Origin of the sequence: Gottfriedia acidiceleris, assembly GCF_004138285.1 — a bacterium.
Taxonomy (GTDB): Bacteria; Bacillota; Bacilli; order Bacillales; family Bacillaceae_G; genus Gottfriedia; species Gottfriedia acidiceleris_A.
In genome coordinates, this window is sequence record NZ_SCFN01000018.1 from 1 (window position 1) to 57671 (window position 57671).

The 57671-nt window shown below is 32.1% G+C and carries 53 protein-coding genes, 3 pseudogenes and 1 other annotated feature (1 of these 57 running past the window's edge); of the genes and pseudogenes, 23 read left to right on the top strand and 33 right to left on the bottom strand.

The genetic code is table 11. The features are described 5' to 3' along the window. Window positions 1-134 precede the first annotated feature (134 nt). Window positions 135-335, bottom strand: coding sequence for a cold-shock protein (locus EP747_RS19220; protein WP_025568372.1), 201 nt, complete (start codon window positions 333-335; stop codon window positions 135-137). A gap of 265 nt (window positions 336-600) precedes the next feature. Here EP747_RS19220 and EP747_RS25255 point away from each other — a divergent pair, with 265 nt between their 5' ends. Both EP747_RS25255 and EP747_RS25260 read left to right on the top strand, forming a co-directional pair. Beyond that, complete coding sequence (locus tag EP747_RS25255) at window positions 601-807, top strand: hypothetical protein (protein WP_328590748.1); 207 nt, start codon at window positions 601-603, stop codon at window positions 805-807. A gap of 7 nt (window positions 808-814) precedes the next feature. Further along, complete coding sequence (locus EP747_RS25260) at window positions 815-979, top strand: DUF1259 domain-containing protein (protein WP_328590749.1); 165 nt, start codon at window positions 815-817, stop codon at window positions 977-979. Between the two features lie 134 nt (window positions 980-1113). Here EP747_RS25260 and EP747_RS19230 read toward each other — a convergent pair whose 3' ends face one another. Next, a complete protein-coding gene (locus tag EP747_RS19230; protein ID WP_129691693.1) occupies window positions 1114-1449 on the bottom strand; it encodes a YciI family protein in 336 nt (111 codons plus the stop codon). A gap of 242 nt (window positions 1450-1691) precedes the next feature. Between EP747_RS19230 and EP747_RS19235 the strand changes: the two genes are divergently transcribed. The 4 genes from EP747_RS19235 (at window position 1692) to EP747_RS19250 (ending at window position 7570) form a co-directional block, all read left to right on the top strand. Continuing rightward, a complete protein-coding gene (locus EP747_RS19235) occupies window positions 1692-2150 on the top strand; it encodes a MarR family winged helix-turn-helix transcriptional regulator (RefSeq protein WP_165347157.1) in 459 nt (152 codons plus the stop codon). A 15-nt stretch (window positions 2151-2165) separates the two neighbouring features. Further along, the gene (locus tag EP747_RS19240; protein WP_235832941.1) at window positions 2166-4004 is read left to right on the top strand and encodes an ABC transporter ATP-binding protein; all 1839 of its coding nucleotides are present in this window, start codon (window positions 2166-2168) and stop codon (window positions 4002-4004) included. A 191-nt stretch (window positions 4005-4195) separates the two neighbouring features. Next, window positions 4196-6808, top strand: a complete 2613-nt coding sequence (gene ppsA, locus EP747_RS19245; protein ID WP_129691695.1) for a phosphoenolpyruvate synthase — start codon at window positions 4196-4198, stop codon at window positions 6806-6808. A gap of 144 nt (window positions 6809-6952) precedes the next feature. Then, complete coding sequence (locus tag EP747_RS19250) at window positions 6953-7570, top strand: LysE family translocator (RefSeq protein ID WP_129691696.1); 618 nt, start codon at window positions 6953-6955, stop codon at window positions 7568-7570. Between the two features lie 186 nt (window positions 7571-7756). Here EP747_RS19250 and EP747_RS19255 read toward each other — a convergent pair whose 3' ends face one another. From EP747_RS19255 to EP747_RS19275, 5 genes are all read right to left on the bottom strand, one after another. Then, a complete protein-coding gene (locus EP747_RS19255; protein ID WP_129691697.1) occupies window positions 7757-8065 on the bottom strand; it encodes a CHY zinc finger protein in 309 nt (102 codons plus the stop codon). A 47-nt stretch (window positions 8066-8112) separates the two neighbouring features. Then, window positions 8113-9213, bottom strand: coding sequence for an acetyl-CoA C-acyltransferase (locus tag EP747_RS19260; RefSeq protein ID WP_129691698.1), 1101 nt, complete (start codon window positions 9211-9213; stop codon window positions 8113-8115). Beyond that, window positions 9209-10675, bottom strand: coding sequence for an AMP-binding protein (locus EP747_RS19265; protein WP_129691699.1), 1467 nt, complete (start codon window positions 10673-10675; stop codon window positions 9209-9211). The genes EP747_RS19260 and EP747_RS19265 overlap by 5 nt, the downstream gene beginning before the upstream one ends. A 50-nt stretch (window positions 10676-10725) precedes the next feature. Continuing rightward, window positions 10726-11304, bottom strand: coding sequence for a biotin transporter BioY (locus EP747_RS19270; RefSeq protein ID WP_129691700.1), 579 nt, complete (start codon window positions 11302-11304; stop codon window positions 10726-10728). A 454-nt stretch (window positions 11305-11758) separates the two neighbouring features. Beyond that, window positions 11759-12817, bottom strand: coding sequence for a DUF3900 domain-containing protein (locus EP747_RS19275; protein ID WP_129691701.1), 1059 nt, complete (start codon window positions 12815-12817; stop codon window positions 11759-11761). A gap of 349 nt (window positions 12818-13166) precedes the next feature. Here EP747_RS19275 and EP747_RS19280 point away from each other — a divergent pair, with 349 nt between their 5' ends. The 6 genes from EP747_RS19280 (at window position 13167) to EP747_RS19300 (ending at window position 18189) form a co-directional block, all read left to right on the top strand. After that, a complete protein-coding gene (locus EP747_RS19280; RefSeq protein ID WP_129691702.1) occupies window positions 13167-14087 on the top strand; it encodes a DMT family transporter in 921 nt (306 codons plus the stop codon). Between the two features lie 84 nt (window positions 14088-14171). Then, window positions 14172-14383: a binding site (T-box leader), on the top strand. A gap of 143 nt (window positions 14384-14526) precedes the next feature. Next, window positions 14527-15960 (top strand): proline--tRNA ligase, encoded by a 1434-nt coding sequence (gene proS / locus EP747_RS19285; protein ID WP_129691703.1) that lies wholly within the window; start codon window positions 14527-14529, stop codon window positions 15958-15960. A gap of 41 nt (window positions 15961-16001) precedes the next feature. Next, complete coding sequence (locus EP747_RS19290) at window positions 16002-16358, top strand: DUF4440 domain-containing protein (RefSeq protein WP_129691767.1); 357 nt, start codon at window positions 16002-16004, stop codon at window positions 16356-16358. Between the two features lie 156 nt (window positions 16359-16514). Further along, the gene (locus tag EP747_RS19295; protein ID WP_129691704.1) at window positions 16515-16745 is read left to right on the top strand and encodes an excisionase family DNA-binding protein; all 231 of its coding nucleotides are present in this window, start codon (window positions 16515-16517) and stop codon (window positions 16743-16745) included. Between the two features lie 188 nt (window positions 16746-16933). Continuing rightward, a complete protein-coding gene (locus EP747_RS24370) occupies window positions 16934-17083 on the top strand; it encodes a hypothetical protein (protein WP_165347159.1) in 150 nt (49 codons plus the stop codon). An 86-nt stretch (window positions 17084-17169) separates the two neighbouring features. Beyond that, window positions 17170-18189 (top strand): DNA/RNA non-specific endonuclease, encoded by a 1020-nt coding sequence (locus EP747_RS19300; RefSeq protein ID WP_129691705.1) that lies wholly within the window; start codon window positions 17170-17172, stop codon window positions 18187-18189. Window positions 18190-19020: 831 nt separating this feature from the next. On the opposite strand, the gene EP747_RS19305 is transcribed toward EP747_RS19300, so the two are convergent. Then, window positions 19021-19272: an alpha/beta-type small acid-soluble spore protein gene (locus EP747_RS19305; protein WP_129691706.1), complete on the bottom strand. Its 252-nt coding sequence runs from the start codon at window positions 19270-19272 to the stop codon at window positions 19021-19023. Between the two features lie 131 nt (window positions 19273-19403). Here EP747_RS19305 and EP747_RS19310 point away from each other — a divergent pair, with 131 nt between their 5' ends. The 4 genes and pseudogenes from EP747_RS19310 to EP747_RS25440 form a co-directional block, all read left to right on the top strand. Then, on the top strand, window positions 19404-19811 hold the full coding sequence (locus tag EP747_RS19310; RefSeq protein WP_069033110.1) for a cytosolic protein: 408 nt from the start codon (window positions 19404-19406) through the stop codon (window positions 19809-19811). Between the two features lie 279 nt (window positions 19812-20090). Beyond that, a complete protein-coding gene (locus EP747_RS19315) occupies window positions 20091-20996 on the top strand; it encodes a hypothetical protein (protein WP_165347161.1) in 906 nt (301 codons plus the stop codon). Between the two features lie 89 nt (window positions 20997-21085). Further along, on the top strand, window positions 21086-21865 hold the full coding sequence (locus tag EP747_RS19320; RefSeq protein ID WP_129691708.1) for an undecaprenyl-diphosphate phosphatase: 780 nt from the start codon (window positions 21086-21088) through the stop codon (window positions 21863-21865). Between the two features lie 51 nt (window positions 21866-21916). Beyond that, window positions 21917-22126 (top strand): annotated as a pseudogene (locus EP747_RS25440) (hypothetical protein); the annotation flags it as partial. 64 nt (window positions 22127-22190) lie between these two features. Here EP747_RS25440 and ypeB read toward each other — a convergent pair. Together ypeB and sleB are read right to left on the bottom strand one after the other, a co-directional pair. Continuing rightward, a complete protein-coding gene (ypeB, locus tag EP747_RS19325; protein ID WP_419179330.1) occupies window positions 22191-23516 on the bottom strand; it encodes a germination protein YpeB in 1326 nt (441 codons plus the stop codon). Window positions 23517-23531: 15 nt separating this feature from the next. Beyond that, complete coding sequence (gene sleB, locus EP747_RS19330) at window positions 23532-24347, bottom strand: spore cortex-lytic enzyme (protein ID WP_129691710.1); 816 nt, start codon at window positions 24345-24347, stop codon at window positions 23532-23534. Between the two features lie 160 nt (window positions 24348-24507). Here sleB and EP747_RS19335 point away from each other — a divergent pair, with 160 nt between their 5' ends. Both EP747_RS19335 and EP747_RS24945 read left to right on the top strand, forming a co-directional pair. Beyond that, entirely contained in the window at window positions 24508-24846 is a 339-nt protein-coding gene (locus EP747_RS19335) for a DUF3889 domain-containing protein (protein ID WP_129691711.1), read from the top strand. A gap of 599 nt (window positions 24847-25445) precedes the next feature. Then, on the top strand, window positions 25446-25814 hold the full coding sequence (locus tag EP747_RS24945; protein WP_235832943.1) for a site-specific integrase: 369 nt from the start codon (window positions 25446-25448) through the stop codon (window positions 25812-25814). Window positions 25815-26712: 898 nt separating this feature from the next. Here the strand turns inward: EP747_RS24945 and EP747_RS19345 are convergent. Next, entirely contained in the window at window positions 26713-27873 is a 1161-nt protein-coding gene (locus EP747_RS19345; protein WP_129691712.1) for a murein hydrolase activator EnvC family protein, read from the bottom strand. Window positions 27874-28286: 413 nt separating this feature from the next. On the opposite strand from EP747_RS19345, the gene EP747_RS19350 reads away from it, so the two are divergent. Continuing rightward, entirely contained in the window at window positions 28287-28460 is a 174-nt protein-coding gene (locus EP747_RS19350; protein WP_129691713.1) for an asparagine synthase, read from the top strand. Window positions 28461-28724: 264 nt separating this feature from the next. Here the strand turns inward: EP747_RS19350 and EP747_RS19360 are convergent, their stop codons facing one another. The 3 genes from EP747_RS19360 to EP747_RS19370 are packed head-to-tail and all read right to left on the bottom strand — an operon-like array spanning window position 28725 to window position 30172. Further along, window positions 28725-29018 carry a putative quinol monooxygenase gene (locus tag EP747_RS19360; protein ID WP_129691714.1) on the bottom strand — a complete coding sequence of 98 codons (294 nt, stop codon included), beginning with the start codon at window positions 29016-29018 and terminating at the stop codon, window positions 28725-28727. A gap of 35 nt (window positions 29019-29053) precedes the next feature. Then, window positions 29054-29692 carry a nitroreductase family protein gene (locus EP747_RS19365; protein ID WP_129691715.1) on the bottom strand — a complete coding sequence of 213 codons (639 nt, stop codon included), beginning with the start codon at window positions 29690-29692 and terminating at the stop codon, window positions 29054-29056. A 27-nt stretch (window positions 29693-29719) separates the two neighbouring features. Further along, window positions 29720-30172 carry a MarR family winged helix-turn-helix transcriptional regulator gene (locus EP747_RS19370; RefSeq protein ID WP_235832944.1) on the bottom strand — a complete coding sequence of 151 codons (453 nt, stop codon included), beginning with the start codon at window positions 30170-30172 and terminating at the stop codon, window positions 29720-29722. A gap of 816 nt (window positions 30173-30988) precedes the next feature. Here EP747_RS19370 and EP747_RS19375 point away from each other — a divergent pair. Together EP747_RS19375 and EP747_RS25445 are read left to right on the top strand one after the other, a co-directional pair. Further along, window positions 30989-31375 carry a TspO/MBR family protein gene (locus tag EP747_RS19375; protein ID WP_235832945.1) on the top strand — a complete coding sequence of 129 codons (387 nt, stop codon included), beginning with the start codon at window positions 30989-30991 and terminating at the stop codon, window positions 31373-31375. Between the two features lie 162 nt (window positions 31376-31537). Further along, the gene (locus tag EP747_RS25445) at window positions 31538-31744 is read left to right on the top strand and encodes a site-specific integrase (RefSeq protein WP_129691716.1); all 207 of its coding nucleotides are present in this window, start codon (window positions 31538-31540) and stop codon (window positions 31742-31744) included. An 843-nt stretch (window positions 31745-32587) separates the two neighbouring features. On the opposite strand, the gene EP747_RS19385 is transcribed toward EP747_RS25445, so the two are convergent. From EP747_RS19385 to tatA, 4 genes are all read right to left on the bottom strand, one after another. Continuing rightward, on the bottom strand, window positions 32588-33757 hold the full coding sequence (locus EP747_RS19385; protein ID WP_129691717.1) for a ZIP family metal transporter: 1170 nt from the start codon (window positions 33755-33757) through the stop codon (window positions 32588-32590). A gap of 16 nt (window positions 33758-33773) precedes the next feature. Beyond that, window positions 33774-34787 (bottom strand): multicopper oxidase domain-containing protein, encoded by a 1014-nt coding sequence (locus EP747_RS19390; RefSeq protein WP_129691718.1) that lies wholly within the window; start codon window positions 34785-34787, stop codon window positions 33774-33776. A 308-nt stretch (window positions 34788-35095) separates the two neighbouring features. Next, window positions 35096-35479: a copper resistance protein CopC gene (locus tag EP747_RS19395; RefSeq protein ID WP_129691719.1), complete on the bottom strand. Its 384-nt coding sequence runs from the start codon at window positions 35477-35479 to the stop codon at window positions 35096-35098. Window positions 35480-35633: 154 nt separating this feature from the next. Then, on the bottom strand, window positions 35634-35822 hold the full coding sequence (tatA, locus tag EP747_RS19400) for a twin-arginine translocase TatA/TatE family subunit (protein WP_129691720.1): 189 nt from the start codon (window positions 35820-35822) through the stop codon (window positions 35634-35636). A 501-nt stretch (window positions 35823-36323) separates the two neighbouring features. Between tatA and EP747_RS19405 the strand changes: the two genes are divergently transcribed. Then, the gene (locus EP747_RS19405; RefSeq protein WP_129691721.1) at window positions 36324-36839 is read left to right on the top strand and encodes a DUF421 domain-containing protein; all 516 of its coding nucleotides are present in this window, start codon (window positions 36324-36326) and stop codon (window positions 36837-36839) included. Between the two features lie 290 nt (window positions 36840-37129). Here the strand turns inward: EP747_RS19405 and EP747_RS19410 are convergent, their stop codons facing one another. The 12 genes and pseudogenes from EP747_RS19410 to EP747_RS19465 form a co-directional block, all read right to left on the bottom strand. Next, window positions 37130-37843, bottom strand: coding sequence for an N-acetylmuramoyl-L-alanine amidase family protein (locus EP747_RS19410; protein ID WP_129691722.1), 714 nt, complete (start codon window positions 37841-37843; stop codon window positions 37130-37132). 108 nt (window positions 37844-37951) lie between these two features. Next, window positions 37952-38896 carry a polysaccharide deacetylase family protein gene (locus tag EP747_RS19415; RefSeq protein ID WP_235832946.1) on the bottom strand — a complete coding sequence of 315 codons (945 nt, stop codon included), beginning with the start codon at window positions 38894-38896 and terminating at the stop codon, window positions 37952-37954. A gap of 200 nt (window positions 38897-39096) precedes the next feature. After that, the gene (locus tag EP747_RS19420) at window positions 39097-39390 is read right to left on the bottom strand and encodes a hypothetical protein (RefSeq protein ID WP_129691723.1); all 294 of its coding nucleotides are present in this window, start codon (window positions 39388-39390) and stop codon (window positions 39097-39099) included. Between the two features lie 141 nt (window positions 39391-39531). Next, the gene (locus EP747_RS19425; protein ID WP_129691724.1) at window positions 39532-41352 is read right to left on the bottom strand and encodes a sensor histidine kinase; all 1821 of its coding nucleotides are present in this window, start codon (window positions 41350-41352) and stop codon (window positions 39532-39534) included. Then, complete coding sequence (locus EP747_RS19430; RefSeq protein ID WP_129691725.1) at window positions 41349-42029, bottom strand: response regulator transcription factor; 681 nt, start codon at window positions 42027-42029, stop codon at window positions 41349-41351. Before EP747_RS19430 ends, EP747_RS19425 begins: the two co-directional genes overlap by 4 nt. A 121-nt stretch (window positions 42030-42150) precedes the next feature. After that, window positions 42151-42735, bottom strand: a pseudogene (locus EP747_RS19435) (carbohydrate ABC transporter permease); the annotation flags it as partial. Between the two features lie 638 nt (window positions 42736-43373). Continuing rightward, window positions 43374-44033, bottom strand: coding sequence for a hypothetical protein (locus tag EP747_RS19440; protein ID WP_129691727.1), 660 nt, complete (start codon window positions 44031-44033; stop codon window positions 43374-43376). 121 nt (window positions 44034-44154) lie between these two features. After that, window positions 44155-47697: a S8 family serine peptidase gene (locus EP747_RS25265; protein ID WP_129691728.1), complete on the bottom strand. Its 3543-nt coding sequence runs from the start codon at window positions 47695-47697 to the stop codon at window positions 44155-44157. An 805-nt stretch (window positions 47698-48502) separates the two neighbouring features. Continuing rightward, window positions 48503-48973, bottom strand: a complete 471-nt coding sequence (locus tag EP747_RS19450; RefSeq protein WP_129691729.1) for a hypothetical protein — start codon at window positions 48971-48973, stop codon at window positions 48503-48505. A 326-nt stretch (window positions 48974-49299) separates the two neighbouring features. Then, window positions 49300-50409, bottom strand: a complete 1110-nt coding sequence (locus EP747_RS19455) for a GerAB/ArcD/ProY family transporter (protein ID WP_129691730.1) — start codon at window positions 50407-50409, stop codon at window positions 49300-49302. A gap of 19 nt (window positions 50410-50428) precedes the next feature. Beyond that, complete coding sequence (locus EP747_RS19460) at window positions 50429-51541, bottom strand: Ger(x)C family spore germination protein (RefSeq protein WP_165347163.1); 1113 nt, start codon at window positions 51539-51541, stop codon at window positions 50429-50431. After that, on the bottom strand, window positions 51528-53042 hold the full coding sequence (locus EP747_RS19465) for a spore germination protein (RefSeq protein WP_129691732.1): 1515 nt from the start codon (window positions 53040-53042) through the stop codon (window positions 51528-51530). The genes EP747_RS19460 and EP747_RS19465 overlap by 14 nt, the downstream gene beginning before the upstream one ends. A 588-nt stretch (window positions 53043-53630) precedes the next feature. On the opposite strand from EP747_RS19465, the gene EP747_RS19470 reads away from it, so the two are divergent. Continuing rightward, on the top strand, window positions 53631-54428 hold the full coding sequence (locus tag EP747_RS19470; protein WP_129691733.1) for an HAD family hydrolase: 798 nt from the start codon (window positions 53631-53633) through the stop codon (window positions 54426-54428). 593 nt (window positions 54429-55021) lie between these two features. Here EP747_RS19470 and pstA read toward each other — a convergent pair. The 3 genes and pseudogenes from pstA to EP747_RS19485 form a co-directional block, all read right to left on the bottom strand. Continuing rightward, window positions 55022-55927, bottom strand: coding sequence for a phosphate ABC transporter permease PstA (gene pstA / locus EP747_RS19475; RefSeq protein ID WP_129691734.1), 906 nt, complete (start codon window positions 55925-55927; stop codon window positions 55022-55024). A gap of 14 nt (window positions 55928-55941) precedes the next feature. Further along, window positions 55942-56805 (bottom strand): annotated as a pseudogene (gene pstC / locus EP747_RS19480) (phosphate ABC transporter permease subunit PstC); the annotation flags it as partial. Window positions 56806-56911: 106 nt separating this feature from the next. Next, window positions 56912-57671 carry the 3' portion of a phosphate ABC transporter substrate-binding protein PstS family protein gene (locus EP747_RS19485; RefSeq protein WP_129691736.1) on the bottom strand. It continues 131 nt past the right edge of the window, so 760 of the gene's 891 nt are visible here — the last part of the coding sequence; the start codon falls outside the window, past its right edge; it ends in the stop codon at window positions 56912-56914.

Genomic DNA, 57671 nt, shown 5'->3' on the forward strand with positions numbered 1-57671 from the left:
GGCTATAATACTTTAAACCATTTCTTTACCTGATCTCCATGTTTGATTTTACCCCTATTCTTAAATGAATAGGGGTTTTTATTTATATAAATAAAAAAAGTCAGATTCTAGAAATAGAATCTGACTTTTTAAAATTATGCTTTTTTAACGTTAGTTGCTTGAGGTCCGCGTTGTCCTTGTTCTACATCAAATGTAACTGCTTGACCTTCATCTAATGATTTGAATCCTTCAGATTGAATTGCTGAGAAATGAACGAAAACATCATCTCCATTTTCACGCTCGATGAATCCAAAACCTTTTTCTGCGTTAAACCATTTTACTTTACCATGTTCCATTTTTGTTTCCTCCTTATGTGCTTGAACACATTTAATGTTTATATAATAACAATTTAGAGTAAGATAATCAAATTCTCTTACTAAAAAAATAGGACTTTTCACTTATTAAATTGGAAATTAAAGGATTTTCTCCATCTTTTTGTTAGAAATCATTGGAAATAGTAGCATTTTACGATGGGGAATTAAGGATAGAGATAGACACCAGCCCTTCATTTTCTTCATAAGATACTTTGTAAAAAATAAAAATATGAAGAGAGTGATGAATATGTCAACTTGTCAAAGACTTGCAGATATGATTGGAGGAGAAGTTGTTCAAGCTACACCTGTATGTGTCATTATGCGCCTTCGAGATATTAATGCAACTATTTTAGGTCGTAGGACACGTTCTCCATTAGCACTTCCATTCATGTTATCATTTGAAGATAATGGGTTTAAACCTTGGCGAATCTGTTGTACGACAGAAAGAGATTAACCCATTAATGACTGCTTTACGGAAAAGGGGAATTACCGTAACAGCAGTTCATAACCATTGGCTGTTTGATAAACCACGTTTAATGTATATGCATTGGGAAAATGTTGATATGGATCCAGTTGACTTTACAAGAACTAGTTTTGAAGCAGCAAAAGAAGCAGGTCTTTTTTAAGTATACTTACTAGAAATTTAATGACTAAAATTGCATAGATTAGATAGACAATAGTTGAAATTAAAAAAAGCAAATGGACAGTTTACTTCTGATCCGTTTGCTTTTTTTATTAGTTCTCTTTTTTCAACGATTATTCATGAATTTTGTTTAGGTAGTACTGCGAGCATCGGATAATATTCCGTTGTCATGATTCCAGCAATCACGGCTGGATCTTCTTCGATAAGTTTTGGGACTTGAGCTTCATTTTCAACTTCAATTATTGCAATTCCATGAGGTGATGAAGGATTTCGAACGGGTCCGAACACTAGAGCAATTCCCTGGTTTTGTTTGTCCGTCCAATAAGCAATATGTTTTCCCATAATATTCCGTTCTTCATCTGTCATGTCCTGTTGAAAGGTTGTTCTTGGGGGAATAGATTTTAGCAAAAAATGCATCTTAACTGAATCATTAATTGGGGTGTTATCTGGCATCCTTAATTTACCTCCATTCATTCTGACGATCCTTACCTTCAATTATTTCACAAAATCACCTTTGAATACACTTACCAATATAAGATAAATCAAATTACTGAATAATTAAGGAAATGCAGTAGAAAATATCTTATTATATTTTTTTATTAATAATTTTTAATTGTACAAATGAACAATAAAGTTTTATTATTAGTTTACAATGTAAACAGTTCATATAGTAAACTAATGTAAGGGGTGATATGATGCCAGATTTTCAACAAGCAATAGATTTAACAAATTCGTTTGTTTCAATTGCGCGCCAACTAAAAAGAATAAACTTACAAACCGCTACTAAACTTGGAATAACTTTTCAACAGTTAAATATCCTAAATTCAATTCGAAATAATGAAGGGCTATCACAAAAAGAACTAACTGAACGAATTAGAACTGCAAAAAGCAGAGTGAGTCTTAGTATTGACGAGTTGGAGAAGAAAAATTATGTAAAAAGAGAAACATCAGCTATTGATCGCCGAGAAACTCAATTATTTTTAACGCCAGAAGGTGAAGAATTATGTCAACGTTATCACGAAGAATCGGAGGCATATAAGAGTTTAGCAAATTCACTGGAACAATTTTCACAAGATGAGCTTAATATACTTATAGACATGCAAAAAAAAATTTTAACTGATTTATTAAATGAACAAACTAATTGTTCGAAATAAGGAGGACGTTTAATTATGTCAGGATGGGGTGGTGGACCTCCAATGGGTCCCCATGGTTTTGGGCGAATGAAATTTGATGAAAACGCACAAAAACCAAATATTACAAAGGCAATACTACTTAGAATTGCAAAATACTTTATTCCGTATTGGAAGCAAACAATTCTAGTTGTGCTTATTTTATTAGTTACTTCAGTACTAGGCATTTTACCGCCTATCATCATTCAACATATTGTTGATACTGCCTTACCAAATAAAGATTTAAGTCTTCTAATCTATCTTGTACTTGCCTCACTTAGTACTACGATTATTTCAGGATTACTAGGTGTATGGCAAAATTATTTAAATGCATATGTTTCTCAAAAAATTATTTACGATATGAGAAATCAAATGTATCTCCATTTACAACAAATGCCACTCCAATTTTTTTCAAATGTAAAGCAAGGTGAAGTGATCACTCGAATGACGAGTGATATTTCTGGTGTTAAAGCTGTGTTTGATAATACAATTGTGAGTTTCGCAAACAATCTATTCATTCTTATTTCTACCGCTGCCACTTTGTTAATAGTGAATTGGAAGCTTGGAATCCTAGGATTAATCATTGTACCATTATTTATTCTACCGACTCGTAAAATGGGGAATGTTCGTTGGAGTATTTCAAAACAGACACAGGAAAAAACAAGTGAGCAAAATCATATTATACAAGAAACATTAAATATTAGTGGTTATTTATTAATGAAGCTTTTTACAAAGGAACAAAGGGAATTTAAAAATTTTGATGACATTAATGTACAGGCTACTAATCTTAAAATAAAGGAATCTATGGCAGGTCGATGGTTTATGATGATTCTATCAACCTTTACTAGCATCGGCCCAATGCTCATCTATTTATATGGTGGATATTTATTTATTCACGATCAGATTACAATTGGAGCTATTATCAGCTTTGTTGCATTACTTGGTCGTTTATATGGGCCAATAGGACAATTAACAAATCTTTATGTAAATATTACAAGTTCAATCGCGTTATTTGAACGTATTTTTGAATATTTTGATATGAAATTAACGATTAAAGATCGTGATGATGCGACTGAAATGAATGTTACTCATTTAGATATTGAATTTAACGATGTATCATTTTCTTATCAGCAAGATAAAACTGCATTGCAAAATATTTCATTTATTGCTCCATCCGGTACAATGACTGCTTTAGTTGGACCTAGTGGTGCTGGTAAAACAACGATTACCAATTTAATTCCTCGTTTGTATGATTTTACATCAGGTTCAATAAAAATTGGCGGTCGTGATATTAGAGAATTCACGCTAGAATCATTACGGTCTCATATTGGACTTGTTACACAGGATAGCTATTTATTTAATGGAACGATTAAAGAAAATTTATTATATGCAAGCCCTGATTCATCAGATGAAGAAATTACGAATGCTTGTAAGGCTGCATATATTCATGATTTCATAATGGACTTACCAAATGGTTATGAGACAATTGTTGGAAATCGAGGAATCAAACTTTCAGGAGGAGAAAAACAAAGAATTTCAATCGCTCGTGTATTATTGAAAAATCCTGAAATCATTATTCTTGATGAAGCAACTTCTTCTTTAGATACTTTATCTGAATTTTATATTCAAAGTGCAATACAAGGTTTATTAAAAAATAAAACGTCCATCGTTATTGCTCACCGACTTTCAACCATTATGGCCGCTGATCACATCATTGTGTTAAAGGATGGTCAAATAGTTGAAGAAGGTAAAAATGAAGAGTTGTTAATGCAAAATGGATTATATAAAGAATTGTACAATAAACAATTTGGTAGAAAAGCAATCGCATCAATTGAATAGAAAAAAAGCACAGATTAATTTCTGTGCTTTTTTACATTATGTATAGTAGCTAAATCATTTTTGTTGATTCGATTTTGTTACATTCTCTTCCTACTTTAATTATACCATAAAAAAAATGGCCAAAATAGACTTTATCTTCGTATTTTCTACTGATAAAATCAATAGACATTAAAGGTTAGGAGAGATGTGGAATGAATACTTTAGTTCTCGATTTCCAAGAGATTGATAAAAACCAACTTTTACTCGTTGGCGGAAAAGGGTTAAATTTAGGTGAATTATCAAAAATTCCTGATATAAACGTACCAGAAGGATTTTGCATTACAACAGTTGGGTTCCAAAAAGCCATCGAACATAACAAATCCTATAATGTTTTGTTGGATCAACTAACAATGCTAAATGTAAAAGATCGAGATCAAATTAGTGAAATTAGCAGAAGGATTCGAGACATTATTTTGGAAGTAGCAATCCCTTCCGATGTTGTAAATGCAGTTTCTAACTATCTCTCCAAATACGGCGAGGAACATGCATACGCTGTGCGTTCTAGTGCAACTGCTGAAGATTTGCCACACGCCTCTTTTGCTGGCCAACAAGACACCTATTTAAATATTATTGGTAAAGAAAATATCTTGCAACATATAAGTAAATGTTGGGCTTCATTATTTACGGATCGCGCCGTTATCTACCGAATGCAAAATGATTTTGACCACAGTCAAGTTTATTTATCCGTTGTCATTCAAAAAATGGTTTTCCCACAGGCTTCAGGGATATTATTTACTGCTGATCCCGTTACTTCCAATCGAAAGGTACTATCAATCGATGCAAGTTTTGGACTTGGAGAAGCTCTAGTTTCTGGAATAGTATCGGCCGATTGTTATAAGGTTCAAGGTAATGAAATCGTCGATAAAAGAATCGCAACAAAAAAATTGGCTATTTATGGTCGAAAAGAAGGCGGAACAGAGTCACATCAGATTGATCCCCAAAAACAAATCACTCAAACGCTTACTGAACATCAAATTTTACAACTAGCACAAATTGGTAGACAAATCGAAGCTTATTTCCATTGTCCACAAGATATCGAATGGTGTTTAGTAGAAGATACATTTTATATAGTCCAAAGTCGTCCAATCACAACTCTATATCCGATTCCTGAAGTGGATGACCAAGAAAATCACGTCTATCTCTCTGTCGGTCATCAACAAATGATGACTGATCCAATAAAACCATTAGGATTGTCGTTTTGGATGTTAACGACTAGGGCACCTATGCGTAAAGCTGGAGGTAGATTATTTGTTGATATCTCACAAAATCTTGCTTTACCTCACAGAAGAAAAATGTTTATAGAGGCTTTAGGAAAATCCGATCCGCTCTTAAAAGACGCTCTATTAAAGGTTGTAGCAAGAGAAGAATTTATAGATTCATCACCTGTGAATAAAGCAAAGACCCAAAATAAAAATAATCAAGAACAATCGTCGTCGAGTTTTAAAGCACTAATCGAAAACGATCCAACAATTGTTTCTGATTTGATTAAGAAAAACCAAACATCAATCGAAGAGTTAAAACAAAACATACGAATGAAATCAGGATTAGATTTAATGGATTTTATTTTAGAAGATCTTCAGAAATTACGAGAGTTATTATTTGACCCACGAAGTTCGGCAGTTTTTATGTCTGCTATGAATGCTACAGAATGGATCAATGAAAAAATAAACGAGTGGTTAGATGAAAAGAATGTAGGAGATACGCTTACGCAATCTGTACCAAATAATATTACTTCAGAAATGGGTCTAGAACTAATGGATGTAGCCGATGTTATTCGTCCTTATCCAGAAGTAATCAATTATTTACAACATGTAGAAGATGAAAACTTTTTGGATGAATTGATTAAATTTGAGGGTGGACAGGAAGCTAAAGACGCAATCGATGATTTTCTGATAAAATATGGAATGCGATGTACTGGTGAAATTGATCTTACTAGAACTCGTTGGAGCGAAAAACCATCTACACTCGTACCAATGATTCTTAGTAACATCAAAAACTTTGAGCCGCATGCAAGTACACGGAAATTTGAGCAAGGGCTAGAAAAAGCATTGCAAAAAGAACAAGAGCTTGTAAAACGATTGTTGCAATTACCGAATGGTAAACAAAAAGCAGAAGAGATAAAGGAAGTTATTAGCCTAATCAGGAATTTTATTGGATATCGTGAGTATCCAAAATACGGAATGATTAGTCGCTATTTTGTTTATAAGCTAGCTTTATTGAAAGAAGCCAAACAACTCGTTAAAACGAATGTCTTATCTGAAGTAGAAGATATATATTATCTTACATTTGAAGAACTTCATGAGGTCGTTCGCACAAAAAAACTAGATTACCAAATCATTAACAAACGAAAAGACGAGTACAAATTATATAATAAACTAACTCCTCCACGAGTTATAACATCTGATGGTGAAATCATTGTAGGTGAATACAAACGAGAAAATCTTCCATCCGATGCGATTGTAGGTTTAGCTGTTTCTTCAGGTGTAATCGAAGGAAGAGCACGTGTTATTTTAAATATGGAAGATGCAAACCTAGAAGAAGGTGACATATTAGTTACTTCATTTACTGACCCAAGCTGGACACCATTATTTGTTGCAATAAAAGGACTGGTCACTGAAGTTGGTGGACTGATGACACACGGAGCGGTCATCGCAAGAGAATATGGTTTACCAGCAGTGGTAGGTGTAGAAAATGCTACCAAACTGATAAAAGATGGGCAAAGAATCCGCGTTCATGGAACAGAAGGGTATATTGAAATATTATAATTGTTGAATGAATTTTAAGGCCGATTTTCCAAATGCGGAAAGCGGCTTTATTTTTTTATTGAAATAAATGACAGTTTAGGTAATTACTGCAAAATAATGTTGTATAATATTCTAAAAATAAAGTAACGAGAGGAGATGAGCATCATGCTCTCATTTATTTTAGTTGTATTAACGCTTTTTTTAATACCAGGTCCGGCTGTACTTTTAACATTATCCCAAACAATGAAAGGTGGGAAATGGAATGGCATCTTAACAGGCGTTGGGATTGCTGTTGGTGATTTAATTCATACATGTGCATCCGTATTTGGACTATCTGCAATTTTAATGACTTCTGCATTTGCTTTTGAAATCGTTAAATATTTAGGTGCTGCCTATTTATTTTATTTAGGTATTACTGCAATCATTAAAAAATCTAAAAACAGTAAAAAATCAAATGAACAAAAAGAAGTAAATAGTAAACTTTCCTTTCGTCAAGCAGTGCTGATCGAAGTATTAAACCCTAAAACTGCACTATTTTTCTTAGCCCTTTTACCTCAATTTGTTCAACATAATGGACATCCGGTATTCTTCCAGCTTTTAACTCTTGGGTTGACATTTGTATTACTTAGTATTTTGTACACAACTTTACTAGTGCTTTTATCAAGTGTAATCGGTAAAAAAATCTTTAGCAAAAAAACAAAAGGGCCAAAATGGATGGGGAAAGCGATTGGTTTAGTCTATATTGGGTTAGGTTTAAGAGTCGCTCTTCAAACACAATCATAACAGTTAAAAACTATTCAATAAAAAAAGGAGGCCGAATGGCATCCTTTTTTTTTATTCATAAATTACGCAGACGATCCAACTATAAGTTTCTTAATTTAACATATAAAAGTGACCTTTTATACGTTAAACGAAAAAAGGAGCTAAAAATTTCAGTTCCACTAACAAACTTAGGAAGTTATTTGATATTCACTCAAAATACAAATGGTAATGATTTTTACACCCTGGATTAAAATCGGATTCACATTTAGGACATTTGTAGCTACAATCTTGATATTCTTGTATGGTTAATTCCTCATGACAGTTACCACAAAAAATTGCTTTAGTTTGCCATTCGTCTTGACTCCAGACTTTTGGTTCATGATTAGTGTTTTCCTTATGACAATAATAACATCCATAGTATGTATTACAGCACTTGAATTTGATGGCAATTATATCTTTTATTGTATGGTAATGTTTACAGCGTGTATGCTGATCGATTGAACCGATTACTTTCATATTTTTTCCTCTCTTTATACCTCTTATTACTTTATGATTCTTTAATTCTATTTTACGACCTCGAATAAGACAGCTAATCCGATTCCACCACCACTTCCAATTGCAGCCAGTACATAATTTGATTCTAAGTTTTTTCTTCTTTGTACTTCATAAAAAAGTCTCGTGACCATGATACTTCCAGATGCTCCATATGGATGGCCGATGGTTAATGCTCCACCACAACTATTTAACTTGGAAGTAGGGATGGTAAGTTCCTTAGAACAGGCTAGTACTTTTGAAGAAAAAGCCTCATTTATTTCAAAAAGTTCAATATCTGCAACTGTTAAATTGTTTCTAATTAATAAATCTTGAATTGCAGGGATAGGTGCTGCACCTGGATAATTAGGATGAACACCAGAAACTTGACTATCCACAAATCGTAAAACTGGTTTTAAACCGTTTTTTATCGCTTCATTTTCTTCCATGATTAAAACAGCGGAGGCTCCATCATGAATTCCACAACTGTTTGCAGCTGTGACTGTACCGTTCTTTTTAAATACAGGTTTTGCTCTTTTTAAAAGTTCTTCCATTTTCCTTTTTTTGAAAAATACTTCATCTTGATTCAAATCACCAACTGGAATAATTTCTTGATTGAAGTGTCTTTTATGATGAGATTCCCAGCTTCGTGTATAACTTAATAATGCATATTCATCTTGAGCTTCTTTTGAGATACTGTATTTTTCAGCTAAATTTTCCGCTGCAATCCCCATATCAGGATCACCAATTTTGTCTGGTGCAAATCTTGCTCTAGCAGGAAATGGGGAGGTACTAGTACTTTCAACTCCTCCAGCAAGATAGCAATTTCCGGCACCACCTTGAACTAAGTAACAAGCCATTCGAATCGCTTCTAATCCTGCGCTACATTGCCGATCAATTGTGATTCCTGGGACTGTAAGAGGAATATCCGCTTCTAATGCAGAAACTCGAGCGACATTTCCACCTGGGCCAACAACATTTCCTAAAATGATGTCATCAATCTTGTCATCTAACCCAACTGCCAAATGTTTGAGCAATGGAGCAGCGAGCTCATGTGGTTGAAAATCTCGTAAAATTCCACCTTTTTTTCCGATAGGTGTTCGCTTTGCTTTGACAATGACTGCTCTTTTAATTTTTAGTCACCTGCATTTCGATTTGTTTAATTAGCTCTGCGCGTGCGATCTTTCCGCTAGTCGTATACGGCATTTCATTTTGAAAAAACCATTTACGAGGTATTTTATATGCTGATAAGTGTGTCTTACAAAATCTTTTCAACTCAAAAGAATTACAATTACCTTTGATGACTGCAGCAACAATCTGACCCCAATACGGGTTTGAAAGACCAATGACTGCAACTTCCTCAACATTCGGATGAAGAGAAATAACTTTTTCAATTTCTTCAGGAAATATATTAATACCTCCGTATAGAATCATGTTTTTTTCTCGCCCGTTAATTGTTAAAAAACCGTCTTCATCAATAAAGCCCATATCATGAACAGTTGCCCAGCAGTCATCGTCTTGTATTGAATAAATCGTGTTTTCATTTTCTTCAAAATATCCATTTATTAAATACTTACTTCTCACATATATTTTTCCAGTTTCATTCGGTTTAGCTAACCCTTGATCTGGTCGACGGATTTGGATCTCCACACCATAACAAGGTTTTCCGACGCTTTTTGCCTTTTGAACACCATCTCGATCAGACAAAACGGTAATAAAGCTTAATTCACTAGCACCAAAAAATTCGTAGATCGTCATAGCAGGAAACAAATGGCGAAATTCAATTTTGGATTTTTCGGTCCACTTTGCACCGGACGATAGGATTTTCATCGCTTGATGGACTTGAATTCCTTCTTTTATTAATGCTTCAATCATTGTCGGAACAACATAAATTGTAGTAATAGGAAAAGAATTGATTCGTGATATTACGTTTAAAGGAGAAAACTTTTCTAAAAGAATAACTGTTCCTCCTAAATATAAGGTACTGATGGCACCATATAGAAAATGAGAATGGATTAAAGCTCCAGGTATTAGAATTTGATCGGATTCATCTAATCCAAAGTCAAAGCGATTACAATCAAAGCTAGCAACCCATGAATCTTGTGAGCGGACAAATGCTTTCGGGCTCCCGGTTGTACCTGAAGTAAATCCTACATAGAAAGGTAGATTCTCATCTAATTCCATTGCAGTATAGGAATCAAATTCAGCAATTTCTTGTAAGCTTTCATCTAAAACCTTAACATTTGGTATGATCGAATTAATCTTATTGTACATTTCTTTTGTTGTAACAATGATCGAAGGATTTGAAAGCTTTACTCTCTTTTCTAAATCGGCTAGATTCCATTTCATATCATATGGAACAGCAATCCACCCCGCTTTAGAAGCTCCTGCAAACATCTGCAAGAACGAGATACCATTCGGTAAAAGGATACCAATTGTTTTTGTAATTGATCGGTGAGAGTGTAACCAATTAGCCGTTTGATTAATTAATAGATTCCATTCCTTATAACTAATTTGTTGATTACTCGTATGTATCGCAATTTTGTCAGGCGACAATATAGCGTTTTTCTGATAGGTTTCTGTAATATTTGCCATTTAAAATCACCTCTATAAAAAAGAGACACAACAAGAGTGTCCCAAAAGATTTACATATTTTTTGCTGATTGATTTGAATGGTTTGTTGTCAATGAGCTTGAAAAAACTGGTTGCTGCCTTAGTTTGAATACTAAAATTGAAGCAAGAATCGCTTTTAATATATCTCCTGGAATATAAACTAAACTTAATTTAACCGCTGTCATAACTGGAATTCCCATGATAACCGCTTGAATTGGGATACCGATTAAGTAGATTAATAGAATTCCAACAGTCAAGTTAATCAATAAGACATGTTTTAATTTTAACGTTTTAAAACGTGATAATAAATACCCAATTACAAAAGCTGTAATAGGCCATGAAATTAAATAACCAACACTTGGTCCTGCAAATACACTAAAACCACCACGGCCACCGGATAGAAGCGGCATTCCAACTGCAACTAATAATAAAAAGATGGTTTGGCTTAGTGCACCTAATCTAGCGCCTAAAACACCACCAGTAAGAATAACGCCCAGTGTTTGTAATGTAATAGGAACCGGTGTAAAGGATAACATAATCGGAGGAACTTGTCCAAGGACACCCATAACTGCTGCAAACATTGCTACAAATGTAATTTCTTTGATTTTCATTTTAATTCTCCTAATATCAATTTTCTGATAACAATTATCATATTAATGAAACTTAAATTATATGTCAACTAAATATTTTTTTTAGTTAACATATATTATATTAAGATAGAAAACTAGTAAATAAGGATGTCAAATTTCAAAAGATCAAAGAATATTATTTCAAGACAAATTTAGAATTAGAATGATTGTATTCCCGATTTACTGAGTAAAATTTAAAAGGTATGATGGAGGACTTTATATGCGAAAAAACGTAGTAATTGGTTCAGTATTATGGAAACCAAATTGGGAAGTAGTACCGTAAGTAAACCAGATTAACATACAAAATGAAGTTGTCATTTTAATGTAATCAAAGGAAGTTAGACGTTTTTTGGAAGGAAGTACTTATAGTAAGAAAGAGAAACAAATCAATCTAATTGAACTTAAATAATTCAAAAAAGAGCCCTGTTTGGCTCTTTTATTTTTGTCTTATTTTTTCAATCACATCTTGGATTTCATCCGGCTTCAAAAACTCAATTGGAGAGAATCCCTTCTCAAATTGCAATGTATCAGCTTCTAAAATAACAACATATCGACCATTTACTTTCGCTATATGGAGACTATCACCAAAATCAGCTAGTAATCCTTTAACTGAAAAGTGATCCGCTTTAAATGATAATTCAATTTCTGGTGTATGTTCCACGATTTGTGCCGCTGCTTCGATTACTTCATTGGGTGTAAAATGCTCTTGAATTTCACGTTTAGGACTTGCTGCCCATACTTCCATGGCTGCATCAAATTGTTGTCTTTCAACACTTTCTTCTTCAAATACGTCTTCGATTTTGTCGTAAACCATTTCCATTACTTGAGATTTTACAATTTCAGGCATTGATTCAGAATAGGAAATAAATTTTAAAAAGTCCTCAAAATATCTTGCATGGGATGCTTGATGGATTTTTAATTCACTCTCGGAAATCATTCCTAATTCTTCCATATAAGGGTATTGAATCGATTTCATATTTTTCGTTGTAATAGCCATTTCAACGGTTTTAATGAGAGTAGATTCATCTGAAATGGATGCAACTTTTGGTTCAAAATCGCATTTTAGTACAAATAAGAATGGATCATCAAAATATTTTCTTAGTTTCGCTTGAATAACTAAAAATGCTCCTCCGCGAACTGCACTTGTTTCAATGTAATTAATGACTAAAGTTTCATTTTCGGCCTTAAAATCTTCAATTGATTTAGCATCTCGTATTCGCTGGAATAAATTATAATTTGGATTAGAGTCTAAAGCGTGGCCTTCTTCGGCGATAAAGTGACCTAATTTCGTAGGTACAGAATCGGATTTTGGATGTCTTTCAACTTTTCGATTAACAATTCTTTCAAGTTCACCTTCTAAAAAGCCTTTCAATGCACTTTCTTCAAACATTGATTCATCTAATGTTTGAAAATGTTTATATCGTTTATCGGATTGTTCACCTTTACCTTCAACAGTAACAACATAAAACGATAAATATGTAATTTCAAAATCCATCCAATCACCTTTTCCTATTTTTCTGTATTTAAGTATATGGATGAGAATTAGTTGAGTCAATCATAAACAAATCAAGTTTTGGGCAAAATTCCCTTAAAAATTATTATAAGATAGAAATTTTACAGTTATAAGACAAATTCATTACACACTATGATAAAATAAAGATATAATGAAATGTGGAACCAATAAAATTTAAAGTACTTGGATGTGGGATTTTCACATCTTTTTTTACGTTAAGTGGGAATAAATTGGTAGCAATAAAGTAATTTCAACGTAGTCGCCAATTAGGCTCGTCAATCAACGAGTTTTCTTTACTTGAATTTTATGGGACCAACTTTATGGAGAGGGGATGAGAGACCTGAGAATAGATAGAATAGCTACCATCTCATTAATTATCGTAACATTACTTTGGGGCACAACATTTGTAGTAGTCCAAAATGCGATTGCATACGTTGAACCGTTTGCTTTTAACGCATTTCGATTTATCCTCGCAACTTTAGTCCTTTTGCCATTTTTAGTTAAAAGAAAACAAAAAACTAAATTAACGGTTAAACAAATCGTTATTACTAGTGGTATTGGATTCATGTTGTTTTTAGGGTATTTACTTCAAACATTTGGATTGAAGTATACCACTTCATCAAAATCAGGTTTTATTACTGGTCTATGTGTTGTATTAGTACCTGTTCTTTTATATTTAATCTATAAAGAACGGTCAAACTGGTCTACAGTAATCGCATGTTTAATTGCATTACTAGGACTAAGTTTCTTAACTTTAGGTGATTCATTCTCAGTAAATCTTGGAGATGTACTTACACTTATTGGGTCGGTTGCATTTGCATTCCATATTATTTTATCAGGTAAGTATACGAAGCAAATGGATCCGCTCACCTTTACAACGATTCAACTTGCAACAGTTGGAATTAGTAGCACAATTTTCTCTCTAATTTTTGAAGATTCTTCTGTTTCATTTTCAAAAGAACTTTGGGTCAACCCGACATTCATTTTTGCAGTGGTTGTGACTGCAGTATTCTGTACGAGTATCGCATTTTGGGTTCAAATGTTTGCTCAACAACATATTTCATCTACGAAGGCAGCATTAATTTTTATTTTTGAACCTGTTTTTGCGGCATTTACAGCGGTAATTTTTGCAAATGAAACATTATCGATCCAAACAATTATCGGTGGGACTTTTATTGTAGGTGGTATGCTGTTATCTGAAGTTCCTTTACCCAAGAGACGAACAAAAGAAGTAAAAAATGAGGCAATATAGTAAGAAATGTAAGAAATTTTAAAAAAATGGGTATAATACACATTGACAGATATAATTTGTTCACGTATTATAGCTTTAAATTAATAAATGACTTAGAAAAGGAATAGTAAGTTTATAAGCTTTTAAGAGAGGGAATGGTCGGTGCAAATTCCTAAAGCTAGTATTCTGAACCAGCCTTGGAGTCTCTGTACCGAACTAAAAGTAGGCTACAGCGGTTTTCCCGTTAAAGATGTTAAGAGATTATGTAGAGTTTTTACATAATAAGTAGGGTGGTAACGCCATGAATGGTCCCTTTTGATCATTCATGGCGTTTTTTGTTTATAATCTGCTTATTTTCGTATTAATCTACATAGTAATTAGGGTGGTAACGCCAAGAATGGTCCCTTTAGATTATTCTTGGCGTTTTTTGTTTTCTAAAAATTGATTAGGAGTAGAGAAAATGACTACAAAAAAATTTGTTGAAGCAATTACAGATATGGATGTTGATTTTGCACAATGGTACACAGATATCGTAAAAAAAGCAGAATTAGTCGATTACTCAAGTGTTAAAGGTTGTATGATTTTAAGACCTTATGGTTATGCATTATGGGAAAATATCCAAAAAGAATTAGATTTTCAATTTAAACAAACAGATCATGAAAATGTATATATGCCTTTATTTATCCCTAAATCATTATTACAAAAAGAAGCTGATCATGTCGAAGGTTTTGCACCTGAAGTAGCTTGGGTAACGCATGGTGGTCATGATGAATTAGCTGAACCATTAGCAGTTCGTCCGACATCAGAAACACTATTTTGTGAGCATTTTTCAAAAACGGTTGAAAGCTATAATGACTTACCAAAATTATATAATCAATGGTGCTCAGTTGTTCGTTGGGAAAAAACAACAAGACCATTCTTAAGAACGACTGAATTCTTATGGCAAGAAGGTCATACAGCACATGCAACAGCTGAAGAAGCACAACAAGAAACAATTCAAATGCTAAATGTTTATGCAAATTTCTTAGAAGACTTCTTAGCAATACCTGTTATTAAAGGTCAAAAAACAGAAAAAGAAAAATTCGCAGGTGCAAAAGCTACTTACACAATTGAAAGCTTAATGCACGATGGGAAAGCATTACAAAGTGGTACATCTCATAACTTTGGAGATGGATTTGCAAGAGCATTTGATATTCAATACACAGATAAAAACTCTAAAAGACAATATGTACACCAAACTTCTTGGGGTATGACAACAAGAGTGATCGGCGCTTTAATTATGGTTCACGGTGATAACAGCGGATTAGTATTACCTCCAAAAGTTGCTCCAACTCAAGTAATGGTCATTCCAATTGCTCAGCATAAAGAAGGCGTTATTGAAAAGGCAACTGAATTAAAAAACCGTATTTCAAAGATTGCTCGAGTAAAAATTGATACATCTGATAAAATGCCAGGCTGGAAATTTAACGAATATGAAATGAAAGGAATTCCAGTTCGTGTTGAAATTGGGCCAAAAGATATCGAAAAGAATCAAGCAGTTTTAGTAAGACGTGACACGCGAGAAAAAACGATTGTTTCATTAGACGCTTTAGAAGAAAATATTACAAAATTACTTGAAGAAATCCAAACATCTCTTTACGAAAAAGCATTAAACAATCGTACAGAAAAAACATTTGAAGCTACATCTATGGATGAGCTAAAACAAATTAGTGAAGAAAAACAAGGTTTTATTAAAGCAATGTGGTGTCAAGATCTAGCTTGTGAAGAACAAATTAAAGAAGAAGCAGGGTTAACCTCAAGATGTATTCCATTTGAACAAGAACAAATTGCTGATACATGTGTATGCTGTGGAAAGAAAACGGATGTAATGGTCTATTGGGGAAAAGCTTATTAATTTAAAATCAATGTAAATAAAACTAAGAAGGTGAATGAATGATGGAAGGTTTACATTTTTTAAAAGAGCATCTTTGTATGTTAGAAGAAAAATTACTTAAACCAGAAATTCGCACCTCACAATTTGAACTAAAAAATCTACTAGCCGATGAATTTTTTGAATTCGGAAGTTCAGGCAGAGTTTTATATAAAGATGATCAATTAGAAAATGGCATTGGAATCGTAAAAATGACATTAAGTGATTTTGAAATTCATCCATTGTCAGACGAAATTACACTAGTGACCTATCGAATATTTAATGAAATAAAACAACAACATTCCTTACGTAGTTCAATTTGGAAGTTTAAAGATGGTCAATGGAAAATGTATTTTCACCAGGGCACGCCAACAGAGTTTTAGATAAATTTATATGTAAAATAAACAAAAGAGCATGAATCCTCCGATTTGTGTTCTTTTGTTATATAGATTATTTAATTTCCTACTAATATTTCAATTTCAATTCATTTCCAAATTTATGGTAAGATAATGTAAGAATGATTAGGTAAGGAGAACAAAATGTATTTAACAATTAAAGAAACAGCGGAATACTTAGATCTTGATGAATCCTATATTAACCAATTAATTCAAGAACGAAAAATAAGAGCAGTCCATGATGGTGAACAATATTTAATCTACAAAGAGCAATTTAATAATCATTTAGAACAAATGGAGAAAGCAAAAAAAATGATTGCTGATTACTATAATGAACCAATTCCTGAAGACCCAGATGTAAAAGACGAAGACTAAAATAAAATCAGATTGTAAGAGGTTGCTAAAGCAAGTTACTTCTTACAATCTGATTTTTTTATATAAGTTCAAAAAAGTAATTCATATTGGAAATAATTCACAATTGAATAATACATACACATTGTATACAATTTTTATATAAGTTAGAAAATTAAAATTCAAATGATACGTTAAGGGGTGTTGTATATATGAAAAAGGAAGTAATGATTATAGTCCCCATCCTTATTATTATATTAGTAGCATTAAACATGAATAATGCTTATCACGAAATGGTTTTTACCGGTGTAGGAGAAGGTTTTACTGATTTTGTGAAATATATTGTTCATGGACTTTTCTAAAAGTTTTTATAAAGACAATATAGATATATTCCAACAAAAAATCAAAATGTGTTATTGTTTAAATATGATTTATCTAGGGTGGAAACATGAGAAAGGTGTGCAAAAGTGTGAACAAAAGAATATTTTTGATTTTAATTACTGTGATTTTAATATCAGTATTTGTGGGTTGCGGAAAAATCACTGAACAGACTTCGTCAAAAAAAGTGCAGTCCCCAACGAGCACGGCTTCTAAGACTATTGAAGCCAATAAGAGTACATCTGACGATGACGTAGAAAAACCAACGAGCAATAGTGAACCCAACAAAAGTGTTCCTGCATCTGCCACATCAAAGGCAACAGGTACAACGAATGGATTTGATTACAGCAAGTATACCCTAATAGAAGTAAACGGCGGGGATATGTCAGGACATAGAAGATCGAATGTCAAAGTAGATGTCGGATTTGGAAAACGGGAATATTGGGCTTATACAAATGAATACGGTCAGCTAATTCGTGTTGAGGCGAAAAATATAACACTTCAAAATCCGAAAACTGATCATATTTTGTCATCAGGTAGATATTACGCTGATGAAGCAAATGTTCCTGGTACAGAAAGTCCAACCTTGGATAAAGGGCATGTGATTGCTGACTCGCTTGGGGGAGTATCAAACGCATATAACATTACACCTCAGGATAGTAATCTCAATCGGCACGGTGATCAAGCTTATATGGAAAAAGTGATTCGAGATGCAGGAGGTTGCACTGATTTCGTAGCAGTGATTCAATATCCAAATACTAAGACGCAAACTCCTAACCATTATAAATTCACATACAAAATTCAGGGCAGATCCATTACAGATGAATTTGACAATGTAAATCCAGATAAAGTGAACAAAAATTTAGTGAAAACCACAGGTACGAGCAGTACGCCACCGAAAACAGTCAAAGTACCTGCAAACAAAACGGAAAATAGTAATGAAGATGTTAGTAAAGTGGATACCAATCATAACGGAAGTGTTACGATCGCTGAAGCCAAAGCTGCTGGCTTTAAAATGCCAATTACGCGCGATTCATGGCTCTATAAATATATGGATGATCGAGATGGTGATGGCTTAGTAGGTGAATAAATGGGGTCATGCGTTTTTATTAAAAAGGTTAAATCGAGTTGAAGTTATTGTTCAACTAATGGGCTTTAGTTGAATAAGAGATACTTAATGATTGTCACTTGTGACAGTCTCTTTTTTTAGTTCAAATATTAACAAAGCAATAAAAAAATGAGCATAAAATAAGAGCCCTATTTGATAGTGTCAAGTCAATATGGCTTAAAGATTTTTAAAGAGAAAAGAATTTGAGCGAGTTCTTTTCATGTATAATAGTAACATTATTTTTAATTGTTAGTTTGTGATAAATGTTACAAATTAAGGAAAATTTATAGGTTAAATAATCGTTGTGCTTTCAGACCATCATAAATATATTCATTTTTTGTTGGCTCTTTAAAGTAGATTGTTGATTTTCTTATTCAACTAACTGACAGTTTAGTTGAACAATGATTATCTGAAATTTAAAGCCCATTATCAAACTTTCCTTCCATAATAAAACTGTTATAATCCAAGTAACATTTCTACTTTGACAAGGTAGAGATCAACGGTTCGAACCGGTTAGGGATCATTATGAAATTGAAGCCTAAAACCTTAATATCTCAAGGGTTTGGGCTTTTTCTTTATCCAAAGAGAATATAAAAAAATGATGTTTGTTAAAAAACTATAATTCAGCTCTATAAAAGCATAAACAACAATTGTTTATGCTTTTATCATTTACTATGCTTTTATATATTATAGTTAAAACACTTCTGGAGATAATTAAATACAAACTATTATACAAATCAATTTAGTTCTTCTTTTATTCATTCCAATTACTATTGCAAAAATACCAATATTGTCGAATATGGGAATGTAAAATTAACGTTTATTCAAATTCTCCTGCGCCATTCTAACTAATTCTTTCACCATATTCCCACCAATACGTCCACCAACTTTACCATTTTGATGAGACGTTAAATTGCCATTATATCCTTTCGTTAAAGGAACTCCTACTTCCTCAGCAGCTTCGAATTTAGCATCTTCAGGATTAGATGTATGCATTACTTTAGCTTTTAAAGCATCTAGTGCTTTTCTAGATTCAGGAACTAAGATTTTATTTTTTCTACTCATCAAACCCACTCCTTTTAGTCGTAGATTTCCCGTTTATTGATTTTTTTAATTATGGAAATAATTGCTATAAAATAGGGAATGTTACATAATGAAGACATGCGTTAATCAATACATATAAAAGGAGAATAATGATGAAATCTTTTAATGTAACTTTTCACAAAGAAGATAATGTAGATAATATGTTAATCCAAAAATTGAATGACGAGGAATACCATAAGTCTACTGAAGGTGGTACTAGACATTTATTCGAAATTGATACAAATATAGGCTTTTTTGTGTTTCTAGATTCAGAGGATAATGAAGGAAATGTGTCTCATTTAGTCCTACAATATAATGAAGAAGATGAAGAACCAGTTGCTTGCTATTCATTTGCAATGAAAGATTTTTATGAATTTATGGCTTTATATTTAAATGATTTAGAATTCGTTGATGAAACTTCTGAAGAAGAGGAAGTTGAACTGGATGCTTCTAGCTCAATTCATCATTTAGTTCATTTATTATTCCATGTAATTGAAGAAGGCGAAGATTTAGAAGTATAAATTACCATATAAATGTATATTCTTCCAAAAAATGCCGAGTTTATATATTTAAAATTGGTTATTTATGCAAAAAATGGAAGTTTCACTATTTTGTTTTGGTTATTAATTTAAGACAATGATTTCAAAAAAGCACTTGATATTTTTATCAAGTGCTTTTTTTATTTTAATGATTCTACCCTATCTATCATAAATAACTTTCGACTCAATAGAATTAATACAAGGATATTTACAGAGGAGATTGTTTTTAAAAATTAAAAAGTAGAATAGGAGTCAATCATATTGAACCTGCCACAGTCTGTATTTATAAAAGAAATTGGACCTCGTATTAATTTTCAATATGGATCACGATTATCTATTGAACAAAAGTTACAATGGATTAACCATCTTATCAAAAGTGGATTAAATCACATCGAAGTAGCCACATTAATGAATTTTCCGAATAAACAACAGTTTAATGAAGCTACGGAATTAGTATTGAAGCTAAAAAGAGATCATCACGTAACATATGGAGTATTAGTACCAAATAAGAGAAGTTTAATGAGAGCATTTGTCGTAGATGCAGATGAAATTAACTTTTTTATATCAACAAGTGAGTCATATAATTTTAAAATTAAAAATTGCTCAATCAATCAATCACTGAAAGATATAAAAGAGATGACAAAAGTAACAAAAGATTATGAAAAGCTTACACGTGCTTATATTACAACGGTATTTGGATGTCACGATGAAAAAGTATGTCATCAAAAAGCAATCGACTTGGCAATGCAATTATTAGATGATGGAGTGGAGGAGTTATCATTTGTTGATACGGTAGGCAAAGTATCACCTCATCAAGTTAAGTTATTTTTGGAGGATTTACTAATAAAAATACCAAAAGAGCGTTGTTCGATGCAATTTTATAATACTTTTGGAAATGGCATTTCTAACATCTATACCTCACTTTCGTATGGAATTCAGCGGTTTGAATCAGCAAATGGAGGGTTTGGAGGTTGTTTTCCATCTAATGAACAAAATAGAATGATTGAAACCGAAGATTTAATTTCATTTTTACATCGACTTGAGATCACTACTGATGTTGATGAAGTAAAACTACAAGACGCTACAAAATATATTTCAAACCAATTAAAAGAAGAGCCTACTAGTAAGTTATTTTCAAGATTACCATCCAAAAAGCATCTAACCTGATGCTTTTTTAGTTTGTTTTTAATAATTTGGACAAGAATTGAATTTTTTTTGCATATAATTTACTAATTTGAATGAAAGGAGAATTGATTATGTCTAGCATTGAAGCAATTATATTAGGCATCATTCAAGGGTTAACAGAATTTCTCCCTATCAGTAGTACCGGTCACTTATATATTGGTAGACATTTATTTGGGTTAGATGAGGCAGGCCTATTACTAGATACGTTAATGCATATTGGTACTTTATTAGCGGTATTTGTTTTTTACAGTAAAGAATGGAAAGGTTTAATAAAAAAACCTTTTTCAAAATTAACTTTATTACTATTTGTAGGAACACTACCCGCTGTAATTGTAGGATTATTATTTAAAGATTTTTTTGATGAAATATCTGTTTCAGGTAAAACGATTGGGTGGGAGTTTATTTTTACTGGTATTATTTTATTTATTGCTGATAAAAGGAGAAAAGGGAAGAAAACAATGGAGGAGCTAACATGGGTTGATGCTTTATTCATCGGCTCATTTCAAGCACTTGCTATTTTTCCAGCGGTTTCTCGATCAGGATTAACGATCGCTGCAGCATTATTTAAAGGAATGGAACGAAAAAGCGCTGCCTATTTTTCATTCTTACTATCGACACCTGCAATTTTAGGTGGAATCGTATTCCAAGGAAAAGATCTTCTTGGCAAAAACGCGGAGCAAATCGCATTTTTCCCACTATTTCTTGGAACATTAGCCGCAAGCTTATTCGGTTATTTAGCCATCAGTTGGATGATCAATTTACTAAAAAAACAATCACTGAATATTTTTGGCTATTATGTTATTTTTTTAGGCGTTAGTATCGTAGTGCTTCAGTATTTGAAGATATTTTAATACGATATATTGATATAAAGACGAACTTGTTGTCTTATTTAACCTGTTTATATAAATGAATATAACGTACATCTTGGCAGTGGAAACACTTATAAGAATGCGAAAGGTGCTTTACATATTATCCCAGTTCATTCACAGCATAGAGGGAAAATCTTTTTACCATTTATTGATGAAGATCCAAAAACAGCAGAAATTTTATCAAAGATTGTTTTATTAGCTCAGGATCAAAAAATTAAAGATCCGAACATATTATGCAATTAAATTAAATCGTTTTTAACATTAAAAAGCACAGGAAGTAATAAACCTGTGCTTTTTTTGACATTACTCAAAGTTTTTTAACTTTTTCTTCATCACCAGTCGTTGCATTTATAAAGATATCATATGTATCGTGATTATATGTACCTAAAAATTCATAAGTGAGAACTTCTTTATTAAAATCATTTAAGATGACAGCTAAACGTTCTTCCTCAACTTTAACATTTTTATTCAGCTTTGCTCTTGCTTGCTCAAGTGTAAGCTTAGGAGTAGGGACTTTACGTACATGGTTTGCAGTAATATAGTTTTTAGCATTAAATCCGATTATTTGCCCGTTATCTAATGCAACCTTTAATTGAATTGCTTCTGGATAGATGCGCACGTCATCAATTGCTTTAACATATTGAAGTACGCCAATTGTATCGTATTGTGAACTATCGTATAATTCCATGTTCTTATAGTTTTTTGAATTTAAATAACTTAATCCTTTTTTCACTGCATCGTCTAAACTGATTTGCTGTTTAGCTATTGGTCTATTTGTAATGAAGAAGATTGGTAAGCCTGCAGTTTCAGTTATTTCCATATACGTATCAGCTGTTGGGTTATTGTGAGCCATTGAAACTGAGTAAAAAGGTTCAAATCGTTCATTATCGCTTTTACTTCGAGTAACTTGAATTTTAGTAACATTTTTGAGCGGTACAATGTCCTCAGCGATTTTTTTAGCTTCATTTTGATCAATTTTTTTACCAGTTAGCTTCTTTAAGCCTTTAGATTCTTCTTGGCCATTACTGAAAGTAGGACCAAAATCATTGTTTGTAGTTGCTTTTACTTGTTCAATATGTTTAAAACCATCCACGATACTATTGTCTCGAGGTGCTTTTCTTTCTTCAGACATTTGACTAACATCCATCCAACTTAAGTTTTTATTCATGATGTTAGTTTGCACATTACGTAGTCCATCTTGAATTTTTTCAGCTGTTGAATACATATTACGTAAAGAACTATATTCCTTTGCAGTTAAAGGATCTTTATTTAAATCTCGAACCGCTGTTTTATAGCTAAAGTTTGCTACTCCAGTTAAAAAGGCCTGCGTTTTATCAAATGGCATAAATTTTAGTGGAAGTTGTGCAATGTCAGATTTAGATTGAATCGAAAGTCGCCATACATCCGCTAAAGTAGGGGAGAGGGACGTTCTTGAATTCATTGCTAAAGTCGTACCGATTTTATCGTGTAATAAATCCATATCGAATGTTAATTCATTAAAAGCTCTCTGATAATTATTTTCAGCTTTTAAATTCACTTCTTTCAGTTCGCGATTTTGCGTATATCCCCAATAACCAGATCCGATTAGAGCGGCTGCTAAAGCACCTGCAACAATCCAACTACCTTTCATAATGACACCTCACTACATTTATTTGCAAAATATATGTTGACCAATTGTTAAAATAATAGGGCGGCCACGAATCCATTGATTTGTTGCTGTTTTAGGATTGTAATAATATATACATCCTGTAGTTGGATCCCAGCCATTTATCGCATCAATTACGGCTTTTTTAGCCTGTGCATTAGGTGTTAAATTAATTTGACCGTCAGCTACTGCTGTAAAAGCACCCGGTTGATAAATGACACCTGCTATTGAATTTGGAAAAGAAGCGTTCGTTAAACGGTTTAAAATTACTGCAGCAACAGCAACTTGACCAATATATGGCTCACCACGTGATTCTCCATATACTGCATTTGCCATTAATTTTATATCGTTATCTGTATAACCATTCGGCGCATTTGCTATCGGTTTATTATTTGGTTTTGCATTCGAATTTTTAGGTTTATTTGTATTCGGTTTAGCTGGTTTATTATTCGATGTATTATTATTTGCTGTGTTATTTGAAGTAGTACCTTTATAATTTTTGGTAGCTTTCGTCAGCTTTTCTTTTAATTTAGTACCTGCAATACCATCAACCTTCATACCAAATTCTTTTTGAAAATTACGGAGAGCCCAGTAAGTATTCCAACCAAAAACCCCATCAGGTTTATCGTCTAGAAAACCAATAAATATAAGTCGCTCTTGAAGCTCTTTTACATCTTGGCCTGTTGAACCACGGCTAAGTACCTGACTACTAAACGCATCAACTTGTTTTTTAGGTAAGTATGTATTTACAGTAATCAGTGATATACAGATTATGCATAAGATAATAAATGCAGTTTTAAAGTGAAAATTTTTTTGCAAAATAAATCCTCCTTAATCAAATACATATAGGATTACTATTTGTAAAAAATTTCTTTTTATTAGTAAAAAGCGTAAAAACTGATATAAATTGCACAAACAAGAAACGGATAGATAGAGTAGAGGGGTCGAATAGTAAGGATAGAAGCAAAAAGGAGGCATTATGAAAAGAACATACAAAACCATTTTCATTTTCTCATTCTTATTTTGTATTTTTAGCAAAGTAAACCCAGCTGTTGCAGAACCAGTTTATGAGCCTCCGTATGCTAAATGGGGGAAAATTGCAGTTGAAAAAACAATCCAAAGATACCCGCAATCAGATGTAATAGATTATTTACACATAGGAAGAGAACAAAAAACACCAACTGTCTCAGTAGAAAAATTCAAGTTATGGTTAAGATTAAAAAATGGAAGTAGGGAATTCGGGGTATATGTAAATGTAGAATTTGAAACAAGAACAGAAAGATACTTAGGAATTACTTATACTGAGACGGATCGATAATAAACTAACTTTAAAAAACATCGCTTAAATCGTGATGTTTTTTATTGAGAAACATTGTGAGGGAAATCACACGAAGAATTTTAAAAGGAAAGTATTAGTGTGAATAAAAGATCTTTGATTTTAAAAAGTATAAATTGAAGGTTTTACACTTTGATTTTTAATGATGGAACGGTGATTGAAATTAAGTGTAAAAAACCATAAAAAGATTGAATTGTTGTAGAAACTTAAACAAATTAACTAACACAATTTTAAATTTTATATTTTTTTATTGAAGAATTTTTTATTAATATTTTTACTCAAATGATAAATGATTAAATTACTATATAATTTTAGTTTTCATAAATTAATTAGTTTTTAAATTGAATTGATTTTTTTGATCTGATTATTCAAATTGTTGATTTTTTCGTTTCATCTCAAAACACTAAGAATACTTGCTAATTGAGATGAAATACAGTGATTTTACTTCAACTTCCTATAATATATATTATGTAAACTAGAAATAAACATAATCAAAACAAAGTTCATTGTACTGTGTGCCATAAAAAAATTATGGTCAACTTCTCTTTTTTTGTTGACCATAATTTTTTTATTACTTTTATATGGGATTTTATTTTAACTTAATTGATGCTTTTGATGAGTTTCTACTGTATTTACAAGTTGAGAAAAATTACTCTTTATGTACTATAGATAGTTATCACCATGACTTTCAATGTTTGTTACATTTACTGAAAGAAAATGACCGCTCTACAATACTCGATGATCTTTCACCAATCTTAATACGTCGCTTTATTCAGGATCAAGTAACCAGACAACATGTAAAACCTAGAACTATTCAAAGACGTATTTCTAGTTTAAAGTCTTTTAGTCGGTTTTCTATGAAGGTCCAATTTATTGAAAAGGATTTTACCGCTGGAATTGAAGCACCTAACCATGATAAGTTGTTGCCTGTTTATATGACGACTAATTGAATTAAAGATGCTTTTTAAGTATTTGGAATCAGATAATCGCCCCTCTTCATTAAGTCTACATGTTTTATTAAAGAGATCATTAGAAGCTGCAGCATTATCCCCTACCCGATTTTCACTCCATCACCTAAGACATACCTTTGCTACACTTCTTTTATAAGAAGCAAAAGAAAAGGTTGATTTAAGAACCTTACAAGAGGTACTTGGTCATGAGTCATTAGCAATTAATACATAAGTTTTAATTGCATAGCCTTTTTATAGTAGCAAAGATTGATATAAATGGTTCTCTACCTAGACATAGCATAAATGTCTTCCATAATTATCTGTTTTTGATCCATTGTAAGCTAATCGTACGTGATTTAATAATAGTACTTTCTTTCCAAATTCCGCTACTTGTTTTCCTTAAGCTTGTTGTTGTTTAGGTGGTATTCTTGGATTTCTTAAAAAACACAGTACATAAATAACAAATTTTATCCTATTTGTATATTTTATTAAATACTAATATAGTTAAATTTATGTACATAATTTAGTGAGTGTACAAAACCTGAGAAATAAAGCATATTTTATGTACATTTATTTAATCATAACCATTTAAATTTTGGTCTTGTCTTTTCCTTATGCCAAAAGTCGCATAGGTACAGCAGCTTTTCCCCCCTCCTGGAACGCTAAAATCAGCACCTGAAATTTTCTCTAGGAGCTTTTTTACAATTCTCAGTTGATACCCCTCTAATTCCCTTTCGAATCCGATATCCTTTAAGGTAGCTGCAACTTCTGGAATCCATCTCTCTTTATTCGATAAACATCACTCACATATCTTTCCAAAATTAAAAAACAGCCTAGTTAAAAGTAGGCCGTTTTTAGCTAAAATGAGATAATTGTGGATCGAAAGTGTTATAAAAGCTTAAAAGTTAATATATTTTGCTGGATTAATTGCGTTTGATTTCGCTTCATTCCATTGTCCATCATGCAATTCAAAGTGAAGATGCTGACCAAAAGAATGACCCGTATTTCCCATCGTTCCAATTTTTTGTCCTTTTGTAATAGTTTGCCCTGCAGAGACTTGATATTTTTGCATATGAGCATAAACTGATGTAAATACTTTTCCATTAATATTATGTGTAATAAAGACTACATTACCATAACTAGATGAATGGTAAGCCCGTATTACAACGCCATTTGCTACTGAGACAATCGGTGTACTTCCTTTTTTAACAATATCTACGCCAAAATGCTTTTCATGATCAAATGATCGATATCCAAAACCTGAAGATAAATACCCTTCCGCTGGTCGAGTAAAATTGCCACCAGAAATATTTGAAGCAACTTTTATTGCTTTTTCCTGTTCTTTTAATAGTTCTTCCTGTTCTTCTAAACTCAATATATCCTGTTCCTTTTCATTTACATCATCATTAAGTTTGCTTAGTATAGCCTTCATTTGAGTTTCTTGATTAACAAGTGAACGTTCTAAATTTAGAAGATCTTTTTTATCATTTTCCAACTTATTTTGAGTTATCATTAAATCTTTCTTTTTTAATTCAACCTTTTCAAGATCGTACTGTTGTTCCTTAACTATGTCTTGATCAGCATTCATAAATTTACCAATAGCATTTATTCGTTGAACTAAATCACCAATACTTTTTGCATCAAAAATAACGTCTAAATATGAGTTATTTCCACCCGATTTTTGAATTGTAATTAAACGATTATTAATGATTACTTGACGTTGATCTAAACGTTTTTGAAATTCTTCTATTTCAGCTTGTAATTTTTCTATTTCTTTTTTGCCATTTATTAATTCTGCCTCTTTTTGACTCTTTTTTATTTTTGCATTCTCAATTGATGTGGTAATTGTATCTAAAGAATTTAAAAACAATTTTTGCTGATTTTTTAATTGATCCATCTCATTTTTTGCTTTTTGTGCTTCATCTTGCACTTTTACTCGTTTATCTTGAATACTCTTAATCTTTGAATTTGCTATATTCTCTGCAAGTACACCATTTGGAAGTATCGTAAATGATAAACTTGCAGCTACTAATATTAATTTATTTATAATTTGTTTCATCGTTATCTCCCTAAGCTTGACATATACTTATCTATGTTAACTTAGAAATGTAACAATTTTATGCTAATTAGACTACACCCTTTTTACAAGTTTTTTACAAGCTCTTTGCAGCACTATAAAAAATCAGTAAACCAATACTAAAAAAGGGACTGAAGATAATCTTCTTCAATCCCTTTTTTATTCTCTAACTTTTTATATATTGTTAAGGTCAAGTAACCCAAATTTGTGATATTTTTCTACTATTATCATTATTAGTTTACAAAAACTATTAGATCAGTAACGATCTTAACTAATTAGTAACACTTTTCTCTAACAAAGATATTTCTCTAGAGTCCAATAAGCTAGAAGCTTCTTTATCCAGAAGAACCATGATATTTGGATGCAACTGAAGAAATGATCCAGGACACACTGGCATGAACGTTCGTGAAGGAATAATTCCAACAGTGTTAGGATCAGCCGTTACAGCTACAGGTTATGCTTTGAAACAAAAACGTGGCACCAATAAAATGGTGGCAAATACAATTTTTGGTTTTGGCTTAGCACATATTGTTTTAGGAGCAATTCACCTTGTTGAACATCGAAGATAGAAAAATTGGAGAGCATTAGCGCTCTCCAATTTTTATTTTATTAGTAATTGACTTCCAAATTCCCTACCACTTTTTATAGGATTAAGAAATCCAGATTTTTAAACCTAATTCATTTCTGTTATATTTCACTGTTATAAGTTAATTTTTATATAGTCCTATTAAATCTTCCATAGCATTTTCACTTGTTCTTGATTGATCAAATAAATCAAAATATTTTTCTAAGTTTTTAATTTAACTTTCTCCTAAATTTAAAAAGTTAATAATTTACTTTATTTTATTTGCTTCATAAATATTTAGTTGAATAGGCGCGGTAAGATAATTTTTCGCTTTTTCAGCAAAAGATGTAAAATGAGCACTTGTATTATGTGCAGCTACAGCACTTAAATCTTGCCAAACCTCTACCATAATGTATTCATTTTCTTTATCTGAAGGTTTTGTCAAATCGTATGAAATATTACCTTCTTCTGCTCTTGATGCTTCTAATAGTGAAGTCATTTCCTCTAAAAATATATTTTCTCTTGATGAATCAATTGTCATTGTCGCATGAATAATAATCATGATATTTACCTTCTTTTCATTGTGTTTTTTATCTTTTATTTCCACTCTGCTACACGTTCAACTGGTAAACGCACAGATTGATATCCTGCACCAACAGCTTTACCAATTGATATCAACATAACAGGAACATATCGATCTTTATCCATACCGAATGCTTCTGCAATTTTGTCTTTTTCGAATCCACCGATTGGACAAGTGTCATAGCCGTAAGCACGAGCAGTTAGCATAAATTGCATAGCTACCAATCCACCATCAATTAAAACAGTATCTTTCATTTGCTCTGTTGTACTGTTTGCAAAAAAGCCACCAAGTGTTTCTAGTTGTTTTTCTTTAACATCTAGTGGCATATAACCTAATTCAACTGCACGACCATATATTTCTTCAGCATAGTCAAAATTATTTAAGTCTCCAAACAAAGCAATCATCGCAGAAGATGTTTCAACTTGTGATTGATTAAATCGAGCTAATGGAGCTAGTGTAGCCTTTGCTTGATCACTTTCAATTACTAAAAATCTCCACGGTTGCATGTTTACTGAAGAAGGAGCTAAAGTAGCTGTTTCTATTATTTCATGCATTTCTTCCATTGAGATCTTTACATTAGAATCATATTTGCGGATTGAGCGTCTACCTTTTAATATTTCATTAAAATTATTAGTTAATGTTGTCAAAGTCATTGTTGTGTTCTCCTCTTTTACTAATTTTTAGGAATTGCTTAGAGTATCTCGATTTGAATTAATTTGATCCATATTTATTTGAATACGGTTTAAATAGTCAAGTGTTAAGTCAATTTCTTCTGCGGAAAAACCTTTAAGCATGTTTTCTACAAACTCTACTTTTTCCTTCCATAATCCAGACATTTGTTCTTGTCCAATTTGCGTTAAGCTTACTAAGGTTATTCTGTTATCAGTTTCACATTTTCTTCTTGTGATCTTTCCATTTAACTCAAGTTGTTTTAAGTGTCTAGTAATTGCAGCACTATCAATCTTTAAAGTTTTTTGAAGTTGGGATTGACTCATTTCACCGCACTCAAACAATTGATTCATAATTTCTAATCGTGATTGACTAATACCCATACATTTTTCAAAGGTTGTTTCAATTTGAACTTTTAGTTCTTTTAATATTGATAATACTTTGGTTTCTTTTGAATCAGGCACGCGCTACCTCCAAAACAAATATGATGAATGATTATTAACAGTTAATAATGGTTGATACATCAATAGTTGATAAGTCAATGATTGATACATCAATTAATATACACCTTCGACCTACATGAATCAAGTATAAAATCAAACTTTAATGATGTTTTAAATTTCAGATGATTCAATTCATTAAAAATTAATTGTGTCAATTCATAACAATTGGAGCACTTAAATGAGCTTTACAGGGAAAAACAAGAAGATCAAGTAAAATAAACTGTGTTGTTCAACCAATATAGGTTTATTTGATTAAGAAGGTTACTAAAGAATACTGTATATACTAGTGGGAATCTGATTACGCGACTTAGATTTTGGCACCAGTAATTCAGAAGTATGCATCTAAAAAAACAGTATGAATATTTGTCATGAATACGGCTTTATTTTTAATATTTATATTGCCAAATATAAGTACAGAGACGATTGCACCAATATAAAAATAAATCGGATTTTACCCAAAAGTTCTGTACAAAAAACATACAAAACGGAAATACAATACTTGTTTGGACCATGAACATATTCAAAAAATCACCTACTATATCCAGCTTTGTTTTTTAGTATTCACTTCCTATTATTTTACTACAACGTTTTTCTACTATATTGCACTTATTTCCTTACGTTATTTTAGCTACTAATAAAAAATCGCTCTGACTCATACAATTAGGTACATAGACAAGTATAAATGGAGATAATTGTTATTTTTTTAGCTGCTATATTTTTTATTATTGTTTATTTATTATTTCTCATATCTGGATTACTTTTCCCTATCGATCGAGTGTGGTACAGTTCTTAAAAAAACCAGTATGGACACCTTCGGGAAAGATAATAGGGGTTATTTGGGGAGTATTGTATGCACTAAATGCTCTTTCCCATGCAATAGTTGAGTACAAGGTTGGTCTGAAGGCAACGAGCAACTATTTTATAGTTTTGTGGATAGTAAATTATTTAACCAACCAAGCTTTTAGATTTTTCGAATTCAAAATGAAAAGACTAGATTTAGCTGCGCTAGATACTGCTATTGTCGCAATAACAACTTTATTTCTCATTTATGCGACTATGCCTTATTCAGCTTTTGCTACAAAACTAATCATTCCTTACTTATTATGGTCTACTTTTGCCACTTACTTGGCATTGAAAATCTATCTATTAAATAGGATCAATTAAATTTCATTTTTTATTTTTATACAAATGAAAAGGACGAAAAATTTGTGTTCTTTACTTTAGTTCCATAATCAATAAAAGGATTTTCAAAAATCAAAGATCCTTTATTTATTGTCGATCAGCATATTTATGTAAACTAGATATGTATTCGATATTGATGCGAAAATGAGGGCGATCTATATAAATAGTTACCAAAACGATTTTCATTGTCTATTACATTTCTTTAAGGCAAATAACCGCTCTAATAATCTTGAAGATGTGTCACCAACATTAATACGCCACTTTATTCAAGATCAAGTAACTCGCCATCATGTAAAACCTAGAACTGTTCAAACACGAATTTCTAGCTTGAAGTCATTTAGTCGTTTTTGATTAAAAGTTCAATTTACTACGAAGGATTTTACTACTGGAATTAAAGCGTAAAAACATGATAAATTGCTCCCTGTTTACATGACGTTAAATGAATTGAAGTTGCTTTTAAATTATTTAGAAGAACATAATCGCTATTCTTCTTTAAGAAATGAATTAATATTTAAGCTTTTGCAACTAGTGGGATGAGTCGCCAAGAATTGGTTGATCTTACGTGGTTGCAGATTGATTAAGAATTATTGGTAAGGGTAAAAAAGAGCGTACTCCCCCCTCTTCTCCTTCTTGAGTCAATTCGATCAAGAAACGATACCCATTTTTATCCATAGATTGTTTAATTAATCCACGTTTTTTTAATCGTAATCTTATGTTTTTTTTATTTCAATCATTAGAGATTTCAAGACATTTTTCAGGAAAAAGCTTAATAATTGATCCATATGTATCTCCAATTCGCTTGATAAATGATATTCATTAATAATTTGCAAATCCTCTTACTAATTATCGCATAGTGAAAGTAGGGTTATTCTTCTATTTTATTACTGAAAAATATAAACATTTTCTTACCTTATTATAAAAAATTACTCAATTTAGAAGAGACTTAGTCAATATAAAAAAAGTTGAGCTAATATTTTAGCCCAACCTTTTTGATAGAATTAAAATTTAATTAAATTCATTTAAAATCCCTGGATTCCACCTGCTAATCTCGTGAAATAGATAATGATTTTCGTTAGCCGATCAAAATAAAGAATATTACCCATTAATATCATGTTTGAAAAATAATTAAAAAAGAGATAGATTTTTCTATCTCCTTTTCTAGTAACTTTGATTTGTTCATTTCTATTAATATATTTAATATTTGACAAAGAAAGCTGTAAAATACATGATTAATAGTCCTAATGTAAATCCAGCAAAATTTAACCAAGAAACGGACTGTTCATTATGTTTTTTGTGGTCTTCAATTAGCATTTTTGTAATAACAAAGATTACTTGTAAAATGGCTCCAGCTCCAACTCCTAGGAAGATCGCTCCCCATATTGGAGAGAAGATAAAACCTCCGAACCAAGTCCCAAAAATGGCTGGTGCACCTGCAATTGCACCTAAAAGGATGAATGTACTAATCTTTGGTTTTGTCTTTAATAGTGGCGCAGCAATTCCAATTCCTTCAGTTATGTTATGAAGTGTAAAACCTATTATTAAAAACGTACCAAGTGCTGCTTCACCAAGAGCAAACGACGAACCAATCGCTAAACCTTCTCCAAAGTTATGCATTCCTATTCCCGTTGCCATTAATAATGAAATCCCAAATGGTGTATAACCTTTACTTTTTTGTCGCTTCTGTTGATACTGATCAAAACCAATTAAAAGTAGAAACGAAAGTACTGTACTGATAATCACTACCATATTTCCTTGAAAGACTGCTGGTGCTTCAGCCCCGATTTCAAATCCATCTGCTAAAGTTCCTACAAATAAGAATAGTAGTAGTCCGACAGTAAGCGCTAGTATAGCGTTAATCCAACTGCGCTTTAACCGTTTCATAAATGGATACCATAATAAACCTAAACCAATCGGAACAATTCCAACATAAAAACCTATGAGTCCATAATTAAAAAAGCTTTTCCAACTTGGTTCAGGTGTTAAGGTTGCTGCTGCTACTTCACCTTCTGTAACGATTCCATTTTCAGTTATTAACTTAATAACATGGGGATCTCCCTCAACCCAAGGATAATAAATTATAACCTTACCATCTTGAAACCTCTCTAAAGATTGACTAGGAGTAACAGTGAAGTTCCATACCGAATCATCAACCATTAATTGTGCAATAGTTAACGTTTCTGGTCCTGTATTTTTCACATCAAGTTCAAATCCTGATTTCGTTACTTTAATCTGTTCAATATTTAACACTTCAATTGGTGCAGCTGGATCTTTTTCAATTCCAGCTCCATTTGCAAAAATCCAACCTAATACTGCAATTAATAGAATAAATGGAATAAGTCCAGATAAAAACCATTTTAGCTTCATAGTCATTCCCCCCTTTCTATTCAACTTCAAAGAATCCCATCCATCCAAGCTCTGCAAATTCACTGACATGGGCATGAAACATATATTTACCTTTATACGGGAAACGGACTTCTAAAATTCCACGTTCACCTTGGCATTGCATTATCGTATCTGTAAATTGTGACGGGTTTTCATTAATACCCGTTGGATAATACGTAAAGTAATTTGCATGTAAATGGAACGAATTTAATAGGTCGAATTCTGTTAAATTACTTAAATAGATTCGAACAAGTTCATCTTTCTTCACTTTAATTGGATGATTCATAAATGCAAATGCATACCCATTGACAGTATAGAATTCATTTCCACCATCTAAATCTAAGTCAAATCCGTTCATCACCATATTAAATTCTTTCGCTTTTTCTCTCGGCTTTTTTGGATCAATAATGAAATTCCCATATAAACCTTTATGAATATGACGTGCTAAAGGTAGAACATGACAGTGGTATATTTGTAATCCATAGGGATTTGCTTCAAATTCATACGTAAACGATTGTCCAGGCATAATAGGCATAAGTCCGTCCATACTTGGTGGATGGATACCATGAAAATGAATTGAGTGAGGATGACTCCCTTTGTTTGTAAAATGAAAACGTAACAAATCACCTTCCGTACATCTGAAAGTTGGTCCTGGTATGGTTCCATTGAACGTCCAACCCGGAAATTTAATCCCCTTAGCAATTTCAATTTCTTTATCAATTGCAACAACAGTATATTCACGAAGTGTTCGACCATCAGGAAGAGTCGACACTTTTCCATAATCAAATTCAGTTAATAAACGTTCAGCCATTTTATAACCATCTGTTTTTGTGCTATCAATCATAGTATCATGATTCATAGAATGGTTGTTTTTATGATTAGTATGATTTGAAGCATTTGCTTTATTAGAAAATGGACTTAACGCATTTAAGTACATACTTCCAGCAAGACCTAGCATGCCAGTTGTACCAATCTTTAGTATGTCTCGTCTTGACACCTTTTTATTAGACATAGTTTGACCTCCTCTTAAAGTTTTTCCCTAACGCAACTTTCTTGTGTATGTCTATACTTTATGGTACGGACGAACCTATTGTCAATTGAAATTTCACCTAATATTAAATTTTTTTAATAAAAAAAAGATTGTACCTTTTGTAGTTAATACATAAGATACAATCTTTTGAATTTAGGTTATGACACTATACATTAAGGCCATGTACATTGTAATAATAAAACATAGGGCAAACAGTATTGGCAATACAACATTTATTTTTTTAAAAAAACTTAAAACCAAAAGCACTAGGAATATAACAGACATTCCAATCAACATGAGTCCTTTAGAAGAAGCAAAAAATACAACTTCATTGTTACAATATCTATCCCTATTATTCTTTTAATCCATTTAGATGGTCCTTCCGTTCTGATGGTCAAATCAATTTCATGAGGAGATGATTTTGTGCTCAATACTCCAGTAAAAAAGAAAACTAACGTTAAGACAATACTTTCAGCCTTTAACAAACTTCCTTGAAATACCTTTAACGAACTCAGTTTCTCTAAAGTATTTTCAAAGTTTAATATGATTTGTTTTAATGGTTCAGTAATAACTTGTCCATCAGACGGATTCGATGATTCAAGTGTTGTATGTGCTGTTGCCAACGACGGGAATATAAATAGTAGTAAAATTAGGATTGATAAACCTTTTTTCATATAAATCTCATTCTTTATTTCAAAATTAATAATTAAATACAACACTTTTTATTCGAGTATAAAATTGTGATGTAGTTGTGATATATGGTTAAAAAATTTTAATTGACCTAATAAAAAAACTCGGTAAATACTTACCAAGCCACTTCGATCCATTTTACTTTTTATCTCCCTTACTAGCATCTTTATCTTCTACAATATCGCTTGTTAACTCTTGTGTTGATCGTTTAAATTCCTTTAATGTCTGTCCAAAAGCTTTACCGATTTCAGGTAATTTCTTAGGTCCAAAAATAATTAATGCTAAAACTAAAATTAATATTAACCCTGGGATGCCTATATTTGTCATATTCACTCACCTACTTTCCTGATTTTATCTTCATACTTAACTTACATATATTACGACTTTATCGATAATATTTCTATTCTAATTTTTAATTGTCCACATTATAGACAACTTTTTTTTATAAATAAGATTAGGTTCCATCTTATTACATGTTAATTGAATAAGAAAAACAACTTTATTCTTAGATAGTATTTCATAACGGTATTGCGAAGTATGCGGGCAATACTTTTATAGATTGCTCTTTGTAGTATAGTAAGCTGTCAATTACCTTCAATTGCTACCAAATTGTAAAAAGATGTATTTTTACAGCAAAAAATACAGAAGATGAGTGTAACAGGATAGTCAAATTGATAGTTGATTAAATGAAATTGCTCTTTCAATGTTTATAGGTGGAACTTTTTCAATGCCACTGCAATTTCTTAGAAGGATATATGGACTAGGTGATATGTTGAAAATACAATCATATGTACTCCTTTGGAAAATTAAGTAAAAAAGGATGATTATATGCAACTTGATTTTGTTTGGAAAGCAGTTCTAATTGTTATCATGGGAACGCTTTTATTAAGAGTAGCTGGAAGAAACTCTATTTCTAAATTGACAGTTTCTGAACTTGTTTTAATGAGTACTATTGGTCCCTTATTAAGTCGCCCAATTGAAAATAAGGGTATTTGGACCAGTTTTGGTGTTGCCTCTATCCTTATTCTAACCGTATTTGTGTTACAGTTTCTTAAATTAAAATTAGATCCATTAGAAATATTACTAACTGGTAAGTCAACTATCATTATTGAAGATGGTATCTTAAATATAGAAAACATGAAAAATACACGTCTTACAACTGAAAATCTAAAAATGCGTTTACACCAGTTGGGAATAACCTCAATTGAAGATGTAGCGTGGGCTTCATTAGAAGCGAATGGGCAAATTGGATATAAATTGAAGCCAAACTCACAGCCTGCAACTAAGCAGGACATTCAAAATTTAGTGCGACTAATTGAAACAAAAATTCTAGAATCTAAGTAAAGCTAAGAAAAAGTCATTATTTCACTTTATAATAAACACTCATTTTTAACTTTGGAGTGTTTTCAAATGATAATTATTATTCAAATATAGTGCTATTTAGTACTAAGAAGGTCTGTTAAAACAGACCTTCTTCTTATTGAACTAACGCATTCGTTAGCCTACAATGACCCTAGATTCACCACAGTGAATGCCTTGCTTTTTTTGTCACTTCTACTATATTAACTTCCTCGTAAGTGCTAATTTGTTTCGTTCCATCTTTATATTTTTCTCTGTCCTGATTACGATTTTATCTATTTTAAATAATCGATCATCCCATCAACAATTGAATTTGTTGTATTTGTTTGAAATTCTTCCGAAGTCATTCGCGCTTCATCAGTTGAATTTGAAATGTATCCAAGTTCCAATAAGATTGCAGGTCGTGGGTTTTCTCTTAATACATAGTAGTCACCTAAACTAACTCCACGATCTCTTGCGTCCAATCCATTCTTAAAAATATAATCATGTATTAATGCTGCTAAAGGCTTGTCCGATTTTTTATTATAGTAATTAGTTATTCCTTCAACTTCATTTGTAAAAAAGGCGTCGAAGTGAATACTTAGAAATAGATCTGCATTACTATCTTTAGCAATTTTTACACGATCTGCGAGTGATACTTTCACGTCATCGTTACGGGTTAATATTACCGTGGCCCCAGTTCGTTTATTTAATTCATTTTGTATATTTTTGACCATTTCTAATGTTACATCTTTTTCATTTGTTCCATTTTGTCCACTTGCACCTATGTCTTCTCCACCATGGCCTGCATCAATTACAATTGTTTTACCAGTTAATATCTTTTCAGTAGATTCATTTCCTTTACTTCTATTTTCAGTTGATGCGTGAGCTGAATTTTCTTTATTTATTGTTATTCCATTATCTTTAAGTTTGATAAATAACACTACCGTTATAAATGATTTGATTAAAAATAAGAAGTGTCTTATCTTCCTATTTTTCTTTCGATTCATAGAAATTCCCCCTTAGTTTTCTATCAATTTTTCCGATATTTAATAGTCTAATAATTGCTAGTGAAGACAAAATCAACTTTAGATAAAGATGAAATGAAGAATAAAACTTCAAAGACGTCGATCATTCCAAAAATTTAATGAAAAATGTTCATTCGGGTTATATACCTTAAATGCATACCCTTTTGCTCTTAAAAAGCTAATAATTTCAGGAAGTGCATCCAATGTTGTTTGCTTTTCATGTAGTAAAATGACTTCTTTATTTTTGGTTGTTTGTTTCTTTACTTCATTTACAACAGTCGAAGCATTAGCAGTGTTCTCCCAATCATGTGTATCTACATTCCAATCCCAAATTTTCAATCCTGCGTTAACTGAATCATTGCGAAGTTTCAAGCTCAATCCTGGCCTCGATCCATAAGGAGCACGAACTAATCGAGTTTTTTCACCAGTCACATGATTGATAATTGATAAAGATTGTTCCATTTCTGAAACAAAAAGACTTTGTTTGTAAAGTCGATGATAGTTATGGGTCATACTATGAGCGCCAATGTAATTCCCTTCATGAACCGCTCTTTTTACTTCTTCTTGATGGTTATTTACGTTTTTTCCAACCATAAAGAAAGTCGCATTTATTTTTTCATTCTTTAATACATCTAGAATTTGGCTTGTCAGCGCACTCGGTCCATCATCAAATGTCAGATAGACAACTTTCTGATCTTGAATAATTTGTTGCTTCTTAATGGACAAATTGATATTATTTTCTTGCTCCTGATGATTGGGCTTTTGACTACTTTCTTTTGGTTTATTTAAGTTTCCTATCTCTGATTTCTTAGTAGTTGATTGTTTTGAATTACCTTCTTTGTTATGTTTTATGCTGTTTTTGGAGGTCTTTAATTGTAACTGTTCGGTTTCAGCACTTTTTGCTACATTTTCAGTAGCAAATCCTTTCAATTTACCAACTAAATGGTAAATGAGTGAGAATATTAGTAATATCACACATAAGCTTAAAATTGTTCTCTTTAACATCCTTTTTTTCTTTCTTTTTCGGGATTTCATCTCTCTTTCACCGCACTCTCCACTCCTTGAATTTCTATACAATAAAGATAAAGGCTCTGAATAAAGATGAAATGAAGATGAGATGAAGTATCAATGAAGATTAATAAATAATGACAAAAAAGTCCGAATTTCTGTTTGTTGTTTTTCTGGATATAAAAAAGAGACCATTTGAATGGTCTCTTAGGAATTTCTTTATTCTTCTACTCGTTTAAGTAGGTCATTACTCTGTACTGTATAATATCCTCTACAGTTTCCGCAGATTTTTGACCTTCAAAATAGCTTGGCGTTTCCTCTGAGAGAATTTTTTGAACCTTATCATTCCATCTTACTTCTGTGTTTGCTTCAGCAATCATCTGCTTAAGTGGTTGAAGCGACTCTTCTGTTACGGTTATCTTTCCACCTTTGCCTCCGTAAACTTTTGCACTCCCTCCTATTGCTCCATTTAATAAATCGGCAAATACCTTTTCATTTGACGCGATATTAAGAGAGAACATATCCCTTATAGATTGATAAAAACTTCAACAAAATAACTGGTCGGGTAATTCTAGGAGCATTAACCTGTAATAAAAAATCGCCCTTTTGACTTGGGCGATACAACTGAAAGAATAGTATAGTTCAATTTTCCAAACAGATTTTCAATTATTTTTATTTAAATAAAAGTAAATTAATACGCCATCTGATGTATTCATGACACCATACCTCACATCATGTAGTTCTAATATATTTTTTGAAATGGCAAGACCTAACCCAGTACTACCTTCTGTTCGTTGTCTTGATGTATCCCCGCGATAGAAACGGTCCCAAACCCTATCTAATTGGTCTATGGGTATATGTGACCCTTTATTTTCAACGCACACTTTCACTTGCTCGTCCTCTATTTTCATTGAAATATAGATATGTTCATGATCAGGGGTATAGCGGATGGCATTTGTTATATAGTTCGTGAATACTTGTTCAATTCGATGCTGATTTGCGAACACTTCGATTGACGTTAAATCTTTATGAATCATTAGTTCTTTTTTCTCAATTTCTAAAGATAACTGATTACAAACATGCTCAATTATTTTATCAATAAAAAAGGGTTCCATTTTCATTTTATAAGTTCCAGACTCGTATTTTGCAAGTTTAAGCATATCGACAATTAATAAGTCCATCTTGTCGACTTCTTTTTCCATCGCTTCAAAATAGTAGACCTTCTTATGACTAGCAACACCGTCTTTTAATATCGAAATACAGCTTTTCATAATACTGAGTGGGGTCTTCAATTCATGTGAAACACCTGAAATAAATTCTTTTCTTGTATTTTCTAATTGTTTTTCTTTCTCAATATCTTGTTGTAGTTGTGTAATATGTGAATGCAGCGTATTTGAAAGTAAATTTATATTCTGAGATAAATCGCCAATTTCATCTTTCGAATGATATTCTATTCGTTCTGAAAAATCTAAGTGAGCAATTTTTCTAGTAGTATCGTTAATTCTTAATAATGGTCTTGCAATTTTGAATGAATAGTAAATGGACGCTAAAATTGTAAGAAGTAAAACAAACGCAATTATATAGACAAAATAATCTTTTACCATTTGTACTGCTTCGTCTACTGGTTGTAAGGACGCCATTGAAAAAATATAATTTGTTTCACCATTTTTATTTTTGATTGGATCGATAAAAAGTTTATATTTAATGCCATTTTGTTCATAATCAAGCGTTTTGAAATTTGTGTATTTGTTTTCTTCATCAAACAATAAGCTCGTTTGGAACTCATTAATTCGATCCATTAATAAACTATTACTATATATGATGCTTGAAACATCATTCCGATTAGGAATTCGTACATCTTGTATCATTCCCTTTAATCGATTGATTCGAAAATTAGTGACATATTTTTGGGTTAAATCTACTTTCTCTTTTAGATCGTTATGTTGATTATTAGGCTTTAATTCTTTTTCAATGTTTGTCCAAATATATTGATTTACCCAATATGAATTATTTTGTACTGAGTAAAGATAGAATGGGATCTTTCTATTTTTTTTTTCAACAGTATAAAGATCCACACTATCACCTTTTGAAATTGTAGGCGTATCTTTTAAAAACTCTTCTGCTTTAAAAAAATGATACAGAGGAACCCTTAAGTAATGAGATGAACTTTTACCTTCTACTATTTTAATTTCCGCATAATAATCATTTGCGGTTTTTATATTTCCATTTTGGTCTAAAGTAGTAATCCATGTATTTTGAACACGATAAAAATCTTGTTCTAATTGCTGAATTGACTGAACATTACCGTTACTATTTAGATATTGTTTCTCAAATGATTTTATACTTGATTTTAGATCATTTACTTTACGATTCGCATAATATTGCTTAAAAAAAATTGTTTGACCAATATAAATGGATCCAGTGATTAACAAACACAAAGTTGTTGTTAATAAAAACAGTTTTATGACAATCCCAAATTTCATACGGTTTCCTCAAATTTATAACCTGTTCGAATGATCGTTGAAATCAGTTTTGATTTACTGCCTAATTTCGTCCGTAAATTACGTATATGTGTATTAATTGTTCGATCATCACCATTATAGTCATAGCCCCAAACCTTTTCCACGAGTTGTTCTCTTGTAATCACAATCCCATAATTTTGCATTAAATATGTTAATATTTCAAATTCAGTATGGGTTAAATTGATATTTTCACCATCTACTTTGACTTTCCGTGAAGAAAAATCGACCGATATGCCATGTTTAGATAAAGTATCTTTTGAGGTCTCATTCGTTTTATATCGACTTTCAAGCAAACGTTTAACTCTTGCTAGCAAAATTGGAGGGCTATAAGGTTTTGTAATATAGTCATCCGCACCTAACTCAAACCCAAGCAGAGTATCATCTTCATCAACCCGAGCAGTTAACATGATGATTGGTACATTTGACGTTTTACGTATTCTTCTACAAACTGCCCATCCATCGACTTTCGGCAACATAATATCGAGAATAATGAGATGAAAATCTAGTTCTTGAAACAATTCCAATGCTTGTTCACCATCGATTGCTTCAATTACTTCATGACCTTCATTTAATAAATAATCTTTTACGATTTCACGTAAAATCGTTTCATCTTCTACGATTAAGATTTTATATGGCATGTTCTATCCACGCTCGCTTTCTATGCTCTCCCATACTACTATTTTATCCAACATGGAATTTTATTAATAATTCATGTATCCATTAATCCTTTGCTCTTGATAGCTGTCTAAATTAAAATGCACGACCTGCGCCTTCCATTTCGGCTATTTCATAGTAATCTTTCGGTATATTTTGAAGCCCAGCTAAGAAAAGGATCATGTCATATCCGATGTTTTTCCATAAATAAACAACTGATACAACTGTTATCGACCAATTTGACTTCATCCAATTGATTTGAGTAAAGCCTAAACTCACTAACCATGAATTAAATGTACCGTTCCAATCAAATAATATTTGCCATAGCATAACGATCGAAGCCACTGGGACAACAATTGGTAAGATGAATGAACTGATTATGACATTTTTAAATAGTACTGTTTGTTCCAAACAAAGTGCCAGTAGTAAAGAAATCCCAATTAAAAGTGGGACATTGATTGCGGTAAACCAAAATGTAATTGACGCAGCCTTTAAAAATGAAGCACTTGCTAGTAGCTCTTTATAATTGAAAAGGCCAACAAATAACCCCCCAACCGCTCCATCTTTAAATGAATAGATTGTTCCCATAACAAATGGGATTAAATAGAAAAGGGAAAAACCAATCAAACTAGGTAATAAGAAAAATGCTGCAACCCTACCATCGTTATTTAATCGTTTACGAATGTTCATTGAACTCACTACTTTCTATAATTGAGTAATTATTATTTGTATAATAATTCTGCTCTGAAAGAAATATATCCTAATGAGATAAAGATGAGATAAAGATGAAATAAAGATTTGGCGAAAAATTGATTTGTTAAAACAGTAAAAAGCTAACGAATTTGTTAGATTTTAAACACAAAAAAACTGAGAAAGGAGACTACCACCTCTCTCAGTTTTTAATTCAAAAATTCCACTTAAATCATCAGTAAAAATAGACAGTCAGCATTCCATAAATTTAACTATTACTCAACGATTTTAACTATTGGTTTCAAATCAGAATAATAACTAGCCAGTAATTTCCCGCTTGAAGAAAAACCAATCAGATTAGGTTGAGTTTTTATATTAACCTCTATTTTCCTAATGCTCTTATTCGAAAGTTGATACATACTGAATTCCTTATCATCTATGATTGCTAGTGAATCACCATGTACATCGAATGAATTTATATATTTTGAATGTGTATCTACATCAACGAATTCTTTAACATTTATATCGTAATACCCAAAGTGTTGATTATTCCAATATCTAAAATCTTCAAAATGGATCGCAAAGATTTTATTATTTGTCAGCTTTGCATAACCTGGGTATTTGAAAGGGGATTCATGTTATTTTATCTGACCAGTTTTTAGATCATAGACATAGTAATACCCTTTCTCGCTAATGGTGTCCGTCCATACTAGTTTTCCCTCTGCCATATGAACAAAGTTATTATATAATTGTAAATTATTTACTTTTGCTACATCTTTATATGTATTTCGTATTAAGTCATATAATCGTACAACGCATTCTCTGTTTTCTTTCACATAAACAAAAGCGACGTAATCTTTATATAAAAATGGAGCATCAGCTGTGTATAGACCAGGAACAGATGCGGAAATCCGAGTTATTTTCTTCGTCTTTTTATTCATCACATACGTTTTATTTCTTTCCCCATCTGCAACTGCATCTACCCAAATTAACCAATCCTTATTTACCATACTTCCCTGTATCATCGGATCGTTAAATTTCGATTTAAAGATTGAAGTTATTTTTTTCGTTTTCATATTCATCTGAATTAACTTATTTGTTCCCGTACTTTTATCATTTACAGTTGCATAAAGGACGTCCTTATATAACGAAGGATTCAAAAAATCTTGGTACGGTATCTCAACACTTTTGACTTGATACTGTTGATTATGGTCAAATCGTTTAAATACCTCTTCCTTTGATAGCCCGCACCCACTTAAAAGTAATAACGAGCTAAATATTGCAATTGATTTTTTCAAAAGTTGTTCCTCCAAATCGTGTTCTTTGAAGAATTTATGACTAGTTCTTTATTACACCTAAATAAAATTAATACAAAAAAAGACAAGCCAAGCTCTTATAAAGCTGGCTTGTACCAAAAAATTAACGTTTTACTGTAACTTTTTCTGATTCTGTTGTTACATTAAATCCATCCTTCGTTGTAACACCTGCAGAAATAAAATAAGTACCATCTGGGACATTTGATTCAGGTGTCCATTTCATACGTAAAGTATGCTCGTTTAGTACATCTTTAGTTTCAATTATTTTACCATTTTCATCTTTAACATAAATTTTCCAATCTACACGATTGTTTGCATAACCAGTTATTTGAGCAGGATTATTTTCGTTTACATTTGTTCCAGAAACGTAAAACCAACTAAGAACCATATTATAATCAATATATGATCGATCACCCCAAACAGCGTAGCTTTGATTGTATGCATAATCATAACCCATTATTAAAATTCCCTTTGGTTCAGTTGGTACAATAAGAGATGTTTCGCCTTCGTTCGTTTCATAATACTCGCCATTTACATATACAATGGCACCTTTGTATCCACTACTACCGGCACTATCAGCAGCATTAAATGATATTTCATATTTTCCATTTTTTGGTTGCACTTGAATATTTGAAACTTTTACAGCCGTTGAATCGATCTTTACAGGCAATTTTACATATTGTGGTTTCGCAGTTTTATAATCCAAAGTTGATTTGATTACATAATTATAAGTACCATCCGGAACAAACTCACCCTTCTCATTTGTCTCGTTCCATGTATAATTAGGTGCAGAATATTGATCAAACATATAGTAGAAATCACCATTAGCCATGTTGTTTTTTGTGAATTTATATGGTGAACCATCCGCTGTGAATTCACTAAAGTTTCCTAGCCATTTAACTTTTTTCCCTTTTTGGTCTTCTATATACATTTCGGTTTCTTTTAGATTTCGTAATACTTGAAACGACGGGTAAACACCTGGTGCAAACGTGTTTGGTGAAATCGTCATATGATCTAAATTAAAGCTATTTGTCATTCGATCATATCCTAATGGAGCTTCAGATACATCATCCCAAAGTACAGTATATCCTACAAATACACCATCATTCCAAGGAGCAGGATCGATATTTTTCGGTTCTGTCCAATCACCTAAAAAGCCCATATATGGCATTGTTAAAGGAACCGCTTTCTCTTGATCTTTTCCTACTGGAGTAAGGCGGACAAATCCTTCCACAAAGGAATTTTTCCTTAATGTTCTGGGAAAGCGAATCTCGACCTTCAGGTTTTTCTCTTCTCCTGCTTTAATTTTTAAATTCGCCCCATTTGTACCAATTAATTTTTCCCCATTTACATATATAGAAGCACCTTCAATACGTTTACTTGATAAAGTTAAAAAATCTTTTGAATCTAAGGCTCCATCACCATTTAAGTCAAACTGTTTCGTAACTGTATCATCTGTTAAAAGATCTACATTAACAGTGTACTCATATTCTTCTTTTGATTTCTTAGTTTCAAGGGATTCGACATTTAAATCAAAGATTGCTCTATCGTTTTTAATTTCCTTTAATGCTACTGCCCCAGCTTGCTCAAGTGGAGTATTTTTTCTTGTTACAATAACAGGAGTATTAATTGCATTTTGAATTTGCATTAAACCAGATCCTTGTATACGTGGAGAATACGGTACTTCACTATTTGTTGTTGGATCCATAACAACTTTTGCTGTATTCATTAATGCAATTTTTGATTTTAAAACCGTATCTTCTGAATGAGTTAATCCTTTTTGATAAAGTGCCTGTAAAAGCAAAGCTGAACCGCCTGCAACATGTGGTGTTGCCATTGATGTACCACTATAAACATCATAATTGTTACCAGGTACTGTCGAATATATATTTCCGCCCGGTGCAGTAATTTCAGGTTTAAAATCTAAAGTATAAGGTGCACCATATGACGAGAATGAAGACATTTGATTTTTATATTCATTATCGACATATGTTCCACTAGAGAGTTGCATACTTATTTTTTGCCCATTAGATAGTTTAAAGATTAAATCATCACCTACTACTTTTGATGTTGTAACAGAAGTTAAAAAATACGGTGAAAAGTCGATATCAGGATAGTCGGGTACATCTGAGGCTGGTACTTGGATCAGTGCAACTGCCCCTCTTTTTGCTGCTTCTTGTTGGAAAGTAACATTCCCTATATAACCTGTTGATGGAATTGGTTTTGTTACAACAATTTTACCATTTACATCTTTTCCTTTATAATCAGCAGATCTTCCTTCACCAACGTAAACAAAGTCATAATTTTTCCCTTTTTCTAAAACGTCAGTAAGTTTCTTGCCAGCTTGATTTTTATATGGAAAGATTTCACCAGTAGTTGATTGCATAGAATCCATATGGATTTTTGAATTCTCATAAGATGCAACAGATAAAGCAAAAGGACTGACACTAGGTGATCCTACTGTACCGATATCTGGATTCTCTGCAAATGGTAGTGATGTTCTTTCTAATAGATAATTTTTCGTACTATAAGCTGCATTTCCTCCTGCAACAACAACCAATGTACCTTGTTCAGTTGCTTGACGAATCGCTTTTTGTACTGGATCATCTTCTTCACCAACCCACCCTGAATCACTGCCTAAGCTCATATTTATAACATCTGCACCCATCGTTACTGCGTGCTGGATTCCTGCAATAAGATCATCCTCATATGCTCCGCCACCATAATCCGAAAATACTTTTTCCGCTAACAATTGTACGCCAGGTGCAATCCCTTTTACTCCATCTTTCGTTTCATCACCATTTGCACCGATTGTTCCTGAAACGTGTGTACCATGTGGACTTCCATACTCGCCAGGAATAACATCTGTGTCATCATCGGCCCAGTCATATCCTGTTGGAACTTTGTCACTATACCAAACTTCATTCACATTTGTTTCTGCAAATTTTCCTTGAATCTTTTCTTTTGTCCACTTTTCTTGTTGTTTTCCTTTGTCAGTCAGAGTCAAATCTTTATGTGTCCAGTCAATACCTGAGTCGATTACTCCAACTACTAATCCTTCTCCTTGGTATCCATATGATTCCCAAACTTTTTGAGCTTGTACTAATTCTTTACTTGCAGCCATAGATGGTTGGAATACTCTAGCAATATGAATATTTTTTACACCTTGAATTGATTTGATATCTTTAACATTCTTGTATTCTGTTTCAGTACTAAAACCGTTAAACCCTGTAAAGAAACGATGTTTTACATGAATATTTTTTTTCGTTTTATTAAGATTAGTAATGACTTTATCTTGTTTTATCTTAAACTCTTTCTCTTTCGTTTTTTCAGACATGGCTGATGCATCTACTGGACTATCAACCTCAACTATTATTCTTACTTTCTCGTCTGGTTTAAATTTTTTAATTTGTTGTTTGTCCAAATTGTATAAGTCTTTATCTCCAATTTGATTCTTGTCACTAGATCGATTTTGATTTTGTTCAGATAATAATCCTTTTTTTATGTAATCGCTTATATTACGAGTTGTTTTTTCATTTGATGAATTATTACTAACCCCTTCTGCAAATACAGTTGTTGAAAATAGTAAAACTGAAAGTCCAACTGAAGAAATTACCTTGTAAGGAAATCCGTTTCTTTTTTTCAAACTCTCCACCCTTTCAAACTATAAAATTATTAACGAGTAGTCTTTACAAGAAAATTAGAGGATTAAATTAATGGAATACTTCTAAAATTAGTTGAAGAACACAGCTAGAGGGACAGACCCATTATAAAAAAAGATAAAGATCTAAGACCTACTTTAAAATAAACAATTTATGTAAGACATCATTTCTACTTCCTTATGTTTTGTTGAAAAATCTCCCCTTTCGAATTTCCTTCCCAATTCCATAAAAGAACTTTATCGATTTTAAATCCCGTAAAAATTTTCAACTATACAAATCTAATATTCTATCGATTTGGATTGGGAACTTTAATCATATTGTAGTTGTGCTTGCATTCACTGTAAATTGGGGGAATTTTTTATCCTTATTTTACAAAAATAGACCTTTTTCTCTTTGTTATTTAGCGAAATATGAAGAAAAAAACAGAATTATAAGAAGTAATCTGTAAGTATTTTATTAAGATAAGTAAATTAGGTATTAGAGATTGGGGTTATCAGTCATTAAGACCTATAAAATATTCTTATTATTTTAATAAAATGGATTATTTAAATATGAATAAAGTATAGAAATCTCCATAATACCTTCTAATAAAAAAAATCGACGAAATAGTCGATCTTGTTCAACCAGTGTATGAGTTTTCCAGTTAGATGAATAAGGAATTAAAAATTATACTTTTTAGGATCCAATCTGTTTACTCAGGGTAAACTTTGATTAATATATCCTCAAACACATCGAACATATGAAATGACGAATGTAAAAAACTCCTCATCAAGGCAAGGAGTTTTTTCTTCATTGATTTCGTTCTAGAAAATCTTTAACCCCTTCGAAATGATTCTTCATTTTTCCATCGATTTTCTCGAGGATATAATGACCGTCTTTTGCAAAAGAACTACTTGGTGTTTGATGTGGATCAATCGAAGCAATATAGTGATCCGAACTGATATTCATTGATGATAAATTGTGAATGAGTTGCACAACATCGTAATGCACCCAATCGATTGCATGGTAGTAAGCTTTCCCTATGATCATGTATTCTGAGTACAGGAAAAGTTTACTCGTTGGAATAAGTAATCCTATTACTCCTACTCCTAACCCGACAAGTATCACTTTCTTTCCTATTTCTTTGGCCAAATGAGCGAACATCAATCTTGAATCAGCAAACGATCGTCCATTTTTCGTTGCCTCTTGAAGGGGTTTGTGATGACCCTCGATCAATAATTTTTGTTCATATGGATAATACGTTGCAAATCGTTTCATCATGCTGCATCCTCTCTCCTCATACACTATTCATTATCAAGTGTCCGTCTATAAAACGATATGAGACAACTGGTAAAGTATTCTAACAAATGGATGTACAATGCAGTATAAACAAAAAAAAGAACAATCAGAAAAAATTCACGAAACAAATAAGAGTACACATTTGGATATAAATTAATTATCTTAAACTATCGCAACCTAATTTTAATACGAAAAAACGTCCCTACTTCTAGTAGGAACGCGTAATTTTGGAACGATCAACTAAAATTTATTAGAAGATGTATTTTTTAGGTCCTTATGATAGATAACATTTCATTTCATATTTCAATCTAATTTCTCTCTAAACGATCAGCTTTTTTAAAAGCTTGAAAGACAATAAAAATCATAAATAAAATAGGTATATAAACATAAAGAAAGCTAGAAGTGATGTATGTCATGAAAGTCCCTATTTTCTCCATATCCAATTTACTTTTCACACTAATAACCATGAAATGAACAATAATTATTGAGAACCATAAAGACTTCCTAGATTTAAATTTAAACGATTCTTTTAAAATTCGAAACGCTCCCCACAATACCATACAGCAAGGAGGAAGAATGACTAAGAGCCATAAAAAAATATATACATATTCAAATCTTTCTATAAAAGGATAGCGAATAATTTTTGACATCATTAGGGTTGGCCAAGTTATATGTTTAAGTTGTCCATGACTAAAATAGGCAAATGAAACGAATGTAATAAATAAGTATAAAATGGTTGTATACGCTTGTGAAATGTGTGCCCATTTTTGAGATTTTTGATTATTTTTAATAAACGGAAAGTAAATAAGCAAAAATTCAGGTCCAGAGTACATCAGGATACAATTCTTTGCTGAAACATAATAGTCACTTATACTATGATTAAAAACTGGTAATAAATTCGTCCAATAAGCATATTTCAATGGAAAGTAAAATGTAAACAATAATATAGAAGGGATTATTACTCCCCAAAAACATATTCCGGTAATAACTCTAAATCCTCCTATGACCAAATAAGTGATAACAAAAAGCATAATAAGTGATAAAAGCCAAATTGGAAAATACGGAAAAACCCAAGTAATAAGAACAGCTATATAGGACCTAATTATGGTTGTAATTACTAAAAGCAAGTAGACATAAAGAAAGATATTTAAAGCATTACCGATCCATTTCCCAAATAATTGTTGATGTAAAGAAATTATATCTCCATTATTTGATTTCTTTAACAAGTAATACATTAACCAAATAATGATATGTAAAGAGATACCAACTACTAAAACCGAAACCCATGCATCTTGTTCGGCTCCTTTTACTATTTTATTTTGAAAATTCAACAAGCCAACACCTGTTTGGGTACTGTGAATAAGAAATAATAAAAAAAATGGAGATACTGTCAAACTTTCTTTTAATTGTTTACTCATAGACGATCTCCTTCACTTTTTACTCGCCAATCCCAGATTGAGATAATACAACTTTTACATTCACATCAAAGTCAACAGCTGGATAAACCTTTCCATAAAACTCCTTTTCGTTCCATTTTTTTGAATGTGCTCTTGCTAAATCACCTATACCTAAAGGATCGACTTGATGTTTTTGAAAGGTTAATAATAGTTTTTCAAAATCTTCTTTCATCTGTTTTTCCAATTGATTGTTTAAAAATAAATTATTTTTTCTTTTCATTAAATCTAGCCATTCAGGATAATCTTTTACCATCCCATTTAGAGTAATATCAAATTTCGCTTTCGTTTTTGTTTTATTGGTTTTAATTAATTTTTTTTCGTTCCCATTTAAAATCGTTAATATTGCAGAATCAATGTTCTGTCCCTTCTGTATAGAAATTTCTGTTTGTCCTCTAATTACTCTCCCTCTTAATATTTTATACAGTAAGCTTTCTTTTTGATTTAAAACAAGTGCAAGTTTGTCCTTCTTAAATACAGCTAGCCCTTTTACCTCAATATTCTCTTTTTGATTTATCTTAATATAAGGTATTGAAGCATCTCGACCTTCTCCATAGTAATCAAATAAAAAACTATGAAAAGTTGGAAGTGGTACAAATTGATTCCTAAAATTTTGTTCAATCAATTTATAGATATAGTTGCTGTCTTTCTCTTTGTTTTTCATTAATAATTCTCCTGCTGGTTCTTCTGAAACAGCCAATATTGCATTACTTCCAATCAATGGATCCCTACAAACCGCCTTAACAAAATAAGACACCCCATTTTCAGCTAGTTCTTTTCCAAAGATTAGAAGATTCAACTTTCCAATTTCGATTGGTTTTGGAGATTGTTCATTTAGAGCTTGTTTAATTAATAGTGATTTCTTCCCAGTACCTTGTAAAATAGTGCTCCCTTTGTTTCCTACTTCGGTATAATCAGAATAAAGTGCCGTTCCAACAAAATGATTATCAACCTTGTCAAAACCGTATACTGATAGAATTTGTATTTCATCAATAATTTTTTGCCGTGGAAAAGAGCAACCTGATAGTAACAACAATAGTAGAAAAGTAGCACAAAAAGAGCAAATATTTTTTCTATTTATTTTATTCATTATCATTATTACGATCATCCTTAACTTGATTTGGATTATATCTTTTTAGTGAAAGAGGTCTTAAAAATCGACTTCGAGTCGTTGTAAACTGATATGATGACCGAATAAAACTATCGCTAAAGCTTTTTATTCTAAAAGGATACAAAGGAACCATATATGGATTTCCCAAGGATTTAAGCTTTAATAAATGCCCTAATAGAAGAACAAATCCTATTATTATTCCAAAACCGCCCATAAATGCTGCAAGTAAAATTAGTGGAAACCTCAATAGTCGAATTGCATTTGACATTTTAAATATAGGTGTTGTGAAAGAAGCAAGTGCAGACAGTGATACAATGATCAGTAAAATATTGCTTGTTAGTGCAGCTTGGACAGATGCCTGTCCGATTACAATACCACCAACAATACCCAGTGTTTGTCCAATTTTTGTAGGTAAGCGAGCTCCTGCCTCTCTCAATAATTCAATAGTAGTTTCCAAAAAAATAGCTTCCCATATCGGGGGAAATGGAACATGAGCTCTTGAACTAATTAGGGGTTGCAATAAATCATCAGGTAAAACTTCATAATGAAATGTTAATATTGCTACATATATTGGTGTAGCAAACAATGAGAAAATAACACTCATTATACGAATGATTCGAAAAAACGATCCTAGTACCCAATTTAGATAATAATCTTCAGGAGAAATGAAAAAATCCAGTATAGTAGTTGGTCCTGTAATAATGTAAGGCGATCCATTCGATAAGATAGCAACTTGGCCATTAACCATTGCATATACAACCCTATCAGTCCGTTCAGTAGATAAAAAAATAGGAAAAGGCGTATTTGAGTTATCTGAAATAATTTGATCAATTAGGGAATTATCAAAAATAACGTCGAAATCGATGTTTTTCAAACGTTGACGAACAGTTTGCACATATTCTGGATTCGTAATTCCATCCAAATATGCAATAACTACTTCTGTTTTAGACATTGAACCTATTTTGATTTCCTCAAAAACTAACTCAGGTACAGCTATATGTTTTCGAAGTAGATGTAGGTTAGTACTTAGGTTTTCAACAAACCCAACCTTTGGACCAATAACACTAAATTCATTTTCTGTATCATTATTCTCGCGATAACCAAGTTTTGTATTTTCTACGTTTATCGTCAAAAAGCGCTTAAAATACTTGAATTCAAGAATAACATACCCTTTTATTAATCTTTTTTCGATATCTAGTGGGTTATTTGTAAATTCAACATCCTCAAACGGAATCAACTTCTTCACATCATTAATCGTACTAATTTTATTAATATTCTCTTGTAATGACGTAAGTAGAAGGTTATTTATTTTATCTGCATCTACCATACTTTTATAGTAACTAATGGTTATATCCTGTTCTTCAGAAAATGAAAATTGATGGAAATCGCTCGATTTAGCAGCCTGTTGAAATATGGATGTTATTGACTTCGTTTCTTTCTCGGACTTTTCACTATTTAAATTTCGTTCAATAGATTTTAAACGCATTTAGACCACCCAATAGGTTGAATTATTTTGATTTTACTTTGAGTTCTCATATATGTGAGGGATTACCAAATATAAGAATAAAGAGAAGATATTTCCTTTTGATACGTAAAAAATACGGAAAGTGATCGCCCTCAGTTGGTAAATTGTTTTCTAATAAATAGTTGGTCACCTTAAAAAGTGACATTATTTCGTTTACTTATTTCAGTATTAAATATAGTCTGCCTAAAATTTCCATCTAATCTCCTACTTTATTTTTTCGTTCTTACTAATTTATATACAATAAAAGTATTCAATTTAAAATTTTAATTAATTCTCTAATACATCCTTCCAATGCTTTAAACTGTGAATTTTATCTATAAAAACAGTTCTTCTGGTCAACTAATTACTTCACTAGTACATTAAGATTTTTGTATTTATATACTTATATGTGTCCCCTTTGGTAAATCAGCCTGAATTACAAAGAATTGCAGTTATTCTTTACTGTTCCCTGCTTATCATTAATCTTCAATAAATCTATACACTGAGTTTACTAGGTTTTAATATTCAGATGATATGATGAGTTTAACTTCAAATGAGGGGGCAGAATAAATGAATATACGTGCATTTTTTATAGATATGGACGGTACACTTCTAACAGAATCAAACTACATTTCTCGCCGTAATAAGGAAGCCATTTATAAGCTCATTAATCAGAGAGTCATGGTATTTCTAGCAACTGGTCGACACTATGAAGTAACCGCTCCATACCATAAAGAAATAGGATTACAAACTCCGATGATCTGTTTGAACGGTGCCGCCATTCATGATGGAGGGACAGGAAGAATGATGCAAATGGAAACAGTCAGAGTGAACGAAGAACTACTCCATCATCTGACTGCTGAAAACCCTTGTAATGTTATTATCCATACAGCTAATGGACTTTACTGTAAGGAAACAAATGAAGAAATTGATTATTGGACAAAAGTTGGGCAAATTCCACCACGATACATTGGTGACTTAAGACTGGCTAATTATAATGATGTTCTTAAATATAGTGTTCGAACAGGTGAACAAAATACTGAAATATCCGCTTTGTTTAAAAAGGAAGCTGAAGTCATAGATTGGAATGACGGTTTTGAAATGGTTGCTCCAAATGTTTCAAAATGGTCTGCTATCAAAAACATACTTCGTGCATATCGAATTAATCCAAATGAAGCCGTAGCTATAGGAGATGGACCAAATGATATTGAAATGCTTCGTCATGTTGGTACTGGTGTGGCTATGGGGAACGCTAGCGAAAAAGTTAAAGCGGTATCTGATTTTGTAACTGGACATCATGAAAATGATGGATTAGCTGAATTTATAGAACGTTATCTTCTTAAATCAAAAGAAACATTTGCGATTTAATGTTTTTTTAATAAAAAATGCAATTCAAACAAGTTCAGTGAATAGGAGTAAATCCTAAATCAGAACAAAGGCTCGGAAAAAAAATCTGGACCTTTTTGCTTTGGTTTAGAATTTTATTCAATTGGTATCTTCTAAACTTCAATTTGTCCTCAAAAGTGAAATTAATTGACCATAAACACTGTATAGTTTGTATTTCCGCTCTTGATTCATTACTTATTCCATGCCTTTCCTTGATGTTCATTCAAATGGTTTTACCTCGGTAACTTGATTGATCGAGGCGTCGTCTGGGTCTAGATCAGCAAAATGGCGCTGACTAAGTCAGCACCCTATGCGACTGCCCGTCGCACAAAAAGCTGCATACCTTCAACTAAAGCATGCGTTAATTGCATAAGATTCATTAATTTAATGATTATAAACTTCTTTGAATAATTGTGTTGGAATACTTTATAATTTCCACTAGCTTCATACACCCGAAACGAAGAAAAAATGTTTTTCATTTCTTCCAAAAAGACCAGCTACTTAAAGTAATTCGTCAACTTTAATTAAATCTCATATTTATGAAATTCTGTTTCCATATAAAAAATTCGGATGATTCACGTAATTACCTTTACTTTTCTTTTAGTACCTGTGTATCTTCTATGAATAAAATTAGCAATTAATCGAGCTAATAGATTAAATAATAGGACCATAACGATCAAAACTGCAGCCGACTTTGCAGCAATTTCTTGAGCGTCTGGGACAATACCTTCAGAATTCAGTTTCCAAATATGAACTGCTAATGTTTCTGCAGGCCGAAAAATATTTAATGGATTCATTTGACTATTAATTGGAGCAACCGAATTTAAAACTGGAGTTGTTAATCCTGCAGTATAGATTAACGCTGCTGCTTCTCCAAATATTCTGCCTGCTGATAGAATAATCCCAGTGACGAGTTGTGGAATTGCTGTAGGAATACTAATTTTAACAATTGTTTGCCATTTTGTAGCCCCTAAACCAAAACTACCTTCTTTAATATTTTTCGGAACATCTAGTAGTGCAGTTTCTGATACACGGGTAAGACTTGGTAGATTTAATATTGTAATTGCGAGTGAACCTCCAATTAAAGAATACCCCCAACCAGTCATTGTAACAAATACAAGTAAACCGAATAATCCAACTACAATAGATGGTAAAGAAGCTAAAGTTTCTATACAAAGTCTTACAAAGCTTAGAAATTTCCCTGGCTTTGCATATTCTGCCAAATAAATTCCTGATCCTAATCCTAGAGGTATAGAAATCACCAATGTTAATACTAAAATATAAAATGAATTAAATAATTGTGGGCCAATGCCACCCCCGGCTTGTGTATTACTTGGTCTTCCAAATAAAAAATTTGGGTCCCAAAATCCCCATCCTTTTGAAATTATTTCCCATAGTAGATAAATAAGTAGTAAAACAATAATTAATGAAACGATATAGAGAATGATTGTCCATAATTTATCAATACTTCGAGCATTCATTATGCTTGTTCCCCCTATCTTTTACCGATGAATCGAATAATTAATATAAAGAAAAATGAAATGAGTAGTAAAATCATTGCCAATGACCATAATGCATTGTTCCATGAGGTTCCATTCATCGTATTAGCCATATCCATTGTTAATATACCAGTTAATGTGACAGTGGGATCAAAAATGCTTTTAGGAAATTGAAGTGTATTACCAATAACCATCTGTACTGCTAAAGCTTCGCCAAAAGCTCTAGCTAAACCAAGTACTACACCAGTTAATACATTAGTGGTCGCAGCAGGAACAATAGCCTTACTAATTGCTTGCCATCGAGTAGAACCTAATCCATAAGAAGCCTCTAAATAATCTTTCGGAACTGCTCTAATCGCATCTGATGCTATACTTGCAATTGTTGGAAGAATCATGATACTCAATACAATTATTCCTGCGATTAAACTAAAACCAACTCCACCAATTTGATTACGAATAATCGGGACTAGAATTGTTACTCCCAGAAATCCGTAGACAACTGAAGGGATACCTACTAATATTTCTAAAACAGGTTTTAATATTTTATCTCCAAAAATCGGTGAAATATAATTCATAAAAATAGCTAATGCGATTGCAATTGGTGCTGCAATAATGACTGCCCCAATTGATACTACGATTGAACCAGTAATAAATTTTAATGCTCCAAACCTAGGATTTTGTGCGTCATTTGGGCTCCAATCAGGAGAAAATAGCATTTCAAATAATGAAATATTACTCTGAGTAAATGATTGTATTCCTTTACCTACAATAAAAATAATAATCAAAATCGTGGTAAGTACCATTAAAATACCGCAAAAGGTTACTAATGTTCTTCCTAAGTATTCATTTGCAAAGTAATTTTTTTTTTCTGATTTTCATAAATAACTCCTAATAATAATTTAAGTGCTAATAAAGGGTGCCTAATCAAACTTAATTTGAAATAGAACACCCTTTAGGGTTAGATCATTATTTTAAATTACCCATTTTAGACATCGGTACATAACCCATTTCTTCAACTTTCACTGCAAAATCATCGCCTTTAACAAAATCTATATAACTTTTTCCAGGGTCTTTTAAATCACCTTTTGTAATCATGTACTCATATGAGTAAAATGGATATTTTCCATTTGTTATATTATCAATTGAAGAATCATTTCCATCAATTTGAACAATTGTTAAAGCATTCTTTTTATCTCCAACCAGATATGAATTTGCTAAATAAGAAATCGTCCCCGGAGTACTATTAATTGCTTGTTCTACAGCTCCATTTGAATCTTGAACTGTACCCACTGAATCGTTTATTTTCACACCACTCATAACTGTTTTTTCGAAAGCTGCTCTTGTCCCAGAAGCAGCTGGACGATTTATCACATTTATTTTCTCGTCCTTACCTCCAACATCTTTCCAATTAGTGATTGCCCCTGAGAAGATATCTTGAATTTGTTTTAACGTTAATGAAGTAACAGTAACATCTTTATTAATAACAATTGAATAACCGATACCTGCAACTTTTGTTTCAACTAAATCCTTTGCAAGTGCTGGGTCACTAAGTTTTTCAGATGCTGGTACATCAGAATTCCCAATTTGAACCGCTCCTGATGTTACTTGGTTTACTCCAGTTCCACTACCACCACCTTGAATAGTAATCGAGACACTTGGATTATTACTCATGAATTCTGTAGCAGCTTCTTCAGCTAATGGCTGTAACGCAGTTGAACCAGCCGCT

What these genes read in the sequence shown, in the direction of transcription:
- EP747_RS19220 (WP_025568372.1), bottom strand. Translation starts at nt 335, where the DNA reads ATGGAACATGGTAAAGTAAAATGGTTTAACGCAGAAAAAGGTTTTGGA.
- EP747_RS25255 (WP_328590748.1), top strand. Translation starts at nt 601, where the DNA reads ATGTCAACTTGTCAAAGACTTGCAGATATGATTGGAGGAGAAGTTGTT.
- EP747_RS25260 (WP_328590749.1), top strand. Translation starts at nt 815, where the DNA reads ATGACTGCTTTACGGAAAAGGGGAATTACCGTAACAGCAGTTCATAAC.
- EP747_RS19230 (WP_129691693.1), bottom strand. Translation starts at nt 1,449, where the DNA reads ATGCCAGATAACACCCCAATTAATGATTCAGTTAAGATGCATTTTTTG.
- EP747_RS19235 (WP_165347157.1), top strand. Translation starts at nt 1,692, where the DNA reads ATGCCAGATTTTCAACAAGCAATAGATTTAACAAATTCGTTTGTTTCA.
- EP747_RS19240 (WP_235832941.1), top strand. Translation starts at nt 2,166, where the DNA reads ATGTCAGGATGGGGTGGTGGACCTCCAATGGGTCCCCATGGTTTTGGG.
- ppsA (WP_129691695.1), top strand. Translation starts at nt 4,196, where the DNA reads ATGAATACTTTAGTTCTCGATTTCCAAGAGATTGATAAAAACCAACTT.
- EP747_RS19250 (WP_129691696.1), top strand. Translation starts at nt 6,953, where the DNA reads ATGCTCTCATTTATTTTAGTTGTATTAACGCTTTTTTTAATACCAGGT.
- EP747_RS19255 (WP_129691697.1), bottom strand. Translation starts at nt 8,065, where the DNA reads ATGAAAGTAATCGGTTCAATCGATCAGCATACACGCTGTAAACATTAC.
- EP747_RS19265 (WP_129691699.1), bottom strand. Translation starts at nt 10,675, where the DNA reads ATGGCAAATATTACAGAAACCTATCAGAAAAACGCTATATTGTCGCCT.
- EP747_RS19270 (WP_129691700.1), bottom strand. Translation starts at nt 11,304, where the DNA reads ATGAAAATCAAAGAAATTACATTTGTAGCAATGTTTGCAGCAGTTATG.
- EP747_RS19275 (WP_129691701.1), bottom strand. Translation starts at nt 12,817, where the DNA reads ATGGATTTTGAAATTACATATTTATCGTTTTATGTTGTTACTGTTGAA.
- EP747_RS19280 (WP_129691702.1), top strand. Translation starts at nt 13,167, where the DNA reads ATGAGAGACCTGAGAATAGATAGAATAGCTACCATCTCATTAATTATC.
- proS (WP_129691703.1), top strand. Translation starts at nt 14,527, where the DNA reads ATGACTACAAAAAAATTTGTTGAAGCAATTACAGATATGGATGTTGAT.
- EP747_RS19290 (WP_129691767.1), top strand. Translation starts at nt 16,002, where the DNA reads ATGGAAGGTTTACATTTTTTAAAAGAGCATCTTTGTATGTTAGAAGAA.
- EP747_RS19295 (WP_129691704.1), top strand. Translation starts at nt 16,515, where the DNA reads ATGTATTTAACAATTAAAGAAACAGCGGAATACTTAGATCTTGATGAA.
- EP747_RS24370 (WP_165347159.1), top strand. Translation starts at nt 16,934, where the DNA reads ATGAAAAAGGAAGTAATGATTATAGTCCCCATCCTTATTATTATATTA.
- EP747_RS19300 (WP_129691705.1), top strand. Translation starts at nt 17,170, where the DNA reads ATGAGAAAGGTGTGCAAAAGTGTGAACAAAAGAATATTTTTGATTTTA.
- EP747_RS19305 (WP_129691706.1), bottom strand. Translation starts at nt 19,272, where the DNA reads ATGAGTAGAAAAAATAAAATCTTAGTTCCTGAATCTAGAAAAGCACTA.
- EP747_RS19310 (WP_069033110.1), top strand. Translation starts at nt 19,404, where the DNA reads ATGAAATCTTTTAATGTAACTTTTCACAAAGAAGATAATGTAGATAAT.
- EP747_RS19320 (WP_129691708.1), top strand. Translation starts at nt 21,086, where the DNA reads ATGTCTAGCATTGAAGCAATTATATTAGGCATCATTCAAGGGTTAACA.
- EP747_RS19335 (WP_129691711.1), top strand. Translation starts at nt 24,508, where the DNA reads ATGAAAAGAACATACAAAACCATTTTCATTTTCTCATTCTTATTTTGT.
- EP747_RS24945 (WP_235832943.1), top strand. Translation starts at nt 25,446, where the DNA reads ATGGGATTTTATTTTAACTTAATTGATGCTTTTGATGAGTTTCTACTG.
- EP747_RS19345 (WP_129691712.1), bottom strand. Translation starts at nt 27,873, where the DNA reads ATGAAACAAATTATAAATAAATTAATATTAGTAGCTGCAAGTTTATCA.
- EP747_RS19350 (WP_129691713.1), top strand. Translation starts at nt 28,287, where the DNA reads ATGAACGTTCGTGAAGGAATAATTCCAACAGTGTTAGGATCAGCCGTT.
- EP747_RS19360 (WP_129691714.1), bottom strand. Translation starts at nt 29,018, where the DNA reads ATGATTATTATTCATGCGACAATGACAATTGATTCATCAAGAGAAAAT.
- EP747_RS19365 (WP_129691715.1), bottom strand. Translation starts at nt 29,692, where the DNA reads ATGACTTTGACAACATTAACTAATAATTTTAATGAAATATTAAAAGGT.
- EP747_RS25445 (WP_129691716.1), top strand. Translation starts at nt 31,538, where the DNA reads ATGAGGGCGATCTATATAAATAGTTACCAAAACGATTTTCATTGTCTA.
- EP747_RS19385 (WP_129691717.1), bottom strand. Translation starts at nt 33,757, where the DNA reads ATGAAGCTAAAATGGTTTTTATCTGGACTTATTCCATTTATTCTATTA.
- EP747_RS19390 (WP_129691718.1), bottom strand. Translation starts at nt 34,787, where the DNA reads ATGTCTAATAAAAAGGTGTCAAGACGAGACATACTAAAGATTGGTACA.
- EP747_RS19395 (WP_129691719.1), bottom strand. Translation starts at nt 35,479, where the DNA reads ATGAAAAAAGGTTTATCAATCCTAATTTTACTACTATTTATATTCCCG.
- tatA (WP_129691720.1), bottom strand. Translation starts at nt 35,822, where the DNA reads ATGACAAATATAGGCATCCCAGGGTTAATATTAATTTTAGTTTTAGCA.
- EP747_RS19405 (WP_129691721.1), top strand. Translation starts at nt 36,324, where the DNA reads ATGCAACTTGATTTTGTTTGGAAAGCAGTTCTAATTGTTATCATGGGA.
- EP747_RS19410 (WP_129691722.1), bottom strand. Translation starts at nt 37,843, where the DNA reads ATGAATCGAAAGAAAAATAGGAAGATAAGACACTTCTTATTTTTAATC.
- EP747_RS19415 (WP_235832946.1), bottom strand. Translation starts at nt 38,896, where the DNA reads ATGAAATCCCGAAAAAGAAAGAAAAAAAGGATGTTAAAGAGAACAATT.
- EP747_RS19420 (WP_129691723.1), bottom strand. Translation starts at nt 39,390, where the DNA reads ATGTTCTCTCTTAATATCGCGTCAAATGAAAAGGTATTTGCCGATTTA.
- EP747_RS19425 (WP_129691724.1), bottom strand. Translation starts at nt 41,352, where the DNA reads ATGAAATTTGGGATTGTCATAAAACTGTTTTTATTAACAACAACTTTG.
- EP747_RS19430 (WP_129691725.1), bottom strand. Translation starts at nt 42,029, where the DNA reads ATGCCATATAAAATCTTAATCGTAGAAGATGAAACGATTTTACGTGAA.
- EP747_RS19450 (WP_129691729.1), bottom strand. Translation starts at nt 48,973, where the DNA reads ATGATGAAACGATTTGCAACGTATTATCCATATGAACAAAAATTATTG.
- EP747_RS19455 (WP_129691730.1), bottom strand. Translation starts at nt 50,409, where the DNA reads ATGAGTAAACAATTAAAAGAAAGTTTGACAGTATCTCCATTTTTTTTA.
- EP747_RS19460 (WP_165347163.1), bottom strand. Translation starts at nt 51,541, where the DNA reads ATGATAATGAATAAAATAAATAGAAAAAATATTTGCTCTTTTTGTGCT.
- EP747_RS19465 (WP_129691732.1), bottom strand. Translation starts at nt 53,042, where the DNA reads ATGCGTTTAAAATCTATTGAACGAAATTTAAATAGTGAAAAGTCCGAG.
- EP747_RS19470 (WP_129691733.1), top strand. Translation starts at nt 53,631, where the DNA reads ATGAATATACGTGCATTTTTTATAGATATGGACGGTACACTTCTAACA.
- pstA (WP_129691734.1), bottom strand. Translation starts at nt 55,927, where the DNA reads ATGAATGCTCGAAGTATTGATAAATTATGGACAATCATTCTCTATATC.